The organism is Sphingomonas metalli, assembly GCF_014641735.1.
GTDB lineage: Bacteria > Pseudomonadota > Alphaproteobacteria > Sphingomonadales > Sphingomonadaceae > Sphingomonas > Sphingomonas metalli.
Window position 1 is genome coordinate 667,653 of record NZ_BMIH01000003.1, and the last position, 56,797, is coordinate 724,449.

Below are 56,797 nucleotides of genomic sequence, written 5' to 3' on the forward strand. Positions count from 1 at the left end.
TGCAGCCGCTCACCCTCTTCAACAGCCTGACGCGCCAGACCGAGACGTTCGCGCCGATCGATCCTGCGAACCTGCGGGTCTATTCCTGCGGGCCGACCGTCTACAATTATGCGCATATCGGCAACCTTCGCGCCTATGTCTTCACCGACACGCTGTCGCGGGTGCTGAGGTGGAAGGCGGCGGCGATGGGTTGGGGCGCGCTGACCCATATCATCAACATCACCGATGTCGGCCACCTGACCTCTGACGCCGATGCCGGCGACGACAAGATGGAGGCTGCGGCGAAGCGCGCGGGTCAGGATATCTGGGCGATCGCGCGGCATTATACCGAGGCGTTCAAGCAGAATCTGAGCGATCTCAACATCCGCGAGCCCGCGCGCTTCCCGCTCGCCACCGATCATGTCGCCGAGATGATCGCATGGGGACAGGCGATCGAGGCGAAGCATTGCTACCGCCTGCCCGATGGCCTGTATTTCGACGTCTCGACCGTGCCTGATTACGGCCGCCTCGCCCGCCATGGCGCCGAAGAGGGCGAGGGCCGGATCGAGGAGGTGGCGGGCAAGCGCCATGCCGCCGACTTCGCGATCTGGCGCACCTCCGCCCCCGGCGAGAACCGGCAGATGGAGTGGGACTCGCCTTGGGGCCGCGGCGCGCCGGGCTGGCATCTGGAATGCTCGGTGATGAGCCGCGCCTATCTGGGCGACCGGTTCGACATCCATACCGGCGGGATCGACCATCGCGAGATCCACCATCCCAACGAGATCGCGCAGAACCAGGCGATGAGCGGCACCGCCGATACGGGCGCGAACTACTGGCTGCACAACAACTTCCTGGTCGAACGTGACGCCAAGATGTCGAAGTCGTCGGGCCAATTCACGCGGCTGCAGACGCTGGTCGACCGGGGCTATCATCCCCTCTCCTACCGGCTGATGTGCCTGCAGGCGCACTACCGGTCGGAGATGGAATTCTCCTGGGAAGGACTGGCCGCGGCGCAGACGCGGCTGAAGCGGCTGGTGCAGGCGGTCGAGGCTCTACGCGCCCGCCCCGCCTCCCCCTCCAACGCGGCGGCCGCGCCCTATCTGGAGCGGCTGGATCAGGCGGTGTCGGACGATCTCAACACCCCGCGCGCGCTGCCGGTGCTCGACGAACTGCTCGCCGACAAGCGCGTGTCGCCGGCCGACCGGCTGGCGGCGCTGGAGAAGTTCGATGCGATGCTGGGGCTGAAGCTGACGGCGCTGACCCGCGCCGAACTGCGCGTCCGACCCGCCGATGCGACGCTGGACGAGGCGGCGATCGCCGCGCGGCTCGCGGAACGGCGGGAGGCGCGGGTTGGGAAGGACTTCGCCCGCTCGGACGCGATCCGCGATGCACTGGCGGCGGCGGGCGTCGAGGTGATGGACGGCGACCCGCTCGGCTGGGATTGGCGGATCAGCTGAGCGGCTGATCGCGGGTTGCGAGCAGCGCCGGTCGCCACAGGCCGGTCGCAGGCGCGGTCTTCAGCGCCGCCTCGATCGCATCCGCCCGCGCGCCGGAGGCTGGGTGGGTGCGGCTGCGGAACAGGCCGCCATCGACCTCGCCGCCATGCTCCCGCCAGAAGCGCGGCGCGGCGGCGGCGTCCCAGCCGGCATTGCGGAGCAGCGCCGCGCCGAGCAGGTCCGCCTCGCTTTCGGTCCGGCGGAACAACCGGCCGTTGCGACCGAACTCGGAAAAGAGGCCCCATTTGACGCCCGCCGCCTCCAGCCGGGCACGGTGGCGCAGGACGATATGCGCCAGCTCATGCGCCACGACCGCCGCGGCCTCCGCCTCGCCATAGCGTTCGAGGAAGGGCTGACCGATCCGCACGACCGATCCGTCCGAGTCCGCGATCAGCGCGCGGCCGGGCACGACTTCGAACGATGCGCGGCAGCCGGGCGAGGCGGCGATCGTCGCGTCGAAGCGGCGCGCGTCGCGCAGCAGCGTGACGGTCAGCGGCCGGTCAGCAGGCTCCGCCATCACCAGCGCGAGCGCGGCGTCGCGGGTGCGGGCGGAGGGTGGCCCTTTGGAGGGTGCGGGCACGGCGTGACCGGACACCGCGACCAGACCGTCGTCCGCGCGCACCCCTGCCGCGGCGGCCGGCGCGCCCGGCACGGTCAGCGCGATGGCGACCGGCGCGGCGAAGCCCTTCACCGTCGTACCCGCCGGCAGGGGCTGGGGAAGATACTGGTCGACCGCGTGGATCAGCCACCCCGGCGCAGGAGCGAGGCGGTCGCACAGGGTCGCATTGGCCGTCACCAGGCGCCAACCGATCCGCGCCAGCGCCGCGTCCGCCCGCGCCACCGCCGCATCGTCGTCGTTTGCAGGCGGAGCCGCACCGCCGAGAAGGAGAAGCGCGGCGGCAAGGGCGAGCAGACGGGACACCATGCCCCTCCCCTAGCCCCCTACCCGACCAGTGTCATTGCCCGGTCGCCGAAGCGCGCCTAGAGGCTCGTCCACTGCAAACGAGCAATGGACGTTTCCCTGATGCGCATCGTGATGATCGGTTCCGGCTATGTGGGTCTGGTGTCAGGAGCGTGTTTCGCCGATTTCGGGCATGACGTGGTGTGCGTCGATAAGGACGAGGGGAAGATCGCGGCGCTCCATGCCGGGCGGATGCCGATCTACGAGCCGGGGCTGGACCAGCTCGTCGCCGCGAATGTCGCGGCCGGGCGGCTGACCTTCACCACCGACCTCGCCGCCTCGGTCGCGGGGGCGGAGGCGATCTTCATCGCGGTCGGCACCCCGGCGCGGCGCGGCGACGGGCATGCCGATCTCTCCTATGTCTTTGGGGCGACGCACGAGATCGCCGCGGCGTTGTCCGGCCCGACGGTGATCGTGACCAAGTCGACCGTCCCGGTCGGCACCGGCGACGAAGTCGAGCGGATCATCCGCGAGGCGCGGCCGGAGCTGGACGTCGCAGTCGTCTCCAACCCCGAATTCCTGCGCGAGGGCGCGGCGATCGCCGACTTCAAGCGGCCCGACCGGGTGGTGATCGGCACCGACGATGCGCGCGCGCGCGGCGTGATGCAGGAGGTGTATCGCCCGCTCTATCTCAACGAAAACCCGATCCTGTTCACCGGCCGGCGGACGAGCGAGCTGATCAAATATGCCGCCAACGCCTTCCTCGCGACCAAGATCACCTTCATCAACGAGATCGCCGACCTGTGCGAGGTGGTGGGCGCGGACGTGAAGGACGTCTCCCGCGGCATCGGGCTCGACAACCGGATCGGGCGCAAGTTCCTCCATGCCGGTCCCGGCTATGGCGGCTCGTGCTTCCCCAAGGACACGCTGGCGCTGCTCAAGACCGCGGACGATTATGAGAGCCCGATCCACATCGTCGATGCGGTGGTGAAGGTGAACGAGGCGAGGAAGCGCAAGATGGGGCGCAAGGTGCTCCATGCACTCGGCGCCCAGGGTGACGGTAGCGACGCGCGCGGCAAGACGGTCGCGCTGCTCGGCCTCACCTTCAAGCCCAATACCGACGATATGCGCGACGCTCCCTCGATCGCGATCGCCCAGGCGCTGGCGGATGCCGGGGTGACGGTGCGCGCGCACGATCCGGAGGGGACCAAGCAGGCCAAGACAATGATGCCCGACCTGACCTATTGCGCCGATCCCTATGAGGCGGTGCAGGGTGCGGACGCGGTGGTGATCGTGACCGAGTGGGACGCCTTCCGCGCGCTCGACCTCCACCGGCTCAAGTCCGCGATGGCGACGCCGGTAATGGTCGACCTGCGCAACGTCTATCGCCGCGAGGCGGTGGAGGCGGCGGGCTTCAGCTACACGGCCGTGGGCCGTTGACGATCGCGGTCCTGCCGGCGATCGCGCGGCCGCTCCTCGAGCCGCATCTTCCGGCGGACCTCGACGTGCGCTGGTTCGCCAGCGTCGAGGAGGCGAAGGCCGGCATCGCCGATGCGGCGATCGCCTGGGTCGACCTGCAGCCGACCAGTCTCGTCGCCGAGGTGCTCTCGGCGGCGGGGCAGCAGCTGCGCTGGGTCTCGACGCTCTATGCCGGGCTCGACGCCTTCCCGCTCGACCGGCTGCGCGAGCGCGGCGTCACCGTCACCAACGGCAGCGGTATCAACGCGGTCGCGGTCGCCGAATATGCGGTGATGGGCATGCTGGTCGCCGCCAAGCGCTTCGACCGGGTGGTCCGCGCCGCCGATGCGCGCGAATGGCCGTGGGACGCACCGGGCAAGATAGAACTGGCAGGCAGCCGCGCGCTGATCATCGGTCATGGCACGATCGGTCGCGCGATCGGTGGGCGGCTGGCGGGGTTCGAGGTCGCGGTGACCGGCGTCACCCGATCGGGTCGCGACGGGACGCTGACCCCCGATGCCTGGCGCGCACAATTAAGCGGGTTCGACTGGGTCATCCTCGCTGCGCCCTCGACCGCGGACACCCGCGCGATGATCGGGGCCGCGGAGCTGGCGGCGATGAAGCCGGGGTCCTGGCTCGTCAATATCGCGCGCGGCGACATGATCGATCAGGCGGCGCTCGTCGCGGCGCTTGGCAAGGGGCGGCTTGCGGGCGCCTTTCTCGATCCGACCGATCCCGAACCCCTGCCCGCCGACCACCCGCTCTGGTCCGCACCCGACGTGATCCTGTCGATGCACCTGTCCGGACGCAGCCAGTCGAGCATGTTCCGCCGCGCCGCCGCCCTCTTCCTCGACAATCTGGCCGCTTGGCAAGCGGGTCGGCCGATGACGAATATGGTGGATCTCGCCGCCGGTTACTGACCCACACGGCAATAAAGCCTCGCTTCTCAGGCGCAAACACGCCGAACATTGCGGAATCGGCGCAAACGGCGCATGGGGCGCGCCTGGACAAGCGAGGACGATATGGCCGCCAACTGGGCCCCCGATAGCTGGACCGCCGCCGAGGCGCGCCAGATGCCCGACTATCCCGATGGCGCCGCGCTGAAGGCGGCGACCGACACGCTCGCCACCTATCCGCCGCTGGTCTTCGCCGGCGAGGCGCGCGCCTTGACCCAGCAGCTGGGGGAAGTGGCGGCGGGACGCGGCTTCCTGCTCCAGGGCGGCGACTGCGCCGAGAGCTTTGCCGAGCACAGCGCCAACAACATCCGCGATACCTTCCGCGTCATCCTCCAGATGGCGGTTGTGCTGACCTGGGCCTCGAAGTTGCCGGTGGTGAAGCTCGGCCGCATGGCCGGCCAGTTCGCCAAGCCGCGCTCCACCCCGACCGAGACGATCGACGGGGTCGAACTGCCCAGCTATCGCGGCGACAATGTCAACGACATCGCCTTCACCGAAGCGGCACGCCAGCCCGATCCGCAGCGGCTGATCCGCGCCTATTCGCAGGGTGCGGCGACGCTCAACCTGCTGCGCGCCTTCGCGCAGGGCGGCTATGCGAACCTGCATCAGGTGCATCGCTGGACCCACGACTTCATGGGCCGCAGCCCCTGGGCCGCCAAATATCGCGAGACGGCGGACCGCATCGGCGAGGCGCTGGAATTCATGGCCGCCTGCGGCATCGATCCCGAGACCGTGCCGCAACTCGCCCAGACCGACTTCTACACCAGCCACGAGGCGCTGCTGCTGCCGTTCGAGCAGGCGATGACGCGGCAGGATTCGCTGACCGGCGACTGGTACGACACCTCGGCCCACTTCCTGTGGATCGGCGACCGCACGCGGTTCGAAGGCAGCGCGCATGTCGAGTTCCTGCGCGGCATCGGCAACCCGATCGGCGTCAAGTGCGGCCCCAGCCTCGAGCCCGACGCGCTGCTGCGGATGCTCGACACGCTCAATCCCGGGCGCGTCCCCGGCCGCATGACGCTCATCACCCGCTACGGCTATGACAAGATCGAGGCGCACCTGCCGCGCCTGGTCCGCGCCGTGACGCGCGAGGGCCATCCGGTGGTGTGGAGCTGCGATCCGATGCACGGCAACACGGTGAAGGCGGCGACCGGCTACAAGACCCGGCCGTTCGACCGCATCCTGGCCGAGGTGCGCGGCTTCTTCGCCGTCCACCGCGCGGAGGGCACGCATGCCGGCGGCATCCATGCCGAGATGACCGGGCAGAACGTGACCGAATGCACCGGCGGCGCGATTGACGTGACCGAACAGTCTCTGGCGGATCGCTACCACACGCATTGCGACCCGCGCCTGAACGCGGGGCAGAGCCTCGAGCTCGCCTTTCTGCTCGCCGAGATGCTCAACGCCGAGATGGCCGAGCGCCGCCAGGCCGCGGCCTGAGCGGCAATCGCCGGGGCGGCGCAACAAGCGCTTGACGCCGCCCCCACCCCCGGATAGACGCGCGCCTCCACCGCACACGGCCCCTTCGTCTAGCGGTCTAGGACGTCGCCCTCTCACGGCGAAAACACGGGTTCGAGTCCCGTAGGGGTCACCAGCATCGCGCCGCTTGAGCGCCTTGCGGCAGGGACGCTTCCTCATACCCGCCTGAACGCCGCTGCGCTCGAGACGCCCTTCCGGCTCTGCGATGTTCGCCCGTGGTCAAAGGCGGCGCCCGCCACTAGGTTCGTCGGCGGAGATGATGCCGATGATCCGATATAGCCCGTCCGAATCCCTCTCGCCGCGGCGCGCCGCCGCGCCGCATTGCCGCGCGCTGCTGTTGGCGCGGGCTGCCCTGTGTCTGACGGCTCTGACGACGTCCATGCCCGCGGGCGCAGCCGCCGAGAGATCCGGATGGCCGCAGACGGTCGGCGAATGGACGGTCGCGATCGGCAAGGATGGCGATGGCTGCTTCCTGTCGCGGCGCTACGATCGTCTCGGCGCGACGACGCTGCTGCTCGGCCTCGATCGCGACGGGACGAACCATCTCTCGGTGCTCAATGCCAATTGGACGATCCAACCGCGTGACCGGCAGGCGCTCGATTTCCGGCTCTCCAAGGGGCGCTACGACAGGCATTTCGTGGTCGGCATCGCTGCCGATGGCCAGCAGGGTTTCGCTACCAGCTTCGAATGGCGCTTCCCCGCCTATTTTGCGACGTCCGCGTTCCTCCATATCGATCGCGGCAGGATCCCGGTCGAGCGGCTGAGCCTGGAGGGAAGCGGCGATGCGGTTGCCACGTTGCGCCGCTGCGTCGCCGCCCTGGGTCGAACGGGCGCCGACGCGACGAAGGCCGCGGGCGCCGGCACCGGGATCCCGCGCGACCCCTTTGCCGAATCGGTGTCGAAACCGCGCCGGGCGCGGCGCTAGGCGGCGGGGCGAACGACCAGTCGACCCGATTCCACGGCACGCCGATGCTCCGTTTCGGCTCGACGGAGAAGCGGCACGTCCGATCCTATGTCCGATTGTGGAACAATGCCGCGTCCGCTTGTTTGTTACAGTTGGTAAACGAGTGGAAGACAATGATGCGTACAATTTCAACGAAGTCGCTGGTTGCGGTCGTGACGCTGGTCGGCGCCTTTGGGGTCAGTGGCTGCGCCACCAAGTCGTTCGTGCGCGAGCAGATCGCGCCGGTCAGTCAGCGCGTCGACACGCTGGAAGCGCGGCTGCAGGAGACCGACACGACCGCCAAGTCGGCGCTCGCCGAAGCGCAGGCCGCCTCGGGTCAGGCGCAGAACAACGGCCAGCGGCTCGAGCAGCTGTCGGGCCGGGTCGATGGCGTCGACCAGCGCCTGACCGTGCAGGAGCAGAAGCGCGCCAAGCGGCCGCGGCACTGATCGCGGCGATATCGGCAGATGGCGCGTAACCACGCCGGATGATCGCGATTCTCGCAGGGCTGGCCGGGCTGACCATTGTCGGCCCGGCCAAGGTCCCTCCTCCGCCTGTTGCAGCTCCCGTCGAGGCTGCGCCGCTGCCGTCCGAACCGACGCTGGTCCCTTACGAGGCGGTCATGCGGGTCGTGCGATGGGTGACATCGGCCAAGGACAATCGCGCGCTGCCCTGGGCGGTCGTGGACAAGAGCCAGGCCGCCCTGTTCCTCTTCGACGGCAAGGGCCAGCCACTGGCCGCCGTGCCCGTGCTGATCGGGATCGCTAGCGGCGACGAGGCGAGTCCCGGAGTCGGCAACAAGAAGCTCGCCGATCTCGGCCCGGCGGAGAAGACCACGCCGGCCGGTCGCTTCCTCGCCAAGTTCGGCCTGCCGGTCGGCGGTGAGCGGGTGCTCTGGGTCGACTACGCGACCTCCGTGGCGCTGCATCCGATTCCGCGGGACGCCGCAGCGGGCGAGCAGCGGCGTGCGCGGATGCTCTCGCCGGACCCGGGCGACAATCGCATCACCTTCGGCTGCATCAACGTGCCCAAGGCCTTTTACAGCCGCAGCCTGCGTCCGCTGTTCCGCGGCAAGGGCGGCTATGTCTATGTGCTGCCGGACAGCAAGCCGCTGGAAGAGGTGTTCCCGAGGCTGCGGGTCTACGCGCCCTGACGGGGCGCGCGTCTACGCGTCCTCGCGCCCCGCCGGCACGGCTTCGTTCGGCGCGCCGACCGACTGGCGGACGATCAGCGCGTGGTCGGCAACCTGGCGGCGGACGAAGGGCTTGCCTTGCCGCGCCGTTCGGACGGCTTCCGCCATCAGCACGATGCTGTCGACCGCCATGTCGCGGATCGGCTGGCGGATGGTGGTGAGCTCGGGATAGATATTGGTGGCGATCCAGCTGTCGTCGAAGCCGCATACGGTCAGCCGGTCCGGCACGTCGAGCCCGCGACGATGCGCCACCATCACCGTCGCCGCGGCCATGTCGTCGTTGCTGGCGAAGATCGCGGTGGGCGGATCGTCGCGATCGAGAAGCTGCTCGGCCGCCACCAGACCGGAACGATAGGTGAAATAGCCCTGTGCGATCAGGTCCGGCTCAACGGTCAGACCCGCCTCGCTCATCGCCGCCCGAAAACCCTCCAGCCGGGTATGGCTCGCGGCGAGGACCGGCTCGCCCATGATGAAGCCGATCCGGCGGTGGCCGCGCGCGATCAGATGCTGGGTGATCTCGCGCGCGGCGGCGCCCTCGTCGATCGAGATGCTCGACAGCATGTCCTCGGGGTGATCGGCGCCGACGAGCAGCACCGGCATCGCCGCCGCGCGCGCGACCGCGAGCAGCGCATCGACGTCGCTGAGCGGCGGGGTGAGGATGATCCCGTCCACGCCGCTCGCCACCATGCCCTTCAGCACGCCGAGCGCATCGACCTCGAGCTCGACGGGGCGCGACAGGAGTTGGATGTCCATGATCGACGCCTGATCGATCGCGCCCATCAGGAAGTCGACGATGTAGGAGCTGCGCGGAGAGTTGTAGAGCAAACCGAGTCGCAGCAGTTCGGCCCCGGACAACATCCGCGCCGACCGATTGGGCACATAGTGCAGGTCGGCGACAAGCTGCATGATCCGCTCGCGCGTATCGGGCCGCACGCTCCATGGCGAACTCAGCACGCGCGATACCGTCATCTTGGAAACGCCCGCGGCGGCGGCGATGTCGCCGATCGTCGCGGCGCCCCTCTGCTTGGCGCTGTGCGTTTTGGGACGTCGGGTCGATCCGGTCATGTCACGACAGCGATGACCTGTCCGCTCGCGCGGGTCAACCGGACCGGTAACAAACAAGCGGTTGCGCCGGCGGTTGGTTACCGGTACCATAGATCCTAGAAGAGCAAGTTGGCCATCGGGGGAGGCTATGGGCGCGTATCGGTCGACAGCGGCCCCCGATCGGCTGCTAAGCATCGGCTTTCAGGATGAGGATTCTGCCGTGACATCGACCCCCCAAAGCGCCTTCACTCTTCGTTCGATCAGGACGCGGCGGTTCTGGCTGGCGGGTGCCGCCTGTCTGATCGGCACGTCGGCGGTGGCGCAGGTCTACAAGGATCCGACGGCGCCGGTCGAGAAACGGGCCGAGGATCTGGTCGCGCGCATGACGCTGGAGGAGAAGGCGCGGCAGATGCAGAACAGCGCGCCGGCGATCCCGCGGCTGGACCTGCCGGCCTATGACTGGTGGAACGAGGGACTGCACGGCCTGGCGCGCGCCGGCGAGGCGACCGTCTTCCCCCAGGCGATCGGGATGGCAGCGACCTGGGACAAGGACCTTCTGAAGGCGGAAGGCCGGGTGATCGGCACCGAGGCGCGGGCCCGCTACAACCAGGCGCAGCGCGAGGGCAATGTCGACCGCTATTTCGGACTGACCATCTGGTCGCCCAACATCAACATCTTCCGCGACCCGCGCTGGGGTCGCGGGCAGGAAACCCTGGGCGAGGACCCCTATCTCACCGGCGTGCTCGGCGCCGAATTCATCAAGGGCATGCAGGGGGACGATCCGAAGTACCTGCTCGCGGTCGCCACGCCCAAGCATTTCGCGGTGCACAGCGGTCCCGAGCCGCTGCGGCACGAGTTCAACGTCGACGTCGCGCCACGTGACCTGACCGAGACCTATCTTCCCGCATTCCGGCGCGCGATCGTCGACGCCAAGGCCCAGTCGCTGATGTGCGCCTACAACGCCATCAACGGCGCTCCCGCCTGCGGCAGCACGCTGCTGCTCAAGGACTATCTGCGCGGAGCCTGGGGTTTCCAGGGCTTCGTCACGTCCGATTGCGGCGCGATCGACGACTTCGTCAACGGCCACAAGACCGTCAAGACCTACGAGCAGGCCTCTGCCGTCTCGGTGAAGGCGGGGACGGATACCGGCTGCAACTTCAGGGACGAATATCTCGCGATCCCCAATGCCGTGCGACAGGGACTGCTGGCCGAGCGCGACGTGGATACCGCGGTCAAGCGGCTGATGGCCGCACGCATCCGGCTGGGGATGCTCGATCCCGCCGATCGCGTCGCCTATGCCTCGATCCCCTATTCGGAGAACCACAGCCAGGCCCATCGCGAAGTGGCCCTGCGCGCCGCGCGCGAAGGCATCGTGCTCCTCAAGAACGATGGTGCGCTGCCGATCGCCGCCACCGCCCGCCGGATCCTCGTGGTCGGGCCCGCCGCCGCCAGCCGCGAGGCGCTGAACGGCAACTACAAGGGCACGCCCGTGGGCCAGCCCCTCCCCCTCGACGGTATCGAGACGGCGCTGGGCAAGGAACGCGTCAGCTTCGCGCAGGGCGCCCCCTTCACCGAACAGGTCGCGCTGACCGTGCCGCGGACCGTGTTCGGGCCGCAGGGTGTCACCGCCCGCTTCTGGAACGGCACCGGCTTCGCCGGTCCGGTCGTCGCGACGCGGATCGAGAAGGAGATCGACAATGACTGGAACGGCATCGCGCCCGCTCCCGGCGTCGATCGCACCGCCTTCTCGGCCGAATATGCCGGCACGCTGACCGTACCCGCGACCGGCGACTATGTGTTCGAGGTCGGTGACCGCCGCTGCGACTGGTCGGAAGACCAGCAGACCTATGTGCTGAGCATCGAAGGCGAGCCGGACGTGCGCGCCACATCCAAATGCTTCGCCGGGGTGCCGCTGAAGACGCCCGCGATCCGCATGGAGGCGGGCAAGCCGCGCGCTTTCCGCCTGGCCTTCACCCATCACTCGCCGCGCCTCGGCGCCGGACTGACACTGACCTGGAAGCCGCAGGTCGAGGGATTGCGCCAGGAAGCGGTGCGGGCGGCGGCCGATGCGGACCTGATCGTCGCCTTTGTCGGCCTGACCGCAGGGCTGGAAGGCGAAGAAATGCCGATCAAGATCCCGGGCTTCGCCAGTGGCGATCGAACCTCCATCGCCCTGCCCCCGGTCCAGCAGAGGCTGCTCGACGCCCTCGTCGCGACTGGCAAGCCGGTGGCGATCGTCGGAGTGACCGGCTCTGCGGTCAGCTTCGGCGAGGCAGGTGACAAGGCCAAGGCGATTTTGCAGGCCTGGTATGGCGGCGAGCTCGGCGGCCAGGCGATCGGGGAGGTTCTGGCGGGGACCGTCAACCCGTCCGGTCGCCTGCCGGTCACCTTCTACCGCTCGCTCGACGATCTGCCGCCCTTCGCGGAATATGGCATGCGGAACCGCACCTATCGCTATTTCACCGGCAAGCCCGAATATGCCTTCGGTCACGGCCTGAGCTATACCCGCTTCGGCTATGCGGGGCTGGCGGTGCGGCCGACGCTGAGCGCCGGCAAGGGCGCAAGCGTGGGCGTGACCGTGAAGAACGAAGGCGCCGTCGCCGGAGACGAGGTGGCGCAGCTCTATATCCAGCCGGTCGGTCGGCCCGAGCTGCCGATCCGCTCGCTCAAGGGGTTCGAGCGGGTGAAGCTGGCGCCCGGCGAGGCGCGTCAGCTGACCTTCAGCCTGTCGCCGCGCGACCTCGCCTTTGCCGACGACAAGGGCGTGATGCGGGTCACGCCCGGCCGCTACCGGCTCTGGGTAGGCGGCGGACAGGAGGGGAGCGGCGCACCCGGCGTCGCCGCCGAGGTGCGGGTGACCGGCAGCCAAGTCCTGCCCAAATGACCGGCATCGCGCCGGCCGGATCGTCGTCCGCGGACGTCGGGGCGCTGCCGCAAGGGCGGCGGCATACCCGGCCGACCATGGCGGATGTCGCGAAGGCGGCCGGCGTTTCGATGATGACCGTGTCGCGGGTCATCAACGGCGGCGCACGTGTCAGCGCCTCGACCCAGCAGGTCGTCGATCGCGCGATCCGCCAGCTGGGCTATGCCCCGAATGCCGAGGCCCGCTATCTCGCCTCCACCCGCCGGATGCGCGTGGCTTTGCTTTACGGTGAGGCCGGCGGGTCCTGGCTCGACGAGGTGCTGGCGGGCAGCGCCGACGAGGGCCGCAGCTGTGGCTCGCACGTCGTCGCCGAACGCTATGCGCCGGAGGGTGACGGCATCCGGACGGCCGAGCGGCTGGTCGCCGCCGGCGTCAACGGCCTGATCCTCGCGCCGCCGCTGCATGAGGATCGCGACCTGCGCGCCTTGATCGCCCGCCTGGGCGTCCCCGCGGTGGCGCTCGGCACGAGCGAGGAGCGATCGGGCCTCCCGTCGATCGGCATCGACGACGCAGCCGCCTCGACGATGGTGACCGAGCATCTCCTGCGCCTGGGCCATCGTCGGATAGGGTTGATCGCAGGCGATCCGGCGAACCCGGTGGATGCCGCACGGATCGCGGGTTATCGGCAGGCGCTCGAGGCCGCAGGCGTGGCGGCCGATGCTGCACTGATCGCCCCCGGCTGCGCGAGCTATCGCGCGGGACTGCGCGCGGCCGAGACGCTGCTCGATCTTGCCCGGCCCCCGACCGCCCTGTTCGCGTGCAGCGACGAGGCGGCGGCCGCCGCGATCGCCATCGCGCACGGCCGCGGTATCGACGTGCCGGCCGACCTGACCGTTTGTGGCTTTGGCGACGCAGCCATAGCGACCGTGGTCTGGCCTCGCCTCACCACCGTGCGGCAGCCACTGGCGGAGATGGCCCGGCTGGCCGTACGAATGCTCTACCAGCCGCCGCAAGAGGGCGAGCCGCACCACGTCACGGTCGCCTGTACGCTGATCCGCCGCCAGTCGGATTGCGTGCCGCGCCTGAGAATGCGGTCGGTCGAGCGCCAGGACCCGCACTTGTCAGGGTGACGCCGGAGCGTTTCCGATAGAGCGCCGATCTTGCAGCAGCCTCGTGGCAGGGGGCAGGTTCAATAGCGCGATGCCGTATGGGTCTTAACCACTCATCCCGAATCGGCGCTCCAGCCCAGGCTGGGGCCTTGAGCGGTTGATGGCGCGCGCCAACCAGAGGAAGATCACAGCCTCCGCTGCGATGACGATTGCTTCAGATCGAGTGGATCAAAGGCTAGGCTTTGGCTCCGAGCGCGGTCGAAGGAAGTGTCACTTCTCCGCGCCTCGACCCGGCTCGGCACGACCAGGTCATCATGATGTCAGCCGGTTCTATGCCCGGCTCAGCGCGCCGGCCAGATCCGCCTTGCGGAACGGCTTGGCCAGCCGCGGGATGTCGGAGCCGATCGCCTCCTGCTCCGCATAGCCGGAAACGAGCAGCGCCTGGATCTCGGGACGATCGTTCCGTGCCCAGCGAATCAGGTCCGCGCCGGTGATCCCCGGCATCAGATGGTCGGTCACCAGAATGTCGACGTGTCGACCCGCGACCATCAGCCGCATCGCCTCCTCGGCCGATGCCGCCTCGACCACCGAATAGCCGAGATCGGCGAGCATGTCGGCGGTGGTCATTCGCACGAGATCCTCGTCGTCGACGATGAGCGCGACACCGCGCACGTCGGGCTGCGCCGCGGCGGCGCGATCATCCTCGACGCGCGCGACCGACGTAGCGCTTTCCGGTAGCCACAGCTCGACATTGGTACCGATGCCGATCCGGCTCTGGATCGTCAGCGCGCCACCCAGTTGGGAGGCGAGCCCGTGCACCATCGACAGGCCCAGGCCGGTGCCCTTGCCGATGCCCTTGGTCGAGAAAAAGGGTTCGATCGCGCGGCGGATCGTCGCCTCGTCCATGCCGCTGCCGGTATCCGCGACCGACAGCACGACATAGCGGCCGGGACTCAGCCGCGCCGGATGATCGTTGGCGACCTGCTCGACGCGCGCCGTGATGCGGAGCCTGCCCCCCTCGGGCATCGCATCGCGCGCGTTCACCGCCAGATTGAGGAGCGCCATCTCGAGCTGGTTGGGATCGGCTCTGGCCGGCGGCAGGGACGCCGCGGCATCCACCACGACCTTGATCTGCGGCCCGGTAGTGCTGGCGATCAACTCGCCCATGCCGGTGACCAGCTGCTCGATATCGACGGGCACGGGTTGGAGCGGCTGACGGCGGGCGAAGGCGAGCAGGCGCTGCACCAGGGTTCGCGCGCGCTCCGCCGACTGGATCGCCCCGGCGATCAGCCGCTGCTCGCGCGGACCGCCCAGCCGCTGGTGTTGCAGCATGTCCAGCGAGCCGACGATCGGGGTCAGCAGATTGTTGAAATCATGGGCGACGCCGCCGGTCAGCTGACCCATTGCCTCCATCTTCTGCGATTGCCGCAGCTGCTCCTGCGCCGCGGCGAGCTGGCGTTCGGCATCGACACGATCGCTGACGTCATAGGCGGTGCTCGCCGCGCCGATGCGGTTGCCGTCCGCATCGCGGATCGTACCGAAGCGCACCTCGTAGTGCCGCCTCTCCCGTCCCGCCGACCCGAAGGCCTGGGTGACGACGAACTCCTCTCCCGCCAGCGCCCGGGACCAGTTCCGGCGCAGCTGCTCGCGATCCTCGGGCAGGTCCGCCAGCGTGTCGAGCAGCCTGTCGCCGACGTTCGGCCGACAGCCATAGGCGATCTCGAACGCATCCAGATTGGTGCGGTTGATCGCCAGGGTCCGATAGTCGAGATCGAGCGCGGTCACCGAGGCGGTCGAGCTTTCGAGCACGTCGGAAAAGACCTTCCGCTCCGCCAGCGCGCTCGCCACCCGCTGTTCCAGCGTCTCGTTCAGCTCGCGCAGCTGCGCCTCAGCGAGCTTGCGATCGTGAATGTCCACCGACACGCCGAACCAGCGGACGATCTCGCCGGTCTCCGGGTCGCGGTAGGGCTCGGCCCGTGCGACGAACCAGCGATGTTCGCCTGCGGCGGAGCGGATGCGATGTTCAACATCAAACGGCTCGCCCGTCCGCAGCGCCGTTTCGAAGGCGGCGACGACGTGCCCGCCATCCTCGGGCGGAATGAAGCTCGCGGCCATTTCGGCAGGGGTGAAGGCGTCATAGTCGGCGCCAGTGTACAGCGTGAACTGCCGGTTGAGGAACTCCATGCGGCCGGCCGCATCGGTGATCCACACGATCTGCGGCACGGCGTCGGCCATCAGCCGGAAGCGCGCCTCGCTGCGGCGCACCTCCTCCTCCGCGGCGCGGCGCGCGGTGACGTCATGGGCGGCGCCGAACCATTCGACGATCCGGCCGTCCGCCCCCCGGATCGGCACCGCGCGCGAGTGCGCCCAGCCGATCGATCCGTCGGCCTGGCGCACGCGATGCTCGAGGTCGAAGACCTCGCCGGTCGCTACCGCCCGCTCGACGGCGGCGACCAGCTGCGGTCGGTCCTCGGGTTCGATATAGGTGCCGATCCAGTCGCCGGTCGGCACGTCCGTATCCAGCAGGAAGCCCTGGCCGTCGAGCTGGCGCAGCTCGCTCCAATCTGGGTTCATCCGGTACATCGAGTTGTTGCTGGCGGTCAGGAATGCGCGAAACCGGTCGTTCGCCTCGCGCGTGCGGCGCTCGGCCCGCACCCGTTCGCTGGTCTCGACGACAATGGCGAAGACCCCCGCGGGCACGCCGTTCTCGTCGAGCACCGGCGAATAGTCGAGGTTCATCCAGACCTGCTCGGGCCGGCCGTGGCGGTGGAGCGTCAGCTCCTGATCGCGATATTGCAGCGTGCCGCCGGCCAGCCCGACCTTCATGACATGGTCGTTGAAGTCGGCGACCTCGACCCAGCCCTCGCGCACCTTCGATCCCAGCAGTTGCGGATGACGGCCGCCGGCGAAGACCGAATAGCTGTCATTGTAGAGCATGATCCCGTCGACGCCCCACAACATCACGATCGGAACGGGCGAACGCAGGAGCAGCGATGTCGCGGTGCGCAGGCTGACGGGCCAGCATTCGATCGGGCCGAGCGCGGTCGCCGACCAGTCGGTCGCAGCGATCAGGCGGCCGCATTCGCCGCCCGCGGCGAGGCTTTCGCGAAACAAATCGGCCTGGCCGGTGGCCATGGCGCACTCCCGGATGACGTCGTCGGCGTTTCCTACCGCAAGCCGGCCGGCCCGTCACCCGGCCATGTCGGTCCGATCAGCCCAGCGTCCGCTCCAGCCAGAGGGCGAAGAGATGCGGCCACAGACCGGCGGGCGCATTGTCGGGACCGATGCCATAGCCGTGGCCGCCCTCCTCGAAGAAATGCGCCTCGGCTCGAACCTTCGCGGCGCGGAGCGCATCGAGGAACATCCTGGCGTTCTGCCACGGCACCGCGTCGTCGTCGATCGAGTGGACGAGGAAGGTCGGCGGCGTCTGCGGCGTCACGTGCCGCGCCGGAGAGCGGCGCTCGATCAGGGCCGGAGCAGGATTCGGGCCGAGCAGCATGCGCGCCGACTGGCCATGGGTATAGGGGGCATCGGCCGCGATGACCGGATAGATCAGACCCCCACAGGCAGGCCGCGCGGTTTCCCGATCCGCCGCGTCGACCGGCGCATAGACCCGCTCGTCGTAACCGGTCAGCAGCGACGCGCCGAGATGCCCGCCGGCCGAGAAGCCGAGCATCGCCACCCTGGACGGATCGATGCCATAGCGTGCCGCGCGCGAACGGATCAGCCGCATCGCACGCTGCGCGTCCTGCAGCGGAACATCGGCACGCGGCTGCCATCCCTCGCCGGGCAGGCGATAGGTAAGGACGAAGACGGTGTAGCCGCGGGCATTGAAGACCCGGGCGACATCGACCCCCTCGTTGCGGATCGACACGAAGGTATAGGCGCCGCCCGGCATGACCAGCAGCGCACGGCCGTTGCTACGGGCCGGACGGAAGACGCGCAGGACCGGCGCGTCGACATTGCTGACGAAGGTCGGCGCCATGCCGGCGGGCCGGGGCAGCGGCGTGAACGGTCCGCCGGGCGGCGTGCCCGGCCAGAGCGCGATCTGTTCGGCCTTGCGCCACACGTCCGGCACGTCGCCGCCGCCGGTGGGGATGTGGAGCGGCGGCGCCGCGGCGGCGGCCTCCGAAAGGCTCACGGCGCCCACGCCCACCACCCCGGCCCCGACGAGCAGCGTCCGCCGATCGACCCCCATCGCCTCTCCCACGCCATTCTCCCTTGCTTCACAAGGCCCTCAATAGCGGAAGCCGAAGCGGACGCCATAGGTGCGCGGCGGGGCATAGCTGGCGGTCGTCGAACTCCAGACGGGGACGACGTTCACGGGGATGCGGCGGTCCTCGACGTTGTAGACGAAGACATTGAGGTACACGGCATCGCCGGGCGCGGCGAGCTGCAGGTTGAGGTCGGTCTTGGTATAGCCGGGCAGCCGGCCTTGCGCGACGTTGTCGGCAGTCGCGAAGGTGCGCGTCTGGGCATAGAAGTCGATGGTCGGCGTGATCTTCCAGCCCGAGGCGGTTGCGAAATCGTGGCCATAGCTGATGCGGCCGCTCAGCTTCGGGGCATTGGGCAACCGGTTGCCCGAAAAGTCGCCGATCGCGGAGGGGATGGCGGCGAAGCCCAGGATCGGCGCGAAGATGTTGTACACCGTGTCGGCGGAGCGGAGATTGTCCGGGGCGTTGCGGAAGTCCTGGAAGCGGGTGTCGAGCACCGACAGATAGCCAGACAGACGGTCGGCCGGGGTCGGACGCAGGGTCGTTTCCAGCTCGATGCCCCGGATCCGCGCCTTGGCGGCGTTGGTCGTCACCGGGATCGGTCCCTGCACCGGATCGACGATGATCGTCGACACCTGCAAGCCGTCATAGTCCATCTGATAGGCGGTGAGCCCGATGAACAGCCGTCGGTCGAGCAGATTGGCGCGCAGCCCCGCCTCGTAGTTGGTCACGTTCTCCGGCGCATACTGGCGATAGCCGGCCGGATTGCTGCTCGGCTGGAGACCGCCGGCGCGATAGCCGGTCGAGACGGTGGCATAGGCGAGCACGTTGCGCGTCACGTCGGCATCGATGCCCAGCCGCCAGTTGACCTTGCTGAACTTCGCCTCCGGCCGGGTGCGATCGTCGGTATAGGCGATGGTGAAGGTGGGGCAGGTCGCGGCGCTCACCGTCCGGCGGGTGAAGCTGTTGCCCGGACAGACCAGCTGCTGCTCGCGGTCGATCGCGCGATCCCAGGTGGCGCGAACGCCGCCGATCAGCCGGATGCCCTCGATCGGCGACAACGTCGCCTGGCCGAACACCGCGCGCGAGCGGCTGCCGACATCCGAATAGGTATTGACCACGTCGACCGCATCGATGGTCGAAATCTGGTTGCCGGTTCCCGCCACCTTGGCGCCGAACAGATTGTAGACGGTGTTGAAGGGCGCCGGCGCCGTGTTGCCGGCATGGAGCAGCCGCTGCCCGTCATTCTGGCTGTCCTTGTAGAGATAGGCACCGGCCACGAGCTTGAGCGGCCCGGTCTGGTAGTTGACGTCGAGCTCGTGCGACCAGCTCTCCGTCGCCTGGCCGATATATTCCTGCGAGAACACTCCGCTGGCCGCGGTGACGCCGTCGTTCTTGAGCTTCAGATAGCCGGCGAGATAGGTGAAGCTGAGCCCAGCCGCCGCGTCCCACGTCAGGCGGGAGCGCACATCGTAGCTGCGGAGGTTCTGGCGGTTCTCGGTGACGGTATCGAGCCCGGGGTTGATCGCGTCGGACGGGATGATCGTCACCGGTCCGAAGGTGCCTGCGACCAGATTGGCCTGCGGATAATAGTTGTAGTTGCGCAGGAAAACGCCGGCCGCGGTCCCGCGATTCTCGCCATAGCTGCCCGACAGCCGCCAGGTGAGGCTGGGCGCGATGCGCCACAGCGCCGTGACCCGCGCGCCGAGCAGGTCGGCCTGGTCGAAGCGGCGGGTGCGGTAGCGCGGGCCATAGCCGTCATTGACCTGCCGGAACCCCGCGACGCGGACCGCCAGCGTGTCGCTCACCGGCAGGTCGACCGCGGCCTGCAGGCGGACATCGTCGAAGCGGCCATATTGCACGCTGGCGCTGCCGCCATAGGTCCGGCCGGGATCGGCGGTGTTGACGTTGACGACGCCCGCCGTCGCGTTGCGGCCATAGACTGTGCCCTGCGGCCCGCGCAGGACCTCGATCGAGCCGAGATCGAACAAGCCCAGCGTCAGCGCCGCAGACGACGGGTTGTAGATCCCGTCGAACTGGGTCGCGACGGTCGAATAGCCGCTGAAGCCGTTGTTGCTGCCGATGCCGCGGATCGCGAAGCCGTTCTGCGACAGCTTGAGCGTCGGCACCGTGGTGGCGAGCTGCTCGCCGGTGGTCAGTCCCTGCCGGTCGAGCAAGGCCTGCGAGACGACGCTGACCGCGATCGGCGCGCGCGACAGGGTCTCGCTGCTCTTCTGCGCAGTGACGACGATATCGGCGGACTGGTCCGCGGCGTCGGTGGTCGGTGGCACGGTGGTGACGGGCTGGGCGGCCGGGCCGGCGGGATCAGTCTGGGCGGCGGCAGGGGCGGCAAGCCCGAACAGGGCCGTCGAGGCCAGCAGCGTGATTCGCGACGTCATCCTTCACTCTCCCAATTTGCCGCTCTCGGGCGACGGCTTCAGCAGCTTTTGCGCAATCGTTTGCGCTTGCATATTGATGCCGGGTTCGGAAATCCAGCAAAAAGCCGTGCTCGCGCTTCCCGATCGGATCAGCAGGTCGATTGCGGGATCGGCAAACACCGCGTCGAGTGCCGTTAGACGAACCCGCTGGTCAGATGGGCGCCTAGAAGCCGGGCGCGCTGCGGCGGTTCTTACGCCCGTCTTCGACCTTATGGTCGCCGCCGCGACGCCAGAGCCGCGCTAGCTGGAGGCGCGTACGATGAGTCGGGGTTCGATCCGCTGCGACGGTGCCGCCACCCCGGCGATCCGGTCGAGCAGCAAGGTCACCATCAGTTCGGCGCCGTGCCGCAACTGCTGGTCGACCGTCGTCAGCGGCGGAGTGACGTGCTCGCCGAGCGGCAGGCCGTCATAGCCGACGACGCGCACCGCCTGCGGCACCGGATGGCCACGCTCGGCGAGCAGGCGCAGCACCGCGGTCGCCGTGACGTCGGAGCCGCCGACGATCCCGTCGGGCAAGGCCTCCAGCCGGTCGAACAATGCGGAGAGGTCGGCATAGGCGGCGTTGGGCTCGTGATGGGCGGCGAGCACGATCGGCGGGTCCAGACCCCTGCCCGCCAGCGCCTGCCGCACGCCGTCGAGCCGCTGCGCGAATTCGGGGCTGTCGCTCGGTCCGGCGAAGGCGATACGGCGACAGCCGCGATCGGCCAGATGCCCGGCCGCCAGCGCGCCGCCCGCGACATTGTTCGATCCGACGGCGCAGTAATGCTGCTCGGGCATATGTGCGCCCCACACCACCATCGGCATGTATCTGCGCGACACCATGTCGATCACGTGCCGCTGGTCCGACTGGCCGATGATGATGATCCCGTCGACCCGCCCGCGCCCGATATACTGGTCGAGCCAGCGGTCGTCGTGCGGCAGGACGCGCGACAGCATCAGGTCATAGTCGCGATCGGCCAGAGCATCGGCCAGAAAGCCCGTCATCGTGCTGAAGAACGGATCGGAGAGATGCTGGAGCGCGTCATGTCCCAGCGGCACCAGCACGCCGATCGCATTGGTCCGCTGCGTGCGCAGGTTGCGGGCGATGATGTTCGGCTGATAGCCCAGCCGCTCCGCCAGTGCTGCGATCCGTGCACGGGTCTCGTCGCTGACGCGGCCGGTGCCGGTCAGCGCGCGCGACGCGGTCGCGGTCGAGACGCCCGCCAGCGCCGCGAATTCCTTCAGGTTCTTGACGCGCACATCGGCTCCGCTGTCTCCGCCTGCCTGCTTATCCGCCCCGGCCCGGCCGACAAGATGTTTCAGGCCGTGGTCGACGCCAGGCCGAAGGCGCGGCGCAGCGCGTCCATCTTCGCCCGGGTGAACGCGATCGACTGCGGCGCCTGCTCCGCCACCCGGTCGAAGGCGTGGAAGGCACCCGGCACGACCAGCAATTCGGTCGGCACGCCCGCCAGCGTCAGGCGGCGCGCATAGTCGATATCCTCGCCGACGAAGAGGTCGACCCCGCCCACGGCGATGAAGGCCGGGGCCAGCCCGGCCGGGTCGGCGAGCCGCGCGGGCACCGCAGCCGCAGGCACGCGCGCGGTGCCGGGCGGCAGGCCCAGCAAGGCCTGCCACCCGAAGCGGTTCGCCTGCGCGTCCCAGCCGACCGCACCGACGAACGGGGGCGGCGTGACGGTGCTGCCGGTACGGTCGTCGAGCATCGGATAGATCAGCACCTGCAGGACCAGCGGCAACTCGCCGTGATCGCGCGCCCGAATCGCGAGCAGCGCGGCATGGCCGCCACCCGCGCTTTCTCCCATCACCGCGATGCGCGATCGATCGACCCCCAGCGTCGCGGCCTGCGCGTGCAGCCAGCGCAGCCCGGCATAATTCTCCTCCACCGAGCGGCTCCAGCGCGCCTCGGGAGCGAGGCTGTATTCCACCGACACGATCACGCAGTCGAGCGCCTGCGCGATCCCCTGCAAGTAGCGCCGTTCCGCCCGCGCCGATCCGCCGACGAAGCCGCCGCCATGGGTGTGCAGGATCGCCGGTCGCTGCGTTCCGGGGCGGGCATTGATCGCATAGACGGTGACGTCCGGGATCGCGGCGGAGACCGGCACGCGATAGGTCGCGACGGGCACGCCGGGCAGCGGCGGTGGCGCCATCTTTTCGCCGACGCTGCGCAGCGTCGGGATCTTCGCATCGGTCATGGGACTGATCGCCGCGCCCATTGCGAGCACGGTCCGCGCAGCCTCGCGGAGCTCGGGCGCGACATGTGCCAGCGGGTCCGGGGACGCCCCCGCCGCGACCGCCACCCCGTCAACACCAAGGGCGAGCGACAAAGCGCCGCCCATGCGCATCAGCTCGCGGCGCGCGATCTCGACCATGGCATCCTCTCATTGACAAGCCTGACACAAAGGCAAACGATTACGCAGACAAAGTCAAGGGAGAGAGACATGCCTGCCGCCGTCACCGCATCGATCGCCGCCATGCTGCTCGCCGGAGCGGTGCCGCCGACCGAGCCGGCACCCTCGCTCGAGCCGGTGTTCGCCGCCGAGGTGCTGCTGGGCGAGTCGATCGATGCGGGCAGGACGCCGCTGGGCGGGCGCAGCCTGATCCGCATCACCGGCGGCCGGTTCGAAGGCGCGCGTATCCGCGGCGCCGTGCTGCCCGGCGGTTGGGACTGGCAGTTGCATGCGGAGGGCGGGTGCACGCGTCTTCACGCCGACTATATGCTGCGCACCGATGACGGGGTGACGATCAACATCGTCAACGACGCGCGATTGTGCCCGGACGCGGCCGGAAAGCCCGCCGCGCTCCTCTCGACGCCGGCCTTCGAGGCGCCGCTGGGTCGCTATGCATGGCTGAACGGCGGCGCCTATGTCGGGACGATCGCGCCGGGCACCGACCAGGCGCATCCCTCCGTCCATATCCGCATCTATCGCGCGGTCCCGGCGGCCCGCTAGCCGTCGGTCAGCTGCAGCGGATCGCCCCGCCCCTCCCGCGCGCGACGAGAGGATAGCGGCAGAGTGGCCGCTCGCGGCCGGGCCAGGGGCTGCCCGGCCCCGCCCGGGCGGGCAAGGCGTCGGGGGCCCGCCCCTGCTCGACCCAGGCGGTCAGCGCCGTCAGGACATCGTAGCGGTCGGTCGCCGGGCCGCCGGCGCAATGCCCCATGCCCGGCACCGGAAAGACGCGCGCGAAACCGGCGGCCTGGCCGCCGTTGCGGCGATCGACCTCCTGCCACCACGCGATCGTGTCGTTGAGCGAGAAGACCGGGTCGGAGCCGCCATGCGGCACGATCAACCGTCCGCCCCGGGCTCGGAATCGTGACAGATCGGACGAGCGCGCGCCGATATCCTCCCAGGCGGAGCGCGCATAACCGCTGCCGCGGGCATCGATCGCCGCTGCATCGCGCGCGGGCGAGAAGGCGAGTTGATAGGCCAGCATCGCATCCGGCGTCGGACCGATCGGCTGCGGTGGCGTGCTGAAGATCGTCGCGCGCGACGGTCCGCCAAGCACCACGTTGAGCGCCGGTACGGTGGCCAGACCGGTCATCCAGATCCGCCAGCCATCGTCGAACCATCCGGCGTCCCAGGGAAAGCCGGGATAGATCGACCGTCCCGCCGGGTCGCGCACGCCGTCATGCACCTTGAGCAGAGCGTCGATCTGCGCGCCGCTGAGGCAGTTGCCCTGGGCGCCCGGCTTGCACTGCGCCGCTCTCAGCCGCGGCACGACGCGGGTGGAGGTGCAGCGCGCCAGATCGCCGACGATGCCGTCCGCCTGCCCATCGAGCGCGTCGCAGGCCTCTAGCACCGCGGTCCGCACCCGCGCACCGAGCGCGGGGGGAATGGCGGCGGCCAAGGCGGCGATCGTCACCGGCTGTCCCGCGGCGCGGATCGCACCGGCAAAGGCCTGGACATTCCATGCCTCGGCCAGCGCCGCGCGCGGTAAGGAGAAGCCCGGCGCCGCGGCGACGATGCCGTCGTAAAGATCGGGCTCGCGCTGCGCCAGCACCATTCCTTCCTGCCCGCCCTTGGAGCAGCCGACGAAATAGCTGTGCGCCGGATCCTTGCCGTAGAGCGACCGCACCAGCCCCCGCGCCGCCAGCGTGACCGGTCGCAGCGAGGCGCCGCCATAATCGGCTCGCGCCTGCGGATCATAGGCGAAGGCGCCATCGCCCCCGCGTGCCGGATCGCTGTTGGTGGCATTGTCGTGCCCCGAATCCTGCGCGAGCACCGCAAAGCCCTGCGCCAGCGGCCCGGGACCGGAGCCGCCGGTATTGCCGGTCGCATCGCCCACCACGCCGTTGGTGCCGCCGCCGCCCTGGAACAGGAAACGGCCGTTCCACTGTTGCGGCAGCCGCAGGCGGAAGCGGATCGCATAGCGCTGGCCGTCCACGCCCGTTCGTTCGTGGAGCGTGCCCTCTACCTCGCAATGCGCCGGCAGCGCGGCACTGGCCGGAGGCGCCCCCGGCTGGGTCGCCAGCGCCACCCGCTCGCCCCCCGCATGATAGCGCCGCGCCGTCAGACGCGCCCCTCGCAGCGTCAGGGCAGCGCACTGCCCGGCAAAGGCCGGCTGATCGGCCGGTACGGCCGTCGCCGCCGCTCCGTCACCAACCACCGACGAAAGCGCGAAGACGGCCGAGCCCATTGCAGTACCCGCCAGTATCGCCCGCATCGCCGATCCCCTCTTATCGTTCGCGCAATCGTTTACCTTCGTGCGCGATCATTGACAATCGCGCACAGCGATCTCGCTCGCGCGCCGGACGGCGACCGTGGTGAAGACGACTGTCCGTCAGCTTCCCAACACCGCATCGCGCGCGAGACCCGGCTCGACGGGGCGGCTGGCGTAGCGCTGCGCCAGGGCGGCGCAGACGAGGAGCTGGATCTGGTGGAACACCATCAGCGGCAGGATGATCGGCCCGACCATTGCCGCCGGGAACAGCACGCCCGCCATCGGCACGCCCGAGGCGAGGCTCTTCTTCGAACCGCAGAACTGGATGGCGATCGCGTCCTCCCGCGAGAAGCGGAGGCGCCGCGCCGTCCAGGCGGTCATCGCCATCACCAAGCCCAGCAGCATCGCGCAGATCAGGCAGATCAGGAACAGCTGCACGGCGGGGATCCGGCTCCACAGCCCCTCCACGACGGCCGCGCTGAAGGCCGTGTAGACGACGAGCAGGATCGAACCGCGATCGACGACGCCCAGCATGGCGCGGTGACGCTCGACGAACGCGGCGGTGAGCGGCCGCGAGAGGTGCCCCGCCACGAAGGGGACGAGCAGCTGGAACACGATCGTCCACACCTCCTCGCCCGAAACCTTCGCGGCGCCCCCCATCAGCAACGCGACCAGAAGCGGCGTCAGCGCGATCCCGATCAGGTTGGAGGCGGACGCGCTGCATACCGCCGCGGGGACGTTGCCGCGGGCGATCGCGGTGAAGGCGATCGACGACTGCACCGTCGAGGGGAGCAGCGTCAGGAACAGCAGCCCCGCCGCCAGCGGGGGCGCCAGGATCGCCGCCCCTCCTGCCCGCGCGACGAGGCCGAGCAGCGGGAACAGCAGGAAGGTGATGGCGAGGACCGTCAGGTGCAGCCGCCAGTTGGTCATTCCCTGCACAATGGCTTCCCGCGAAAGCCGCGCACCGTGGAGGAAGAACAGCAACGCGATCGCGGCGGTGGTGACGAGATGGAACAGGGTAGCGGCGACACCCCGGCAGGGCAGCACGCTCGCGACGCCCACCGTCGCCAGCAGCATCAGGCTGAATCGGTCGACCCGCGCCAGCAGCGATCGGCGCGTCATGGCCGCGGCTCCGCCGGGCCCGCATAGCGTATGAAGGTCATGCACGGAAATTAGGCGTGCAGACCCGCTCTGACCACCCGCCGCTATGGTGAATACGTTTGCACCTATAACCATTCCGGGTCCACTACGGTGCGGCCGCGGCATCCGTGGCAATGGTCCGCAACCGGGGATAGGCAGGCGGATCGATCCGACCTACTATCTCTCATCCTTCCCTACGATGAAAGCGCCGCATGGCCCCCACTCTCCGCCCCGGTCGGGCCGCCCGGCTGAAGGCTGCGACGACCGATGCGCACGAGCGGCTCGACCGTCGCATCATGGAGCTCGATCCTTTCGCCTCGCGCCTTCGCTACGCTGCCTTTGTGCAAGTCCAGCACGGCTTCCACACGGCACTGGCGCCGCTCTATGCCGACCATGAGCTGGGCCTGCTGATCCCCGATCTTACCCGGCGGAGCCGGCTCGATGCGATCGAGGCGGACCTCGCCGACCTCGATCGACCGCTGCCGCCGCCGGCTGCGGCCCTCGACCTGGGCCCAGCGGCGGCGCTGGGATGGCTCTATGTCGCCGAAGGCTCCTCGCTCGGGGCGGCGATCCTGCTGCGCCATGCCGCCGCCCTGAAACTGCGACCGGATTTCGGCGCGCGTCACCTCGCCGGCCACGAAGCGGGACGCAGCGCGCACTGGCGGAGCTTCACCGCCGCGCTGGACGCCGCGCCGCTCGCCATGGCGGACGACGACAGGATGATCGAGGCCGCCCGCGACGCCTTCGCCCGCTTCCGGGCCCTCGCCGAGCGGGAACTTGGCTGAGGGACGCGTCTGGCGCCGCCTGCTGTGGGCCGCGGCAGGTTGGGCCTGTGTCGGGCTGGCGATTATCGGCGCGCTCCTGCCGCTGATGCCGACGACGATCTTCCTGATCCTCGCGGCGGGCTGCTTCTCGCGCTCGTCGCCGCGGCTCGAACGCTGGCTGCTCGCCCACCGGCGGTTCGGCCCGCTGATCCTCGGCTGGCGGCGCGAGCGCGTCATCCCGCCAAGAGCGAAGGCGATGGCGTGCGGGGGAATGGCGGCCGGACTGGGCCTGATCGCCTGGCGGACCTGGCCGCTGCTGTGGCCCAGCCTCGCGGCGGCCATACCGATCGGACTCTGCGCTCTTTATGTGCTGCGACAACGTTCGCACTCCTCGCAGGTCGAGGAATGAGCCTGCTCCTTCCTGTTGATTAGGAAGCACATTTCGTCGATCGAGACGGTAAGGCATCGAAAGAATTGGCGACCTGCACAGGCTCTGCGATAAGCCGGCGGCGACGATCTTGGGGGGATTCGCAACTATGAAGCGCGCGGCGCTCATCACCTTGGCGGTCGCATGCGCCGCGACGCCGGCGGTCGGGCAGACGCTCAAGCCGCTCGCCGAAGCGCGGCTCCGCTGGGAGCATGTCGATCAGGGCGGGCTGCCCGACGCTGCGGATGCGGTCACCGTCCGGCTGCGCACCGGTCTTTCGCTGGAAGCGGGACGGTGGTCGGCGCTGGCCGAGGCGCAGGGCAATCTCGCGATCGTCGGCGACTATTTCGACGGCGTGCATCCGGACGCTCGCCGACCGTTGATCGGCGATCCGCAGAGCATCGGCCTCTATCGCGCGCAGGTTCAGTATCGTGCGCCGGGCATCACGCTCACCGGCGGCCGGCAGCGCCTGATCCTCGAGGATGAGCGCTTCGTCGGCGCCGCGGCGATCCGCAACAACGGCCAGAGCTTCGATGCCGTCCGCGCGGAAGTGGCCCCGATCAAGGGCGTGAAGGCCGACATCACCTAATCCTGGAAGGTCCACACCGTCTGGGGAATCGACGGCAACGGTGCCCGGCAGCCTGCCGTATCGGGCGACAATGTGTTCGCGATCCTCGGCTGGACGACGCCGATCGGAACGCTGTCGGGTTTCGCCTATCTGGTCGACCAGGACGAAGCGGCCGTGCAGGGCTTTCGGCTGTCGAGCCAGAGCTATGGCGTCCGTCTGGCCGGAAGCCGCCCTGTCGGGCGGTCGACCCTGTCGTGGCAGGCCAGCCACGCTCGGCAGTCCGACTGGCACCGCAATCCCAATGACTATCGTGCCGACTATTGGCTGGCCGATGTGGCCGTCGACCTCGCGGGGCCGCGGCTCGGCGCGGGCTATGAGGTGCTCGGCGCGGATCGCGGCGTCGCGCTGACGAGCTTCCAGACACCCCTCGCGGCGGTCTTCAAGTTCCAGGGTTGGGCCGACAAGTTCACGACCACCCCGCCCGATGGCGTCCGCGATCTCTACGCTTCAACAGGTTGGAACTGGAAGCAGTTAGGAACGCTCAAGAATATCTCGCTCTCAGCGGTTTATCACCGGTTCAAGAGCGATCGGCTCGTACGCCATTACGGCAACGAGATCGACCTCCTCGCCCAGGCGAAGATCGGCCGCACCGTCGCCAGCCTGCGCTACGCGGACTATGACGCGGATCGCTTCGCGACGGATACCCGCAAGCTCTGGCTGCAATTCGACTGGGCGCTCTAGTCGGGAGCCCCTATCGTTCGCCCGGTCGTCCTGGTCCCTCGCAAAGGAGAAACCTGACCTCGCTAGGCCCGCCGCCTGGCATCCGGCTCGTTGAGATCGGCGATTAGCCGCCGATATTCGCGCTCGGCATGCCCGTAGGTGTCGCCGGCCAGCGCCGCCAGCTTGTCGCGATCGCGCACGATCACCCTGCCGCGGAGCGCCCGCACCGCATGGTCCGCCTCGAGCCGGTGCAGCGCCTCGGTCACGCTCGATCGCCTGACCCCCAGCATCAGCCGGAACTCCTCATGGGTCAGGCAGATCTCGTCGCTGCTGAGGCGATCGTGATAGAGAAGGATCCACCGCGCCATTCGCCGTTCGACCGGGTGGATGAGCGACGAGACGATCGTCCGCCCCATCTGGATGGTCGCGACATGGACGAAGCGAAGCAGCGCCGTGCGCAGCACCTCATTCTCCTCCGCCAGGGCGGACAGCCTGGCGGCGTCGATCCGAAGCAGCGTTCCGGCCTCGGCCCGCAGCATCACGTCATGCGGCCACCGGTCGTCGCCCATCAGCGCCGGCCAGCCGACAAACCCTTCGCGTCCGACCAACCCTACCGCGAGCCGGCGCGGCCCCTCTTCCACCGGGTCGAGCAAGGCCGCGATGCCGCCTTCGGGAAAGAAGATCGTCGTGATCGGCTCCCCCGCTTCGGCAAGCACATCATCGACGGAGAAGGCGGCGCGTTCGAGATGGGGGGACAGGAGCGCGAACGCCGATGGCGGCAGCGCGCGCAGCAAGACATTGCCAGCCTGCTCCAAGCCGATCCCCCGATCCGTGCCGCCGACCGTCATCGTTCCCCTCTCGCTACTCAATACGCAAAAACTGCAATCGCCACGCCGTGACTATGGGGACTGACGGTCTTGGAAAAGAGATGCCGCGGGTCCGAAGCGCATTCTGCCCGGTTCCGTACTGAAACTTCGCTCGATTACGTGGTGTTCCTTGTTGATCAGGGTTCGCCCGCCGCATGAGTATTGATCATGATCTCCGCCCCGGTCCGCTATGTCCCCGAAGTCGAGCAGGCTCAATCGGATGAAACCGAGACGATAGAGGAACTCAACCAGAGCTTCGACACCATCATGGAGCGGACGGCGGAGGATTACGGTCACGCGGTCCGCGCGGTCCATGCCAAGTCCCATGGCGTGCTGTCGGGCGAGTTGATCGTCGATGCCGACCTGCCGCCTGAACTGGCGCAAGGCCTGTTCGCTCACGCCGGAACGCACAAGGTCTTCATCCGCCTGTCGACCAATGCCGGCGACATCCTGCCCGACGCGATCAGCCTGCCGCGCGGCATGGCGATCAAGGTGCTCGATGTCGACGGCGAGCGGCTTCCGGGCGCGGAGGGCAGGACGCAGGACTTCGTTCTGGTCAACGCCCCGATCTTCCAGGCGAAGACCGCCGCGAAGTTTCTCGGCAATCTGAAGTTGCTCGCGCGCACCACCGACCGGATCGAGGGCACCAAAAAGGCGATGTCTGCGGCCCTGCGCGGCGTGCGCCACGTGCTCGAAGTGGTCGGCGTCGAGAGCCCGACGGTCAATACGCTCGGCGGCGCTCCCAATGCCGAACCGCTGGGCGAGACCTATTTCTCCGCCACGCCCTTCCGCTATGGCGATTACATCGCGAAGTTCAGCGTGCGGCCCATCGCCCCGGCCATGACCGCGCTGTCGGGCAAGGAGATCGACGTCGACGGGCGCGCCGACGCGGTGCGTGAGGACGTGCGCACGGAGATGCGCCAGATTGACGCGGAATGGGAATTCCGGGTCCAGCTCTGCCGCGATCTGGAACGGCAGCCGGTCGAGGATCCGACCACGCTGTGGGACGAGGCCGAGGCGCCCTTCATCCGCGTCGCGACCTTACGGGCCCGGGCGCAGGACAGTTGGGATCCGCGCCTGGTGCAGACAGTGAATGAGGCGCTGCGGTTCAGCATCTGGACCGGCCTCGCCGCCCACCAGCCGCTCGGCAACATCAATCGGGCGCGCCGCGAGACCTACCGCCACTCCGCCGACTTCCGCGCCCGGGCCAATGGCTGCCCGATCCACGAGCCGGCGGAGTGATCCCCTCAGCCTTTCCTGCACCCACCGCTGCGATCAGGCGGCGGCGTTCAGCGAGGCCATGTCGATGACGAAGCGATACTTGACGTCGCTTCTCACCATTCGCTCGTAAGCCTCGTTGATGTCAGCGATATCGATCATCTCGATGTCCGCGGTCAGGCCATGCTCCTGGCAGAAGTCCAGCATCTCCTGCGTCTCGGCGATGCCGCCGATCAGCGAGCCGGCCAGCGCGCGGCGGCGGAAGACGAGGTTGCCGACCGACGGCGAGGGATGCGGATGCTCGGGCACCCCGACCAGCGTCATCGTCCCGTCGCGCTTGAGCGCCGCGAGCAGCGGATCGAGATCGTGGCTCGCCGCCACCGTATTCAGGATGAAGTCGAAGCTGCCCGCATGCGCGGCCATCGCCTCCGCGTCGCGCGAGACGATCAGGTCCTTGGCCCCGAGCCGCATGGCATCGTCGCGCTTGCTCGGCGAGGTCGAGAAGACATAGACGTCCGCCCCCATCGCCGCGGCGATCTTCACGCCCATATGGCCAAGGCCGCCCAGCCCGACGATCCCCACCTTCTGCCCGGGCCCGACCTTCCAGTGCTTGAGCGGCGAATAGGTGGTGATCCCGGCGCAGAGCAGAGGGGCGACGCCGGCCCAGTCCTTCTCGCCATGGCCGACCCGCAGGACGAATTCCTGCCGGACCACGATCCGGTTCGAATAGCCGCCAAAGGTATGGCCGCCCAGCACCGGATCCGGACCGTTATAGGTGCCGGTAAAGCCGGTGGTCTCGCAATATTGCTCCTCGCCGTCGCGGCACGACGGGCAATGGCCGCAACTGTCGACCATACAGCCCACGCCCACCACGTCGCCGACCTTGAACCGCTCGACCGCGCTGCCGGTCGCCGCGACGCGGCCGACGATCTCGTGCCCCGGCACGCAGGGATAGAGCGTGCCGGCCCACTCGCCGCGCGCGGTGTGCAGGTCCGAGTGGCACACGCCGCAAAAGAGGATGTCGATCACGACGTCGCCCGGCAGGGGATCGCGGCGTTCGAAGCTGAAGGGGGCGAGCGGCGTATCCGACGCCTGCGCGGCATAGCCGTGTGCGGTGCTGGTCATGATGTCCTCTGGGGTGTTCGGATCGGTGAAAGCGGCGGGAAGCTGCCAACGCCGCAACGCCCGCCCGTCGCAAAAGGATGCGTTTGGATGGCATGCGGCCGGTTCGGCATTTTCTGTATCGCATGGACTTTCCGTTAGGAGCGCACCTGCTACAAACGGGCATGACCCGACCTCCCCGCAAGCCCCGCACCGCGCATGGACGCCAGGGAGGAGCTCCGACGATCGCCGACGTCGCCGCGCTCGCCGGCGTTTCCACCATGACCGTCTCGCGCGTCATCAATGCTGAGGGGAACGTCCGCGACGCGACGCGCGAGGTCGTCAACGCCGCCATCGCGCAACTCAACTACGCGCCCAATCCGGCGGCGCGAAGTCTGGCCGGTGCGGCGCAGCTGCGGATGGCGCTGCTCTACTCCAACCCATCGGCCGCCTATCTCAGCGAATTCCTGGTCGGCAGCCTCGATCAGGCCGGGCGATCCGACATCCAGCTCGTCGTCCAGAAGTGCGAGGTCGGCGAGGAGGCGCGTACCGTCGCCGAGCGGCTGGTGGGCAGCGGCATCGACGGCGTCATCCTGCCGCCGCCGCTATGCGACGCGCGGCCGGTGCTCGACGTACTGCTGGCCGCCCATATCCCGACCGTGGTCGTCGCGACCGGCTGCCCGCCGGCGGAAGCCGGGGCGATCTCGATCGACGACCGCGCCGCCGCCCAGGCGATGACCCGGCACCTGATCGATCTGGGCCATAACCGGATCGGTTTCATCACCGGCAACCCCAATCTCACCGCGAGCGGCGAGCGGCTGGAAGGCTATCGCGCGGCGCTGGCCGAGGCCGGCATGACCTATGACGAGGCGCTGGTCGCCCAGGGCCTGTTCACCTACCGCTCGGGACTCGACGCGGCGGACGAGTTGCTCGACCTTGCCGATCCGCCCTCCGCGATCTTCGCGAGCAACGACGACATGGCGGCGGCCACGGTCGCGGTCGCCCATCGCCGCGGGCTGGACGTGCCGGGCGATCTCACCGTCTGCGGTTTCGACGATAGCGCGATCGCCACGACGATCTGGCCCGAACTGACGACGATTCACCAGCCGATCGCCGACATGTCGCGTGCCTCGGTCGAACTGCTGGCAGGCATGTTGCGCAAGCGCGGCGGTCCGGCGGAAGTGCGGCACGAGACGCTCGACTATACGCTGATCCGCCGCCAGTCCGACGCCGCTCCCCGCCGCCGTCCCCCGGCGCGGGCGCGGTAGAGCCGGATGACGTTCGGCCGGCCGACCACTCTTCGTCAGTCCCAGGCATAGTCGACGAGGCTGAGGCGCAACCGCGCTTCGCCTTCGCTCAGCACGAACGGGTCGGTGTGGCGCCAACCGCCTCTTGGTGGATGAGAGGCCGGTCGATCGGCCGGCGCCCGTCAGCGCCAGCCGGCATCCACGAAATAGTCGTGGCCGGTGCACATCCGCGCGTCGTCGGACGCCAGGAACAGCGCCAGCGCCGCGACGTCGGCGGGCTGGATGCGGCCGTCGATGCACTGGGCGGCGACGATCTCCGCCTCGCCTTCGGGCGTGTACCAGCGTTCCTGCCGCGGGGTCTGGACGTTGCCCGGCACGATCGTGTTGACGCGAATGCCCGCCCGGCCGAGATCGCGCGCCATCGCCCGCGTCATGCCCTCGATCGCCGCCTTCGCGGTCTGGTAGAGGACGAGGTCGGGCAGGCCGAGGTGCCAGCTGATCGACCCGAAATTGAGGATCACGCCGCGACCTGCGCGCTCCATCGCGGGCGCCACGGCCTGCGCCGCGAAGAACTGGTGCCGCAGGTTGACGTTCATGCGATCGTCCCAGAACTGGGGCGTCACCTCCGCCACGCTGTGCCGATCGTCGTTCGCCGCGTTGTTCAGCAGGATATCGACGCCGCCGAGCATCGCCTCCAGTTCGCCGAACACCGGCCCGATGTTCGACAGGTCGGTCAGGTCGCAGCGGCGATAGATCGGCGCATGCTTCGCCGTGCGCGACAATGTGTCCGCCAGCGCCGCGCCGTCCGCATCGGCGATGTCGACGAAACCGACCCGCGCGCCCTGCGCGACGAACGCCTCGACCAGCCCCGCACCGATACCCGAAGCACCGCCGGTGATGATCACCGCGCGATCCTCCAGGCTGGGATATATCGCCCGGGTGCCGTGTCCGCTCGTCTGTTGCAGCATCATAGTGTCCGAAATGCTCATTCTGCCAGCAACCCGCGCCGGGCGAGATTACGCATCAGCGCGCCGATCCCGAACTGCCAGGCGGGCGCATCGCGAGAGGTGGTGACGGTGTTGACCAGTGTCCCCAGCCGCGAGCTGGCGATGGTGACCCGGTCGCCGACCTTGTGGGTGAAGCCGCGGCCCGGCTCGTCACGATCCTTGGTCGGCGCGAACAGCGTGCCGCAGAACAGCACCAGGCCATCGGGATAGTGATGCTCGCTCAGCGCCTGGCGCAGCAGATCCTCGGGATCGCGGCTGATCTCGCGCATCGTGCTATGCCCGTCGAGCACATAGCCATCGGTTCCCTCGATGGTCATGGCAACGTCCGCCTGCCGCACGTCCTCGATCGTGTAGCCCGCGTCGAACAGCCGCACGAACGGCCCCAGCGAACAGGAGGCGTTGTTGTCCTTCGCCTTGCCGAGCAGCAGGGCCGAGCGACCTTCGAAATCGCGCAGGTTGACGTCGTTGCCCAGCGTCGCGCCGACCGCGCGGCCGTGCGCATCGGCCAGCAGCACGATCTCCGGCTCGGGATTGTTCCAGGTCGAATCCGAGCGGACGCCGATCGGCGCGTTCCAGCCCACGGTCGAGAGGACCGGCGACTTGGTGAAGATCTCCGCATCCGGGCCGATCGCGACCTCCAGATATTGCGACCACATGCCGTCCGCGATCAGCGCGTCCTTGAGCGCCGCAGCCTCGGCGGAGCCGGGCACCACCGAGCGGATGCCGCCGCCCAGCGCCGCTTCCAGCCGGCCGCGCAGCTCATTCGCCTTGTTGTGATCGCCGCGCGCGCGTTCCTCGATCACCCGCTCGAGCGCGGACACGGCAAAGGTCACGCCCGCCGCCTTCACGCATTGCAGATCGATGGGCGACAGAAGCTGCGCCGGATCGAGCTCCTCGAGCGGCCCGATCGGCGTACCGCCGGTGAAGTCGCCGCCCGCGACCAGGGCCGACACGGTCGGCGCGACGAAAGTCATGTCGTGCAACACGCCGTCGCGCAGAACGACGGGAACGGGGCCCTCGCCCCGATCGATCCGCCCCACGAACAATCCCTGCCGCCAATCCGCCGGCATTGCGCCGGTCACGCCGGGCCCATTCTCTGCCACGCACACCCCTCCGTTCGTGTTAGCGGTATCGGTCAAGCCCGAGCAGGCGTCAAGTACGCAGCGTATTCTGGATGCATCGTTTTGCGACGGATCGCCAGCCCGAATTGCGTGATGCTCGTCAATCGCCCGCATGGCGAAATCGGCGGTATCGGCGCGTCAGGTCGATCGCCGGCCCAGGCGACTCCGCTCGAACCACCAGAGCAGCGCCGCCGCCGCCAACCACAGCGCGATCCACGGCCAGGACGACGTCTTCGCCACCACCCCGGCGCGACCTATCGTGCGTGACGCTTCGCCCCCCGCCAGCGCCATCGTCGCCCGTCGCCGCTCCTCCGCCCGCAGCCGAGTCAATGCCTGTCGCGGCTGGACATAGAAGAGCTGATCGAGCCCGCCGGCGCCCGTCAGCCGGTACCAGCCCGCCCGCTCCGGCCATATTCCCGCGCATCCCCCGGTATCGACGAGCAGCGCCGTCGTACGACCGGCCGGATCGACGACGGCGTCGCGCCCGGTCACCGCACAGGCCGTCAGACGCTCGCCGGCCCGTGGCAGGGACGGCAGGCGCGCCGTCCGCCGATCGACCGGGCGCGCGACGGTCGACAGCAGCGCGCTCCACAGCTCGCCATAGCGATCCCCATGTCCCGCAGTGACCAGGGCGAAGCTGTCCTCGACCAGCCACGCGCCCGCGCGCCCGCGACCGGACTGACGCCACAGGGCGAGCGCCGCGCCGCGGCCGTCGCGCACGAGCGGGGTAGCGTTGCCCGCCACCACGATCCGCCGCGTGAGCGCCGGCAACTCGCCGCGCTCGCCGGCCGAAGCCATTGAGCTTTCCGCGATGCCGGGCCCGCGCCGGGCCTCCAGCGCCGCACCGCCTGGTGCGGCCGGCGCGAGCGCAACCGGCGCGACAGCCTCACCGCCTGCGAGGTCGAGACTCAAAGCGCGCCAGTCCGCGCGCACCGATCCGGTCACTGCGCCGTCGACCCGCAACACTGCCCCCATGCCGCCGCGTACCGCCGCCGCCACAGCCTGCCGCTCGGCCGAGGAGAGCGCCGACCATGCGCGCATATCGAAGATCGCGACATCGGTGCGGGCCAGCGTGCCGGGATCGAGGCTCGCTTCGCCGAGCCGCACCCCGCCTCCCGCGGCGATGCGCAGCCCGGTGACGATCCCGGCATCGGTCGCCCAGCGCCGCAGGAATTTGACCTCGGGACCTGGCGCGCCCGCGAGGATCAGCAACCGTGTCGCGGGCGGCGCCTCGGTCACGACCGGCACGCCGGCGTCTTCCTCCAGTCCGGTCCCGCGCACGCGGAGGGTGAAGAGGGCCGCGCCGGGCGTTCTGGCCGTGCCGCCCAGAAGCACCGAGCCGTCCGCGGCGGGCCTGGCGGTATCCACGACCCGGCCGGCCGGGTCGAGCAGGTCGACGCGTGCGGCGGCTCCGCCCGCCACGCGCGCGCCGACCGTGAAGGCGGCACCCGGCACCACCGGCGCAGGGGGATAGAGGCCGACCAGCCCCCTCGGTTCCGGGCCGGGCTCGTAGTGCAGCGCCACGTCCGCGGCGACTTCCCGGTCCCGCGCTGCGAGGCCCCCGCCCACGATCCGCAACCGGCTTGCCTCGCCGTGGCGGCGCAGCGCCGTGGCGAGATCCGGCGCGCGCTCCGCGCCCGCGATCGGTCCCGCCTCGGGCAGGGCGACCAGCTGCTCGCCAGGACGGAGCACCACGATCCGCGGCGCGCCCTCGGTTGCAACGACCAGCCCGGCGTCGCCACGCGCGGCCGGCGGCGGAAAGAGGGCGAGGAAGAGCAGGGCCGCGCAAACCGGCTGCGCTCCCGCCAGGGCCGCCACTCGCCACCACCGGGCGCGCACGCCCGAGCGTGCGTGCCACCAGCCCAGCCGCCCCCACGCCAGGACGACCGCGAGGACCAGGATCAGCGCGACGCCCCGCTCGGCCGTCATCGCAGCGCCTCGGCGTAGCGGCGCGCCATCGCGTCGCCCGCATCACGCCGCTGGACGCCCGGCGCCGGCCGCACCAGCACGCTCCAGAGCAGCCCGCGCAGACGCTGGCGGCAGGCGCCGCAGCCCGGATCGCGCCGGACCGCGTCGACCGCCGCCGCGATGGCGAGCGGATCGCGGATCCGCCCGCCCCGCCCTGCCAGCCATTGCGACAGCGCTCCCAGCCGGGCGTCGCCGCCGCCCGCCAGCGCCTGCCAGCTTGCGACCGGAGCGGCATCGGGAGTCAGGCCGGGCGCGAGCGGCGGCAGCGCCGGTCGCTCGATACCGTCCCGCTTTCCGGTCAGCCGCCGCCCCTCGTCGATCGGCGGCAGCTGCGTGCCCGTGCGCGCCAGAAAGATGCGCGTCGCCTGCTGTACCTGCTTGATGAAGCGCAGCGCACGATAGGCCGGAACGAGCGCCTGCTTCGGGTCGCCCTGCCGCAACGCGAGTTCGGACTGCCACATGGCGTCGAGCGCCTGGCGCAGCGTCGCACGCGTGCCGGGATCAAGCAGCGTCGCCGCCTCCGACTCGTCATGGGTATGGCCGTATTCGGCAGTCACGTCCCCCGCCGCGCCGAAGGCGGCGGGAGGTGCAGGGGCCTCGCCCGCATGCTCGTCGCCCGGGGCGGCGGGCTTGGCCGCGGCATCCTCCTCGTCGTTGGTCGGCATCGCATTGGTCGCGCCGCCGCCGGTCTCCTCGCCCATGAACTGCCCGTAGCGCAGTCGGAGCAGCCGCTGGTCCGCGCCGATCCCGTCGGAGCGCGACAGGAACCGATCCGCCGCCAGCCGCGGCCGCTCGCGGATGAGCGCCTCGGCATCGATGATGATCTGGCGCTGGCTGCGGAAATAGGCCGGCATCACCCGCCGCACCGACGCCTCGACTCCGCTCTCCGCCAAGGCGGCCGGCGGCCGGCGCAGGATCAGGCTGGCGCCGCGCACGATCTGTGGCTGCGGTGCGCGATTGTCCGCGACGATCAGCTGCGCGACCAGATCGCCGGCTTCGGAAAAGCCGGCCGCGGCCAGATCGATCTGCGTCGCGAACGACCGCCGGCTTGCCGGGCCGCTGCCGGTGAGGGTCAGCATCCGCTCGCGAAAGGCGACATTCTCGCCCTCGCCCTGCGCCAGGACGAGCCGCAGCCGGGCGACCGGCGCGACGCCATAATCGTCGCTCACGTCGAACCGCAGCGCCCAGCTGCGCTGTCCCCGCGTCACCATGCTCAGCGTGCGCGACGGTGCGACGACGCGGATGCGCGGCGGCTGGTCGGCCACCACGTCGATCCGATGCAGTGGCGGCGCCGCCCGCGCGTCCATTCCCGCCGCCGTCACCCGATAGAGGAAGGACCGGTCCGCCGCCTTCTCCCCCGTCCACCGATCGCCGGCGCGGCGCAGCGGCAGGTCGCCGCCACCCGGCGCGACGATCCGCGCGGCCTCCGGCTCGGGCGAGAATTGCAGCTCCCAGCGCAGCCGCGACCCCTGCGGCACCCGCGCGTCGAGTAGATCGAGCGGGCGTGGAGGCAATCCGGTATAGGCGGGCGGAACCACCGTCAGCCGCTGCCCGACCAGCCGCGGCACGCCCGGCCTTGCCGGTCCGCCCTCCTGCGCCGGCGCCAGCGCCACACCGGGACGCGGCGCGGGCCAGAGCAACAGGGCCATGAGGGCGATCGCCGCCAGGATCCAGGCCGCCACGATCGGGCGCGTCGGCCATGCGGGGCCGAGATCGGGCACGGGCGCTGCGGCCAGTCGTGCGCCGACCCGCGCCCGTTGCAGCCGTTGGAGCGGCCCCAGCTTCGCGTCCTCCGCGAACAGCAGGTCGCTGCTGTCCTCCAGATCGCCGCGCGCCGCGTCCAGCGCGCGAACGAGCCACGCCCGCCCGAACCGCTGCGCCCGGTGCATCGCCAGCCATGCCAGCCCGAGCGCGAGACCCAGCCCGACGATCGCACCCGCCATCCAGCTCAGCAGCCGTGCCGTGCCCAGCGCCGCGACCAGCACCAGCGGAGCGCCCGTGGCGACATCGGCGAGTCGCGCCCGGCGCCGGGCCGATGCCGCCCAGCGGCCCACATCCTCCATCGCGCTCACGGGCTCACCCCGCGGCGGCGACGCGTCGCGAGCCAGCGTTCGGCGAGCCAGACCAGCGCGATGACCAAGGCCAGCCAGGGGGCAAGATCGCGTACCGGCTCATCCGGCGCCGGCCCGCCGGTCAGCGGCGCATAATCGACGGCGAAGGCACGGCCGGGCGGTGGCGACGGTGACAGCAGGTCCTGCATCGCCGCCGCAAAGCCGGGCTCGACCAGAATCGGCATCGCCGCCGGGGTGAGGTCTCGGTTCAACCGGATCAGACGCCCCCGCCCGATCCGCGCCGCCTCCGCCAGCGGAGCGCCCAGCGAGTCCCACCAGACGGGCACGAAGCGCGCGTCGGCCTGCGCGTCCTTGGGCACCAGCACCGTGGTGCCGGTGGCGACGCGGTCGAACACCCTCTTCGGCACCACGCCACCGGCCCACCAGATCACCATGCGCGCGGTGCCAGGCGGCGCGTCCAGCGTCGCGACATCGGGTCGCTGGACCTGCCATGCCGCGGCCAGCGCGCGCCAATAGCGCAATTGGCCCGCCCGTTCCGGCGCGTAGCGGACGGATAGCTCGGGAGGCGGCACCCTGCGCACGGCAGAAGCCTCTCCGCCCGCGACGATCCGCCATGCCGCCCGGCGCGACAGCCTTGGCCGCTCGGCATCGAGCCCGTCGAGCCGCGCGGGCACGACCAGCGTCAGCGATACGCCGGCCGGCAGGTCCGCATCGAGCTCCCGGATGAGGCTGGCGAGCGGTACAAAGGCCGGCGGCTCGGTCCCGGCCTCGACCGCGGGAAAGCCGGGTGCGAGCCAGACCTGCCGGACGTTGGTGCGCGCCGCGATCGTCAGGCCCGGCGCATAGGCGATCACGGCCCGGCGATCCGCGCTGCCAGGGAGCGCAGGTTTCGCCAGCCACAGCGCGATCAGCGCGAGCAGCAGCAGGCGCAACGCGAGCAGCCAGGGCTCGTCGAAGCGCGGCCGATGCCGCGGCCGCGGCTTCTGCCGCAGCCAGCGCAGCGCGGCGAAGTCGATCGGCCGGGTCTCGGTGCGGCGAGCAAGATGGATGGCGAGCGGCACCAGCAGCGTCGCCAGTGCGGCCAGCGCCACCGGGAACAACAGCACCGGCATCAGCCGCGCCGCCCGAACAGCTGGCGGAGCGGGGTGTCGAGCGGCTGGTCGGTCACCAATTCGGCGTGGCGGATGCCGCCCGCGTCCAGCTCGGCATGCAGCGCCGCCTGCGCCGCGCCGAACCGGGCGAGGAACTCGTCGCGCAGTGCCGCGGCATCGCCGACCAGTTCCTCGCCCGTCTCCGGATCGCGGAAGCGGTGCCCGCCTTCGAAGGAGAAATCGCGTTCCTCCACCGTCAGGACCTGGATCGCGAGCACTTCGCGCCCCGCCGCCGCCATCCGCACCGCCAGCGCGGCAATCGCGGGATCGAAGAAGTCGCTGATCACCGCGATCAGGTCGCGCGGGCCGATCCGCTCCCACAGGGGCGCAAGACCGGCCTCGTCGGTCGACCCGCCGGCCGCGCTCAAGGAATGGAGCATCAGGTGCAGCCGGTCCCGCTGCCGTGCGCCGCCTCCCGCCGGCATCACCTGCAGCCGCCCGTCGCCCAGCACCGCCAGCGCGAAGCGGTCGCCCTGCAACAGCGCCAGTTCGGCCAGCGCCGCCGTCAGCCCGCGGGCGGCATCGAACCGGCCGCCCGTCGTCATCGAGCCACTGGCATCGAGCAGGATCCACAGCGCGACCGGGCTCTCGCGCTCCGCCTCGCGCACGAAGAAGCGGTCCGACCGGCCGTAGAGCTTCCAGTCGATCTGGCGCGGCTCGTCGCCCTGTTCGTAGGGCCGATACTGCGCGAATTCGAGGCCGGCGCCGCGGCTGGCGCTGCGATGCGCGCCCAGCCCGCGGTCCCCCACCGCCCGGCGCGTCGAGAGCGTCAGGTCGCGCAGGCGATGGCGAACATCGGCCGGGATCAGCTCAGGCACCGGGGCCGCGCACCCCCGCCACCAGCCGCTCGACCACCCTATCGGCGCTCACCCCTTCCGCCTCGGCGGCGAAGGCGAGGAGCAGACGATGGCGGATCACCGGCCCGGCGAGCGCCGCCACATCCTCGCGCGTCGCGGCCAGCCGGCCATGCAGCAGCGCCCGGGCCTTGGCCGCCAGCACGAGCGACTGGCCGGCGCGCGGCCCCGCGCCCCACCGGACATAGCTTGCGATCCCCTGCGGCATCGCCGCGTCGCCGGGCCGGCTCGCGCGCACCAGCCGGTTGATCCAGTCGATCAGATCGCCCGACAGATGCACCTCGCGCACCAGCGCCTGCACCGCCAGGATCTCCTCGCCCGCCATCACCCGCGGCACCTCCGCGCTGTGGCTGCCGGTAGTCTGCGACAGGATCGCCAGCTCCTCCGCGGCGGTCGGGTAATCGACCCGGACGTGGAGCAGGAACCGGTCGAGCTGCGCCTCGGGCAGCGGATAGGTGCCCGCCTGTTCGAGCGGGTTCTGCGTCGCCAGCACGAAGAAGGGCGCGGGCAGCTGGTGGGTGACCCCGCCATAGCTCACCGTCCGCTCCTGCATCGCCTCCAGCAGCGCCGCCTGGGTCTTGGGCGGCGTCCGGTTGAGCTCGTCGGCGAGCAGCAGGTTGGTGAAGACCGGGCCCGGCTGGAAGCGGAAATGCCGCTTGCCGGTGCCATGGTCCTCCTCCAGCAACTCGGTGCCGAGAATGTCGCTGGGCATCAGGTCCGGGGTGAACTGCACGCGCCGGAACCCGAGATCGAGCGCCTGGCCGAGCGAACGCACCAGCAGCGTCTTTCCCAGTCCCGGCACCCCCTCCACCAGGCAGTGCCCGCCCGCGATCAGCCCGACCAGCAGCTGCTCGACCACCGTTTCCTGCCCGACGATCGCCTGTCCGATCGCCGCGCGCAGGCCGCTCAGCTTCGCCAGCGTGGTCTCGACCTCCGCCTCGGTCATCGCGCCGCCTTCATGCGTTCAGCGCATACATGACGATGTTCACGCCGAAGCGGGTATTGTCCTCCGCCAGGAAGCGCTTGTTGCGCCAGTCGTAGTCCCATTCGCACCCGTAATCCTTGTTGCTGTAGAGCACGCCCAGACGGCCGTTGATGGAGATGCCGCGCAGATAGTCGTGGACGAGATCGTCGCCCCAGCCGTTGAGCTCGAACGTCGTGGCCGGCGGCCCCGGAAACTTGAAGAAGCTGGTATAGAGCGGATGCCTGGCCGGCAGCTTCTGCAAGGCGCGCGGCCCGAAGATCGCCGCCATCTGCCGCTCGAACGAGGTGGCGAACAGCCCGTCGATATCGTGGTTGCAGTCGTCGACCAGCACGAAGCCGCCGTTGCGGACATAGCGTTCGAAGTTGCGCCGCTCGACGGGCGAGAACTCCACCAGCTTGTGCCCGGCCATATAGCAGAAGGGCGCCGCCAGCATCTTCGGATCCGCCAGCGGCACCACCCGCTCCTTCGGATCGACGCGCATGTTGGTATAGTCGATCAGCGCGGTCAGCAGGTTCGACGGCATGCGCTGGTCGACGTCCCAATCGCCGGAATCATAGCGCAGGCGGGTGAACCAGAAATCGTAGGCGGGGGCCGCGAGGGCGCGGGGGGCAGCGCCGATCGCTGCCGCCGCGAGGGCCGCACGGAGGAACGATCGGCGCTCCATCAACCCAACCACCAGTACGGGCGTCCATCCACAAGCTTGCCGTCGCCAACCACCTTCCCGTCACCCCGGCGAAGGCCGGGGTCCAGTTGGGAAGGCTTTGATTGACTCACGCAGCGCCTCATCTCAGCCGTTCCGCAACTGGACCCCGGCCTCCGCCGGGGTGACGGGACAGACTGAGGAGTTCGCGATCAAGCCCCTCCCCTTCAGGGGAGGGGTTGGGGTGGGGTGCCTCCGCAAACGCAACGACCGTGGATACGCCCCACCCCCGCCCCCTCCCCTGAAGGGGAGGGGAGAAGGACGAGCAACCGATCACACCGCGTCCGACAGCGAGGTGAAGGTGAAGTCGCGCAGCTTCATCGGCGGCAGCATCATCACGAAGTCGGCCTCGTCGCCCTTCACGCGCACCGGCTTGCCCAGCTCGTCGATGTTGTTGAGCATGATCACCGGCGACTCGTTGAACCGGAAGTTCTTGACCGGATATTTGATCTGACCGTTCTCGATATAGAAGGTGCCGTCGCGGGTCAGGCCGGTCAGCAGCACGGTCTGCGGATCGACCATGCGGATATACCAGGTGCGAGTGACGAGGATGCCCTTCTCCGTCCCGCGGATCAGGTCGGCGGTCGACTTGGTGCCGCCGGTCATCAGCAGGTTGCCGGGCGTGCCGACCGCCTTCTTGCCCTGCTTCTGCGCCCAGTAGCGGGTGTAGTTGAGGTTCGCGACCTTGCCGTCCTTGATGATGTCCATCCGCTCGCGCGGCAGGCCGTCGCCGTCCCACGGCATCACCGCCGCGCCCGCCGCCCAGGGATCGGCATAGAGGTTGACGCGCGGATCATAGACCTGCTCGCCCAGCTTGTTGCCGCCGCCCTTCTTCGACAGGAAGCTGCGCCCCTCGTCCGCCTCGCGCGCGCCGAAGAAGTACATCATGAAGCCGATCAGCCCGGCCGCCGCGGCCGGCTCCAGGATCACGGTGTACTTGCCCGGCTCCAGCGCGCGGGCATCGGCGCTGGCCGCGGCCTTGCGCATCCCGGTGCGGACATCGGTGCCGGCGCTGAACGCCGCCGAATCCTGCAAGTTTCGCCCGACCCAGCCCGATCCGCGCCCGTCCTCGGTCCGCACCGTGCAGGTGTAGTCGAGCTGCGTGCCGCGCTGATAGCCGAAATTGCCGTTGGAATTGGCGAAGGCGACGAAGCTCTGCCCGTCCTGCAGGAAGCCGGCCGCGACGAGCTTCTCGGACTTGCAGGCGCCGATCGAATCGGCTGCCACCTTGGCCCGATATTCGGGCGTGATCGCCGCGGTCGCCGCGCTGAACGTGTCGCTGGGGCGGTAGGTCTGCTTGGGCACGGCAGGCACGAATTCGGGGTTCTCGGGCGCCAGCTTGGCGAGATCCTCGGCCCGGCGCACGACCCGCTCCAACGAGGCGTCGTCGAACTGGTTGATCGTCGCGGTGCCGACCCGCTTGCCATAGGCGACCTGCACGCCCAGCTCGGTGTTCGAGACGATGCCGCTGGTCGATACGTTGTTCAGCGCGAAGCGGACGTTGCCGTCGATCGAGCCGGTCAGCTGCGCGGTGCACTCGTCGGCCTTCGACATGCCGACCACCTTGGTCAGGATGGCGCGGGCCTGCTCTTCTGTCATGATGCTCATGGGTCAGGTCTCCGGATCAGCCGAGCGAGCGCGCGGTGTTGATGACGTTGATGCCGTTGAAGCGCGCGGTGGACGAGCCATGGCTCACCGCGGACGACTGGCTCGGCTGCCCCTTGCCGTCGAAGAAGGAGCCGCCATAGCGGAAGTCGCTGGCATCGCAGACGCCGACACAGGCATTCCAGAATTCCGGGGTGCGGATCTGATAGGCCACATCCTCGATCTGCTGGGTGATCTTGCCGTTTTTGATCTCGTAGAACAGCTGCCCGCCGAACTGCGCATTGTAGCGCTGCTGGTCGATCGAGAAGCTGCCGTCGCCGATGATGTAGATGCCGTTCTCGACCCCGCCGATCATGTCCGCGACCGACTGTTTGGCCTTGCCCGGCTGGAGCGAGACATTGGCCATGCGCTGGAACTGCACGCTCGCCCAGTTGTCGGCATAGCAGCAGCCGTCCGACGCCGCCTTGCCCAGGATATGCGCCTGGTCCCGGATAGCCTGATAGTCGACCAGCTTGCCGTCCTGGATCAACGGCCACTTCTTGGTCTTCACGCCCTCGTCGTCATAGCCCACCGCGCCCAGCGTGCCGCGCTCCACCTTGTCGGCGGTGATCGTCACCTTGTCGCTGCCATAGGGGAAGCGCGCCTTCTGCTTGTCGAGCGTGGCGAAGCTGGTGCCGGCGTAATTGGCCTCATAGCCCAGCACGCGGTCGAGCTCGAGCGGATGGCCGACCGATTCGTGGATCGTCAGCCAGGTATGCGACGGGTCGAGCACGAGGTCGTAGCGCCCCGGCTTCACCGACGGTGCGGTCAGCTTGGCGCGCGCCTGCTTGGCCGCGGCGATGGCGTCCTCGCGCATGTCGTACGACATGCCGTAGTTGACCACGCCGTTGGGCGAGGTGAACTTGTCCTTGGCGTTGCCGTCGAGATACTCGAAGCCCAGCCCCATCGGCGCCGACAGCCCCTCGCGGGTACGGAACTTGCCGCTCGCCTTGTCGATCGCGGTGACCGTCAGCGGCGCCCAGATGCGATGGACGTCCTGGTCGATGTACGACCCGTCGGTTGAGGCGAAGTATTTCTGCTCGTTGACGATGAACAGGATCGAGTTGACGAAGTTCGCCCCGGCGCCGAGCGCCGCGGCGTTGACGCCGAGCAGCAGGTCGACCTTGTCCTTGATCGGCACCGCCATCGCATTCTTCACGATCGGGGTGCGCCAAGACACCTCGCCCACCCCCGGCGTGGGCGCGAGGCGGACCGGCGCGGTCTGGGTCTTGGCATTGGCCTTGGCGATCGCGGTCGCCTGGCGCGCAGCGGCGGCGACCGCCTCGGGCGTCAGTTCGTTGGTCGCTGCGAAGCCCCAGGCGCCGTCGGCGATCACGCGAATGCCGACACCGGTCGATTCGGTGTTCACGACATTCTCGACATTCGCCTCGCGCGTGACGACGAACTGGCGCAGGTAGCGGCCGACGCGCACGTCGCAATAGCTCGAGCCGCCGCTCTTCGCGGCATTGAGCGCCGCGTCCGCCAGCCGCTTCTTCAGCGCTACGTCCATGGTCGATTGCAGCTCTTCGGCGGCGATCGCGCGACCCATCAGGCCCGGCAGCAGCCCGCCACCCAGCGCCAGACCGCTGGCGGTCAGGAATTCTCGTCTCAGCAAGACCTTGTCTCCCCAATGGACGGCGCCTTTGCGGCTTGCCGCCCTCCCTGCCACGCTACGTCCGAAGCGGACGTGTCATGGTGATGCAAGACACTATCCACGCCGCCCGACCGGCGTCAACGGGGCTTTCGGCGCTTTCGTATACCTGCGGTCCAGGCGGCGCGGGGGTCGGTCACAAGCGCTTGCGTCCCCCCGCCGCCGCCGCCATGGCTCCCCGCATCATTTGGGGGTTCGCCGCATGTCCATCCTGTCCGACCGCTGGATCCGCGAGCGCGCGCTCGCCGACGGGATGATCGAGCCCTTCGTCGAGTCGCAGCGGCGCGACGGCTGTATCAGCTACGGCCTGTCCTCCTACGGCTATGACGCGCGGGTGGCGGACGAGTTCAAGATCTTCACCAACGTCGACAACGCCATCGTCGACCCCAAGGACTTTGCCGCCAACAGCTTCGTCGACCGTCGCACCGACGTCTGCATCATCCCGCCCAACAGCTTCGCGCTGGCCCGGACGGTGGAATATTTCCGCGTGCCGCGGGACGTACTGGTGATCTGCCTCGGCAAGTCGACCTATGCGCGCTGCGGGATCATCGTGAACGTCACGCCGCTGGAGCCAGGCTGGGAGGGGCACGTCACCCTCGAATTCTCCAACACCACGCCGCTGCCCGCGAAGATCTATGCCAATGAGGGCGCATGCCAGTTCCTGTTCCTCGCCGGGAACGAACCGTGCGAGGTCAGCTATGCCGATCGCGTCGGCAAATATATGGGGCAGCGCGGGGTGACGTTGCCGCGCCTCTGACCCGCCGGATCAGCGATGGGGCGTCGTCCGCGCGGCCCGCGCCTCCAGCATGTCGATCAGCCGCTCGATCCCCTCGCGCTCATTGTCGAGATGCCGCCGCAGGGCATTGAGCGTCAGCCGGGCCGCGACGCGGTAGTTCGGCCAGTCCTCCGCGATCCGTTCTGGCTTCCACTGCTGGCCGTGGCTGCGAAAGGCTTCCCCGGCGGCGATGCATTCGACCTTCATCGACCGGCCGAGCTTGGTGCATTCGGGGTCGCCCGTCGCCACCGCGGGGTCGAAGACCCGCTCATGCTTGAACACCTGATAGGCGCCGAGCACCTCGCCCAGTCGCGCGCGCATCTGCGGAAGGACCGCCAGCGCGTCGTCGCCCTTGCCTTCCAGCACCGTACTGCCTTCGGAGAGGATCGCGTGAGCCTGGTGTTGGAACGCGTAGAGCGCATCGCGGGCGGGTATCGTCATGACCCGAAATGTGGTCGCACAATGGTTACGTCGGCATTTACGCCGCACTCGTCTCGTCGCAAAAACGCCACGCATACCGGGTCTTGGTTGACCGGAGCGCGGCCAGAGCGTAGTGAGAGGCATTCTCATTAGCATGAGTTGCCTGGATGTACGAGCTGATCGATCGTCCCGTTGCCGAACTGCCGCCCTTTGAGCGCGCGATGCTCGATCGCATGCGCCGCTGGGTCCATGCACTGACCTTGGCCGGCGCCGCCCCTGCGCCCGTGGAGACGGACGGCGCCTTCGACTCGGCGATGCGGCTGCTCGATCGGGCGTCGACCGACACGCTCGTGTTCCAGCGCCCCTGCCATTCGACCGTCGAGGAGACCGAGGCTGTCGTACTCGGCCTGTGGCAGCTAGTGCGTGACGATCGCCTGGGCGCAGCCTTCGCCGCGGCATCGGGCCTCGTCGATACGGCGTCGGTCCGGCCGTTCGTCGGCACGATGATCCGCGCCGTCGCGACGCTCTCCGATTGACAGCCCCTGCCCCGCCCCGGCAACCGGGCGGGGTGACGATCCGCCAACTCTTTCCCACGCTCCTCTATCAGGAAGCGATCGATCCGGCCCTCGTGGCGGAGCTCGACCATAGCTGCCGCGCCCTGTCCGAAGAGGATGGCGCGGGTCGGCGATGGTCGCGGGACCATGGCTATCGCGGCTACACATCCTATGCGTCGCTGAACGACCTGCCGCGTCGCGATCCCGTGTTCGACGACCTGCGTCGCCAGCTCGACCGCCATGTCGCGCGCTTCGCGGAGGCGGCGGCCTTCGATCTCGGCGGGCGGCGGCTCAAGCTGGACAGCCTCTGGGTCAACGTGCTGCGCGCCGGCGGCCATCACGGCGCGCATATCCACCCGCATTCAGTCGTATCGGGCACCGTCTATGTCGCGGTGCCGCCCGGCGCCGGGGGGCTGAAGCTGGAGGATCCCCGCCTTCCGATGCTAATGGCCGCGCCGACCCGTCGCGCCGACGCCCCGGACGGCATGCGCACGTTCGAGACCGTGCAGCCCGAGGCGGGGACGCTGCTGCTCTGGGAAAGCTGGCTGCGCCACGAGGTGGTGCCGCACACCGGTAAGTCGGGTGCCGGCGGCGAGCGGATCAGCGTGAGCTTCAACTATCGCTGATGCCGCATCGACGGGTTCCGCCATCGACTGACGTTCACCTCGCCGCGGCGTCGCCTCATCGCATCCTTTCGCAGTTGCGGCATTAACCGGATTGATACCGATAAGCCCGATGGTTAACGCGATCGGGGCATGAGGCGCCGGAGCCGGGGGGCTCCGCGCCACTGGAGCAAAGGACCGGACGAGTGCTGGAAGTGGCCGTGGCGACCTATGGAATGCTGACCAGCTTCGTGCTGTCGGGGGCGGCGCGCAACAAGCGCGGCGGCAAGCCCAACCCGCCGATGCTCGAATATACCGCCTTCGGCCTGTGCGCGGTCTCGACGGCGTCCGCAATCGGCCTGCCGCTCTGGGCCGTGGCGAGCCACCTGGGCTATATCTGACCGGCTTGGTTGAGAAGCCGCGCGATGCTGGCTAGAGGGACGGCAACCTCCCTCTTCCAGGAACGACCATGGGTTTCCGCTGCGGCATCGTGGGCCTGCCCAATGTGGGCAAGTCCACCCTCTTCAATGCACTGACCGAGACCGCCGCGGCGCAGGCGGCCAACTATCCCTTCTGCACGATCGAGCCGAACGTCGGCAACGTCGCCGTGCCGGATCCGCGGCTGGATCAGCTCGCCGCGATCGCGGGCTCGGCCAAGATCATCGAGACGCAGCTCGCCTTTGTCGACATCGCCGGGCTGGTGCGCGGCGCGTCCAAGGGCGAAGGGCTGGGCAACCAGTTCCTCGGCAATATTCGGGAGGTCGACGCGATCGTCCACGTTCTGCGCTGCTTCGAGGATGGCGACGTCACCCATGTCGAGGGCAAGGTCGATCCGATCGCCGACGCCGAGACGGTCGAGACCGAGCTGATGCTGGCCGATCTCGAAAGCCTCGAAAAGCGCGTTCCCAACCTCGCCAAGAAGGGGCAGCAGGGCGACAAGGAGGCCAAGGCCGCCGCGACGGTGCTTGGCCGAGCGCTCGATCTGCTGCGCAACGGCAAGCCCGCGCGCCTGACCGTGCCTGCCGATCCCGAGGAAGACCGGCTGTTCCGCCAGGCGCAGCTGCTCACCGCCAAGCCGGTGCTCTATGTCTGCAACGTCGAGGAGGCGAACGCCGCCAACGGCAACGCCCATAGCGCCCGCGTCTTCGAGAAGGCCAAGGCCGAGGGGGCCGAGGCCGTCGTCGTTTCCGCCGCGATCGAGGCGGAGATCGCGACCATGCCCGCAGAGGATCGCGGCGAGTTCCTGTCCGAGCTAGGGCTGGCCGAGACCGGCCTCGCCCGCGTCATCCGCGCCGGCTACAAATTGCTCCACCTCCTCACCTTCTTCACCGTCGGGCCAAAGGAAGCCCGGGCCTGGACCGTCCATGTCGGCGCCAAGGCGCCTCAGGCGGCGGGCGCGATCCACTCCGACTTCGAACGCGGGTTCATCCGCGCCGAGACGATCGCCTTCGACGACTATGTCGCGTGCAAGGGCGAGGCGGGCGCGCGCGACGCGGGCAAGCTGCGCGCCGAGGGCAAGGAATATGTCGTGCAGGATGGCGACGTCCTGCTCTTCCGCTTCAACGTCTGAGCGATCGGGCGCGAACCATGCCCGTCAGCCTTATCTGCCTCGATGCGGACGATACGCTCTGGCATAACATGCGCTTCTTCGAGGAGACCGAGCGGGCGTTGACGGCCATGCTCGCGCCCTTCGCCGAGGAGCCCGCCGCGCGTGCGGCGTTGCAGGCATGCGAGATCCGCAACCTGCCGCATTACGGCTATGGCGCGAAGAGCTTCACCCTCTCGATGATCGAGACCGCGCTCGAACTCGGCGGCGACGCCCTCCCCGCCCGCGTCGTTTCAGAGATCCTCGCCGCCGGCCGCCGGCTGCTGGCGCATCCCGTCGAACTGCTCGGCGGGATCGAGGCGACGCTCGATGCGCTCGCCGCGCGCGCACGGCTGGTGCTGGTGACCAAGGGCGACCTGTTCCATCAGGAGGCGAAGCTTGCCGCCTCCGGCCTCGGCGAACGTTTCTCTGGCGTCGAGATCGTCAGCGACAAGACGGCTGCCACCTTCACCCGCCTGTTCGAACGCTATGGCGTCCGCCCGGACGAGGCGGTGATGGCGGGCGATTCGATGCGCTCGGACGTGCTGCCCGCGCTCGCCGCCGGCGCCTATGCCGCCTTTATCCCGCAGCCGCTGGCGTGGAGCCACGAACGGGGCGAACGGCCGAGCGACCATCCGCGCTTCCGCGAGCTCGGCAGCCTCGGCGAACTGCCCGGTTGGATCGACACGCTGCCCTGATCCGCGACGCCCATTTGCGTGTCCCGCAAATCGGCCTAGCCTGAGGTCGATTAGCGGGAGGATGCGAGAACAATGCGCTATTTCGAGGATGTCGCCGTCGGCGATACGGCCAGCTTCGGTCACTACCGCGTCGATCGCGACGAGGCGATCGACTTCGCCCGGCGCTACGACCCCCAGCCCTTCCACCTGTCCGACGAGGCTGCGGCGCAGACCCATTTCGGCCGATTGTCGGCGAGCGGCTGGCACACCTGCGCGATGACGATGGCGATGGTGGTCGAGGGGATCAAGGAGCGGCAGGAAGCCAGCCTCGGCTCGCCGGGCATCGACGAACTCCGCTGGTTGAAGCCGGTCTATCCCGGCGACACGCTGACCTGTCACACCGAAGTGATCGACACGCGCGCCTCCGCCAGCCGGCCCGAAATGGGCTTCATCAAGACGCGGATCACTGTTTCCAACCAGGACGCCCAGCCGGTGCTCCGCTTCATCGCGACCTCGATGCTGGCGACCCGGCCGGTTGAGTGAGGTGTCGATCCCGTGGAGGCGCGGGGTGGCGGTCTGCCTCCCCGAGCCACTTCACTGCCGCGACGGCCCGCGTCGTCCCACGCGACCGTCGCCGCCACCGCGGGACGCCCTGTTCTCCCGCAGCGTCTGGCGATAGTCGCGCCGCACGTCCCCACGGAACTCGCGCCGTGCGTCGCGGCGGCCGTCGCGGAACTGCTGCCGGTCGATCGTGCCGTTGCGTAACGCCTCGCGATTGGCGGTCAGATCACCCCGATAGTCCCGCCGCTCGGCCCGATAGTCGCGGCGGAAGTCGCCCCAGTTCTCGCGGACCTGGCCGCTGCCGCGCCGGCCCGACCAATAGCGGCGCTGCGCGTCGTTCCAGCGATAGCGCTGGCGGTTGCGGTCGTACACATAGACGCCGTTGCCCGGGTAATAATAGTCGCCGTACCAGCCATAGCCGGCCGGCGCCCAGCCATAGCCGCGTGTGCCATAGCCGTAGCCATAGCTGTCATAATAGGGATCGTAATAGCCTGCGCCGCTGCTGATCCCGACGCCCAGGCCCGAATAGCCATAGCCGTCGGTGCAGGCGGACACGCCGAACAGCAAACCCGCCGCGATACCGATCCATCCGATGCGATGAAGGTTCATCCAACCTCTCCCAACTCGAGGCTCGCGGCCGATACGCGCCGCGGATGAACTGCAAACGAGTGCCGTGGCTTGCGAGTTCCTGAGGCCGCCCGGCGGCGCCTGACGCAGCCCCTTCCAACGCGAAAGGGGCGACACCCGCGGTGCCGCCCCCCTCTCGCATCCGTCCAGCCGCCGGCGATCTCGCCGATGCGACTGTTGGACCGTGAAACCATCAATGTTTCACGTCGCGCCACACATTCTGGTACGCGCCCCAGGCGAGGAAGCAGAAGATCGCAATGAAGATCACCGAGGCGAAGCCTGCCGCGTGGCGCTTCTCCAGCTTGGGCTCGGCGGTCCAGGTCAGGAAGGCGGAGACGTCGCGCGCCATCTGCTCGCGCGTCGCCTTGGTGCCGTCGGCATAGGTGACCTGACCGTCCGCCGTCAGCGGCGGCGGCATCGCGATGTTGAGGTTCGCGAAATACGGGTTGTAGTGCAGCCCGTTCGGGGTCTTGGCGTCCGGGAACTTCTTCAGCAGCTCCGCCGGCTGCGGGCGATAGGCATCGGGGCCGACCAGCGAATAGACATAGTTGGAACCGTCATGCCGCGCCTTGGTCATCAGCGACAGGTCGGGCGGCAGCGCGTTGTTGTTCGCGGCGCGGGCGGCGACCTCGTTCGCGAAGGGCGACGGGAAGCGATCGGACGGCACGTTCTTGCGCGTCGCCGCCTCGCCCGTCTCCGGGTTCACGCTGGGCTGCTCGATCACCCATTGGGTGGCGATCGCCTTCACCTCGGCCTCGGAATAGCCGATCTCTTCCAGGTCGCGGAACGAGACATATTTCAGGCTGTGGCAGGCCGCGCAGACTTCCTTGTAGACCTGGAAGCCGCGCTGCACCTGCTGGCGGTCGAACGTGCCGAAATAGCCCGCCGACTGCAGCCGCGCATCCTTGGGATGCAGGTGGAACTCATGCTCGGCGGTCTCGGGCGCGGGGTTCTGGATGGCATCCTTCGCGGTGAAGAACAGGGCGATCGCCAGCACGCCGACAAAGGCGAAGCCGATCAGGGTCGAAATTGCGCGAACCATGGTGTGGTGCCTGTCCTTCTCAGTTCGACGCCAGAGCGGTCTTGGCCGGGCTGGTGCCGCCATGCTTGGTCAGCACCGCCTCGGTGATCGAGCCGGGCAGCGGCCGCGGCCGCTCCGAGCGCGAAACCCAGGGCAGGATGATGAGGAAGTGCGCGAAGTAATAGGCCGTGGCGAGCTGCCCCAGCATCACGTTGCGCGCATTCGCCTCGGCGCCGCCGACATAGCCGAGCACCAGCACGTCGACCAGCAGCACAATCAGAAAGGTGCGATACTTCGGCCGGAAGTTGGCCGAACGGACCGGCGAGCTGTCCAGCCAGGGCAGGAAGAACAGCAGCAGGATCGAGCCGAACATCGCCAGCACGCCCCACAGCTTGGCCGGCAGGATGAAGTCGGCGGTGAAGCTCTTCAGGATCGCGTAGAAGGGCAGGAAATACCATTCGGGCACGATGTGCGCGGGCGTCGAGAGCGGGTTCGCCTCGATATAATTGTCCGGATGGCCGAGCAGGTTCGGGCTGAAGAACAGCAGCAGCGCGAAGACCAGGAAGAACACGCCCAGCCCCACCGCATCCTTGGCGGTGTAATAGGGGTGGAAGGGCACCGTGTCCTGCTCGCCCTTCACATCGACGCCGGTCGGGTTGTTCGAGCCGGGGATGTGGAGCGCCCAGATGTGCAGGATGATCACCCCCGCAGTCACGAACGGCAGCAGATAGTGGAGCGAGAAGAAGCGGTTGAGCGCGGCATTGTCCGGCGCATAGCCGCCCAGCAGCCAGACGCGGATCGTCTCGCCCACCAGCGGGATCGCCGAGAAGAAACCGGTGATCACCTGCGCGCCCCAGAAGCTCATCTGCCCCCAGGGGAGCACATAGCCCATGAAGGCGGTGGCCATCATCAGGAGGAAGATCACGACGCCGAGCAGCCACACCATCTCGCGCGGGGCCTTGTAGGAGCCGTAATAGAGGCCGCGGGAAATGTGGATGTAGACGACCAGCAGGAACATCGACGCGCCGTTGGCGTGCGCATAGCGCAGGAACCAGCCGGCATTGACGTCGCGCATGATGCTCTCGACCGAGCCGAAGGCGACCCCGGCATTCGCGGCATAATGCATCGCCAAGACGATGCCGGTGATGATCTGGATGCCGAGCGCCGCGCCCGCGAGCACGCCGAAGTTCCAGAAATAGTTGAGGTTGCGCGGCACGGGATAGCCGGCACCGACCGCATTGTAGACGAGGCGCGGCAGCGGCAGCTTCTCGTCCAGCCACCGCATCAGCGGCTGCTTCGGCTCATAATGCTTGGCCCAGGGAAAGCTCATCTCGACAGTCTCCCTCAGCCGACCGTGACGACGGTGTCGGAATTGAAGTTATAGTCGGGCACGTGCAGGTTCTGCGGCGCAGGTCCCTGCCGGATGCGCCCGGCGGTGTCATAGGCCGAGCCGTGGCACGGGCAGAAATAGCCGCCGAACGGCCCCTTGTTCTCGCCCTCGCCCGCGCCCAGCGGCACGCAGCCCAGATGGGTGCAGACCCCCAGCGTGATCAGCCAGTTCTTCTTGCCCGGCTTGGTGCGCTCTTCCAGCGACTGGGGATCGCGCAGCGTGTTGACGGGTACGGCATCCGCCGCGGCGATTTCGGCCGGGGTCAGGTTGCGCACGAACAGGGGCTGCTTGCGGAAGCTGGACTTGATCGCCTGGCCCGGCGCGATCTTCGAGATGTCGATCTCGGTCGAGGACTGGGCGAGCACGTCGGCGGACGGATTCATCTGATTGACGAGCGGCAGGACGATGGCGATCCCGCCCACCCCGGCAAAGGCGACGGCGGCGACGTTCAGGAAGTCGCGACGGCGCGGATCATGGGTTTCCTCATCGAGAAGCGCCGGGTTTTCGCCCGGAGGAAGCTGATCGTCGACAGTCGCCATTCACCAATACCCTCACCTGATCGCGGGTTTCCCGACGCGCTCTTGATGCGTTCGCCCACCGGCCGGATGCCATCCCCATGGCAGGCCTGCGGCTTCTGTTAGCCGCGCGCGTCGCGCTTTGCCAACAGCATTTTCATGTCGCTTCTGGTCTCCGCCACCCTTCGCTAAGGCGGTGGCCATGCGGATCGCGCTCCACCAGCCCGACATCGCCGGCAACGTCGGCACCATCCTGCGCACCGCCGCCTGTCTGGGGGTGGCGGTCGACCTGATCGAGCCGATGGGCTTCCCGTTCGGCGATCGCGCGCTCGCCCGCGCGGGAATGGACTATGCCGCCAAGGCCGCCGTCGTGCGCCATGCCGACTGGGACACCTTCGCCGAACGTACGACCGGACGGATCGTGCTGCTCACCGCCACCGGCGCGATCCCGCTGCCCGCCGCGACCTTCGCGCCCGACGACATCCTGCTGCTCGGGTCCGAGGGCGCCGGCGTGCCACCCCATGTCCATGCCCGCGCCGATCTGCGCGTCCGCATTCCGATGCGCCCCGGCTTCCGCTCGCTGAACGTCGCGGTCGCGGCCGGCATCGTCCTGGCCGAGGCATTGCGCCAGACCGGCTGGCCGGACTGACCCCCTTCCCCCCTTGCCCCGCAATGCGCTAGCCGGGCGCCATGATACTGGACGAGGAACAGACCGCCGCCCGCCAATGGTTCGAGGCACTGCGCGATCGTATCTGCGCCGCCTTCGAGGCGATCGAGGCGGACGCCGGTTCGGACGCGCGCTTCGACTATATCGCCTGGGACCGCGCCGACCCGTCCGGTGCGCCGGGCGGCGGCGGCGTGCGCGGGGTGATGAAGGGCCGGGTCTTCGAGAAGGTCGGGGTCAACGTCTCGACGGTCGGGGGCACCTTCGACGGCGAGTTCGGCAAGACCATCTATGGCGCTGCGGACGATCCGCGCTTCTTCGCCACCGGCATCAGCCTGGTCGCGCATATGGCCAATCCGCACGTGCCCGCGGTGCACATGAATACGCGCTTCCTCGCCACGACGCGGCGCTGGTTCGGCGGCGGGGCCGACCTCAACCCGCCGCTGCCGTTCGCCGAGGATACGGCGGACTTCCACGCGGCCTTGCGATCGGCCTGCGAGGCGCATCCGGGCACCGGCGACTATCCGCGCTTCCGGCAATGGGCGGACGATTATTTCTTCATCCCCCATCGCGGGGTCCATCGCGGGGTCGGCGGCATCTTCTACGACCATCTGGAGGGGCCGTTCGACGCCGGCTTCGCCTTCACCCGCGCAGTGGGCGAGGCGTTTCTGGACATCTACCCCCGCATCGTGCGTCGGCGGATGGATACGCCCTTCACGCCCGAGGAATTGGAGGTGCAGCGCGCCTGGCGCGGGCGCTATGCCGAATTCAACCTCGTCTACGACCGCGGCACGCTGTTCGGGCTGAAGACCGGGGGCAATGTGGACGCGATCCTGATGAGCCTGCCCCCGGTCGCGACCTGGGCGTGACGGTGATGCGCTCCGCCTGCCTGACCACCCTGTCCGGCGATCAGGTCGCGACGATCGTCACGACTCTGGAGATGCGGCGGCGCCCGCCGCTTCGCCCGGTGCCGCCCTCCCCCTTCCGCCTGGTCCGCTGGGAGGCCCCGGCGCCGGCGCGCTACCGTGCATTGTTCGAGCGGGTCGGCGCGCCGTGGCTCTGGTTCTCCCGGCTGGTGATGGACGACGCGGCGCTCGTCGCGATCGTCCACGATCCCGCGGTGCAGGTATTCGCGATCACGGACCCGGCGGGGATCGAGGTCGGCATGCTGGAGCTCGACTTCCGCCACGCCGGGGCGTGCGAGCTCGGCTATGTCGGGTTCGTGCCCGAGCTGGCAGGCAAGGGCCATGGCGCATGGCTGATGGCGGAAGCGCTGATGCGGGCGTGGCGCAAGGGGGTCGAGCGCGTGTGGGTGCACACCTGCACGCTCGACCATCCCGCCGCGCTCGGCTTCTATCGCCGCCATGGCTTCGTCGCGATCGGCCGCGCGATCGAGACCTTCCCCGATCCGCGCGTGCTCGGCATCCTGCCCGCAGACGCCGCGCCGCAGATCCCTCTGCTGGCGCAGCCACGGGCT

The 56,797-nt window shown here is 69.1% G+C and carries 52 protein-coding genes, 1 tRNA gene and 1 pseudogene (3 of these 54 cut by a window edge); 26 read left to right on the plus strand and 28 right to left on the minus strand.

The annotated features are described in order from the left end of the window. On the plus strand, window positions 1-1,436 hold the 3' portion of the coding sequence (gene cysS, locus IEX18_RS13580) for a cysteine--tRNA ligase (protein ID WP_188659270.1). Its footprint begins 1 nt before the window's first position; 1,436 of the gene's 1,437 nt are visible here — the last part of the coding sequence; the start codon is cut by the window's left edge — 2 of its three bases fall inside, at window positions 1-2; its stop codon occupies window positions 1,434-1,436. On the opposite strand, the gene IEX18_RS13585 is transcribed toward cysS, so the two are convergent. Beyond that, window positions 1,429-2,400: a M48 family metalloprotease gene (locus IEX18_RS13585; protein WP_188659271.1), complete on the minus strand. Its 972-nt coding sequence runs from the start codon at window positions 2,398-2,400 to the stop codon at window positions 1,429-1,431. The genes cysS and IEX18_RS13585 overlap by 8 nt on opposite strands. Before the next feature lie 99 nt (window positions 2,401-2,499). Between IEX18_RS13585 and IEX18_RS13590 the strand changes: the two genes are divergently transcribed. From IEX18_RS13590 to IEX18_RS13620, 7 genes are all read left to right on the plus strand, one after another. Continuing rightward, entirely contained in the window at window positions 2,500-3,816 is a 1,317-nt protein-coding gene (locus tag IEX18_RS13590; protein ID WP_188659272.1) for a UDP-glucose dehydrogenase family protein, read from the plus strand. Further along, window positions 3,813-4,754, plus strand: coding sequence for a D-2-hydroxyacid dehydrogenase (locus tag IEX18_RS13595; RefSeq protein ID WP_188659273.1), 942 nt, complete (start codon window positions 3,813-3,815; stop codon window positions 4,752-4,754). The genes IEX18_RS13590 and IEX18_RS13595 overlap by 4 nt, the downstream gene beginning before the upstream one ends. A gap of 102 nt (window positions 4,755-4,856) precedes the next feature. Then, on the plus strand, window positions 4,857-6,230 hold the full coding sequence (locus tag IEX18_RS13600) for a class II 3-deoxy-7-phosphoheptulonate synthase (RefSeq protein ID WP_188659274.1): 1,374 nt from the start codon (window positions 4,857-4,859) through the stop codon (window positions 6,228-6,230). 78 nt (window positions 6,231-6,308) lie between these two features. Further along, window positions 6,309-6,384 (plus strand) — tRNA-Glu (locus tag IEX18_RS13605). A 150-nt stretch (window positions 6,385-6,534) separates the two neighbouring features. Further along, window positions 6,535-7,194, plus strand: coding sequence for a hypothetical protein (locus IEX18_RS13610; RefSeq protein WP_188659275.1), 660 nt, complete (start codon window positions 6,535-6,537; stop codon window positions 7,192-7,194). A 155-nt stretch (window positions 7,195-7,349) separates the two neighbouring features. Continuing rightward, window positions 7,350-7,661 carry a hypothetical protein gene (locus IEX18_RS13615; protein ID WP_188659456.1) on the plus strand — a complete coding sequence of 104 codons (312 nt, stop codon included), beginning with the start codon at window positions 7,350-7,352 and terminating at the stop codon, window positions 7,659-7,661. A 38-nt stretch (window positions 7,662-7,699) separates the two neighbouring features. Next, window positions 7,700-8,365, plus strand: a complete 666-nt coding sequence (locus IEX18_RS13620) for a hypothetical protein (RefSeq protein ID WP_188659276.1) — start codon at window positions 7,700-7,702, stop codon at window positions 8,363-8,365. A gap of 12 nt (window positions 8,366-8,377) precedes the next feature. Here IEX18_RS13620 and IEX18_RS13625 read toward each other — a convergent pair whose 3' ends face one another. Then, entirely contained in the window at window positions 8,378-9,469 is a 1,092-nt protein-coding gene (locus IEX18_RS13625) for a LacI family DNA-binding transcriptional regulator (protein WP_188659277.1), read from the minus strand. Window positions 9,470-9,668: 199 nt separating this feature from the next. On the opposite strand from IEX18_RS13625, the gene IEX18_RS13630 reads away from it, so the two are divergent. Together IEX18_RS13630 and IEX18_RS13635 are read left to right on the plus strand one after the other, a co-directional pair. Then, window positions 9,669-12,332 (plus strand): glycoside hydrolase family 3 C-terminal domain-containing protein, encoded by a 2,664-nt coding sequence (locus IEX18_RS13630; protein ID WP_229664564.1) that lies wholly within the window; start codon window positions 9,669-9,671, stop codon window positions 12,330-12,332. Next, window positions 12,329-13,441 (plus strand): LacI family DNA-binding transcriptional regulator, encoded by a 1,113-nt coding sequence (locus IEX18_RS13635; protein ID WP_188659279.1) that lies wholly within the window; start codon window positions 12,329-12,331, stop codon window positions 13,439-13,441. Before IEX18_RS13630 ends, IEX18_RS13635 begins: the two co-directional genes overlap by 4 nt. Before the next feature lie 309 nt (window positions 13,442-13,750). On the opposite strand, the gene IEX18_RS13640 is transcribed toward IEX18_RS13635, so the two are convergent. The 6 genes from IEX18_RS13640 to IEX18_RS13665 form a co-directional block, all read right to left on the minus strand. Beyond that, the gene (locus IEX18_RS13640; protein WP_229664565.1) at window positions 13,751-16,555 is read right to left on the minus strand and encodes a PAS domain-containing protein; all 2,805 of its coding nucleotides are present in this window, start codon (window positions 16,553-16,555) and stop codon (window positions 13,751-13,753) included. 76 nt (window positions 16,556-16,631) lie between these two features. Continuing rightward, window positions 16,632-17,630: an alpha/beta hydrolase gene (locus IEX18_RS13645; protein WP_188659280.1), complete on the minus strand. Its 999-nt coding sequence runs from the start codon at window positions 17,628-17,630 to the stop codon at window positions 16,632-16,634. A 27-nt stretch (window positions 17,631-17,657) separates the two neighbouring features. Further along, window positions 17,658-20,033, minus strand: a complete 2,376-nt coding sequence (locus tag IEX18_RS13650) for a TonB-dependent receptor (RefSeq protein ID WP_188659281.1) — start codon at window positions 20,031-20,033, stop codon at window positions 17,658-17,660. 3 nt (window positions 20,034-20,036) lie between these two features. Continuing rightward, window positions 20,037-20,192, minus strand: coding sequence for a hypothetical protein (locus tag IEX18_RS13655; protein WP_188659282.1), 156 nt, complete (start codon window positions 20,190-20,192; stop codon window positions 20,037-20,039). A 120-nt stretch (window positions 20,193-20,312) separates the two neighbouring features. After that, on the minus strand, window positions 20,313-21,311 hold the full coding sequence (locus IEX18_RS13660) for a LacI family DNA-binding transcriptional regulator (RefSeq protein WP_188659283.1): 999 nt from the start codon (window positions 21,309-21,311) through the stop codon (window positions 20,313-20,315). Window positions 21,312-21,370: 59 nt separating this feature from the next. Continuing rightward, a complete protein-coding gene (locus IEX18_RS13665; protein ID WP_188659284.1) occupies window positions 21,371-22,438 on the minus strand; it encodes an alpha/beta hydrolase in 1,068 nt (355 codons plus the stop codon). Between the two features lie 69 nt (window positions 22,439-22,507). Between IEX18_RS13665 and IEX18_RS13670 the strand changes: the two genes are divergently transcribed. After that, a complete protein-coding gene (locus IEX18_RS13670) occupies window positions 22,508-23,017 on the plus strand; it encodes a DUF3237 domain-containing protein (protein ID WP_188659285.1) in 510 nt (169 codons plus the stop codon). Between the two features lie 7 nt (window positions 23,018-23,024). Here the strand turns inward: IEX18_RS13670 and IEX18_RS13675 are convergent, their stop codons facing one another. After that, entirely contained in the window at window positions 23,025-24,728 is a 1,704-nt protein-coding gene (locus IEX18_RS13675; protein WP_229664566.1) for a tannase/feruloyl esterase family alpha/beta hydrolase, read from the minus strand. A gap of 117 nt (window positions 24,729-24,845) precedes the next feature. Further along, complete coding sequence (locus IEX18_RS13680) at window positions 24,846-25,847, minus strand: bile acid:sodium symporter family protein (RefSeq protein WP_188659286.1); 1,002 nt, start codon at window positions 25,845-25,847, stop codon at window positions 24,846-24,848. A gap of 230 nt (window positions 25,848-26,077) precedes the next feature. On the opposite strand from IEX18_RS13680, the gene IEX18_RS13685 reads away from it, so the two are divergent. From IEX18_RS13685 to IEX18_RS13695, 3 genes and pseudogenes are all read left to right on the plus strand, one after another. Continuing rightward, window positions 26,078-26,650 carry a biliverdin-producing heme oxygenase gene (locus tag IEX18_RS13685; protein ID WP_188659287.1) on the plus strand — a complete coding sequence of 191 codons (573 nt, stop codon included), beginning with the start codon at window positions 26,078-26,080 and terminating at the stop codon, window positions 26,648-26,650. Beyond that, window positions 26,643-27,038, plus strand: a complete 396-nt coding sequence (locus IEX18_RS13690; protein ID WP_188659288.1) for a YbaN family protein — start codon at window positions 26,643-26,645, stop codon at window positions 27,036-27,038. The genes IEX18_RS13685 and IEX18_RS13690 overlap by 8 nt, the downstream gene beginning before the upstream one ends. Window positions 27,039-27,165: 127 nt before the next feature. Further along, window positions 27,166-28,365 (plus strand): annotated as a pseudogene (locus tag IEX18_RS13695) (hypothetical protein). Between the two features lie 62 nt (window positions 28,366-28,427). Here the strand turns inward: IEX18_RS13695 and IEX18_RS13700 are convergent. Beyond that, window positions 28,428-29,192, minus strand: coding sequence for a Crp/Fnr family transcriptional regulator (locus IEX18_RS13700; protein ID WP_188659289.1), 765 nt, complete (start codon window positions 29,190-29,192; stop codon window positions 28,428-28,430). A 186-nt stretch (window positions 29,193-29,378) separates the two neighbouring features. Here IEX18_RS13700 and IEX18_RS13705 point away from each other — a divergent pair, with 186 nt between their 5' ends. Then, complete coding sequence (locus tag IEX18_RS13705; RefSeq protein WP_188659290.1) at window positions 29,379-30,452, plus strand: catalase family protein; 1,074 nt, start codon at window positions 29,379-29,381, stop codon at window positions 30,450-30,452. A 33-nt stretch (window positions 30,453-30,485) separates the two neighbouring features. Here IEX18_RS13705 and IEX18_RS13710 read toward each other — a convergent pair whose 3' ends face one another. Then, the gene (locus IEX18_RS13710) at window positions 30,486-31,553 is read right to left on the minus strand and encodes an NAD(P)-dependent alcohol dehydrogenase (protein WP_188659291.1); all 1,068 of its coding nucleotides are present in this window, start codon (window positions 31,551-31,553) and stop codon (window positions 30,486-30,488) included. Between the two features lie 161 nt (window positions 31,554-31,714). Between IEX18_RS13710 and IEX18_RS13715 the strand changes: the two genes are divergently transcribed. Next, window positions 31,715-32,797: a LacI family DNA-binding transcriptional regulator gene (locus IEX18_RS13715; protein ID WP_188659292.1), complete on the plus strand. Its 1,083-nt coding sequence runs from the start codon at window positions 31,715-31,717 to the stop codon at window positions 32,795-32,797. Window positions 32,798-32,958: 161 nt separating this feature from the next. Here the strand turns inward: IEX18_RS13715 and xylB are convergent, their stop codons facing one another. The 10 genes from xylB to IEX18_RS13765 all read right to left on the minus strand — a co-directional run bounded on the left by xylB (window position 32,959) and on the right by IEX18_RS13765 (window position 45,893). Further along, window positions 32,959-33,744 carry a D-xylose 1-dehydrogenase gene (xylB, locus tag IEX18_RS13720; RefSeq protein ID WP_188659459.1) on the minus strand — a complete coding sequence of 262 codons (786 nt, stop codon included), beginning with the start codon at window positions 33,742-33,744 and terminating at the stop codon, window positions 32,959-32,961. Window positions 33,745-33,761: 17 nt separating this feature from the next. After that, a complete protein-coding gene (locus tag IEX18_RS13725) occupies window positions 33,762-34,853 on the minus strand; it encodes a fumarylacetoacetate hydrolase family protein (RefSeq protein ID WP_188659460.1) in 1,092 nt (363 codons plus the stop codon). Window positions 34,854-35,042: 189 nt separating this feature from the next. Beyond that, window positions 35,043-36,833, minus strand: a complete 1,791-nt coding sequence (locus IEX18_RS13730) for a carboxypeptidase regulatory-like domain-containing protein (protein WP_188659293.1) — start codon at window positions 36,831-36,833, stop codon at window positions 35,043-35,045. Next, window positions 36,830-38,935: a DUF4175 family protein gene (locus IEX18_RS13735; RefSeq protein ID WP_188659461.1), complete on the minus strand. Its 2,106-nt coding sequence runs from the start codon at window positions 38,933-38,935 to the stop codon at window positions 36,830-36,832. Before IEX18_RS13735 ends, IEX18_RS13730 begins: the two co-directional genes overlap by 4 nt. Before the next feature lie 5 nt (window positions 38,936-38,940). Then, on the minus strand, window positions 38,941-40,056 hold the full coding sequence (locus IEX18_RS13740; RefSeq protein WP_229664568.1) for a BatA domain-containing protein: 1,116 nt from the start codon (window positions 40,054-40,056) through the stop codon (window positions 38,941-38,943). Further along, entirely contained in the window at window positions 40,056-40,913 is an 858-nt protein-coding gene (locus tag IEX18_RS13745; protein WP_188659294.1) for a DUF58 domain-containing protein, read from the minus strand. Before IEX18_RS13745 ends, IEX18_RS13740 begins: the two co-directional genes overlap by 1 nt. Then, window positions 40,906-41,895: an AAA family ATPase gene (locus IEX18_RS13750; protein WP_188659295.1), complete on the minus strand. Its 990-nt coding sequence runs from the start codon at window positions 41,893-41,895 to the stop codon at window positions 40,906-40,908. Before IEX18_RS13750 ends, IEX18_RS13745 begins: the two co-directional genes overlap by 8 nt. Before the next feature lie 10 nt (window positions 41,896-41,905). Beyond that, entirely contained in the window at window positions 41,906-42,598 is a 693-nt protein-coding gene (locus IEX18_RS13755; protein ID WP_188659296.1) for a DUF4159 domain-containing protein, read from the minus strand. 309 nt (window positions 42,599-42,907) lie between these two features. After that, on the minus strand, window positions 42,908-44,242 hold the full coding sequence (locus IEX18_RS13760) for a TldD/PmbA family protein (RefSeq protein ID WP_188659297.1): 1,335 nt from the start codon (window positions 44,240-44,242) through the stop codon (window positions 42,908-42,910). Window positions 44,243-44,258: 16 nt separating this feature from the next. Then, window positions 44,259-45,893, minus strand: a complete 1,635-nt coding sequence (locus IEX18_RS13765; RefSeq protein ID WP_188659298.1) for a TldD/PmbA family protein — start codon at window positions 45,891-45,893, stop codon at window positions 44,259-44,261. Between the two features lie 238 nt (window positions 45,894-46,131). On the opposite strand from IEX18_RS13765, the gene dcd reads away from it, so the two are divergent. After that, window positions 46,132-46,686, plus strand: coding sequence for a dCTP deaminase (gene dcd, locus IEX18_RS13770; protein WP_188659299.1), 555 nt, complete (start codon window positions 46,132-46,134; stop codon window positions 46,684-46,686). 9 nt (window positions 46,687-46,695) lie between these two features. Here dcd and IEX18_RS13775 read toward each other — a convergent pair whose 3' ends face one another. After that, window positions 46,696-47,145, minus strand: coding sequence for a hypothetical protein (locus IEX18_RS13775; RefSeq protein ID WP_188659300.1), 450 nt, complete (start codon window positions 47,143-47,145; stop codon window positions 46,696-46,698). 146 nt (window positions 47,146-47,291) lie between these two features. Between IEX18_RS13775 and IEX18_RS13780 the strand changes: the two genes are divergently transcribed. The 6 genes from IEX18_RS13780 to IEX18_RS13805 all read left to right on the plus strand — a co-directional run bounded on the left by IEX18_RS13780 (window position 47,292) and on the right by IEX18_RS13805 (window position 51,085). Beyond that, a complete protein-coding gene (locus tag IEX18_RS13780; RefSeq protein ID WP_188659301.1) occupies window positions 47,292-47,660 on the plus strand; it encodes a hypothetical protein in 369 nt (122 codons plus the stop codon). A gap of 32 nt (window positions 47,661-47,692) precedes the next feature. Beyond that, on the plus strand, window positions 47,693-48,304 hold the full coding sequence (locus tag IEX18_RS13785; RefSeq protein WP_188659302.1) for a TIGR02466 family protein: 612 nt from the start codon (window positions 47,693-47,695) through the stop codon (window positions 48,302-48,304). Window positions 48,305-48,486: 182 nt separating this feature from the next. After that, window positions 48,487-48,681, plus strand: a complete 195-nt coding sequence (locus IEX18_RS13790; protein ID WP_188659477.1) for a hypothetical protein — start codon at window positions 48,487-48,489, stop codon at window positions 48,679-48,681. A 68-nt stretch (window positions 48,682-48,749) separates the two neighbouring features. Continuing rightward, window positions 48,750-49,850, plus strand: coding sequence for a redox-regulated ATPase YchF (gene ychF, locus IEX18_RS13795; RefSeq protein WP_188659303.1), 1,101 nt, complete (start codon window positions 48,750-48,752; stop codon window positions 49,848-49,850). 17 nt (window positions 49,851-49,867) lie between these two features. Next, on the plus strand, window positions 49,868-50,563 hold the full coding sequence (locus IEX18_RS13800; protein ID WP_188659304.1) for an HAD family hydrolase: 696 nt from the start codon (window positions 49,868-49,870) through the stop codon (window positions 50,561-50,563). Window positions 50,564-50,635: 72 nt separating this feature from the next. Further along, window positions 50,636-51,085 (plus strand): MaoC family dehydratase, encoded by a 450-nt coding sequence (locus tag IEX18_RS13805; protein WP_188659305.1) that lies wholly within the window; start codon window positions 50,636-50,638, stop codon window positions 51,083-51,085. 51 nt (window positions 51,086-51,136) lie between these two features. Here the strand turns inward: IEX18_RS13805 and IEX18_RS18625 are convergent, their stop codons facing one another. The 4 genes from IEX18_RS18625 to petA all read right to left on the minus strand — a co-directional run bounded on the left by IEX18_RS18625 (window position 51,137) and on the right by petA (window position 54,680). After that, entirely contained in the window at window positions 51,137-51,712 is a 576-nt protein-coding gene (locus IEX18_RS18625; protein ID WP_229664569.1) for a peptidase, read from the minus strand. Between the two features lie 211 nt (window positions 51,713-51,923). Continuing rightward, a complete protein-coding gene (locus IEX18_RS13815) occupies window positions 51,924-52,772 on the minus strand; it encodes a cytochrome c1 (RefSeq protein ID WP_188659306.1) in 849 nt (282 codons plus the stop codon). Window positions 52,773-52,791: 19 nt separating this feature from the next. After that, window positions 52,792-54,081 carry a cytochrome b gene (locus IEX18_RS13820; RefSeq protein WP_188659307.1) on the minus strand — a complete coding sequence of 430 codons (1,290 nt, stop codon included), beginning with the start codon at window positions 54,079-54,081 and terminating at the stop codon, window positions 52,792-52,794. 14 nt (window positions 54,082-54,095) lie between these two features. Continuing rightward, a complete protein-coding gene (gene petA, locus IEX18_RS13825; RefSeq protein WP_188659308.1) occupies window positions 54,096-54,680 on the minus strand; it encodes a ubiquinol-cytochrome c reductase iron-sulfur subunit in 585 nt (194 codons plus the stop codon). Window positions 54,681-54,858: 178 nt separating this feature from the next. On the opposite strand from petA, the gene IEX18_RS13830 reads away from it, so the two are divergent. The 3 genes in view from IEX18_RS13830 to IEX18_RS13840 are tightly spaced (at most 41 nt apart) and all read left to right on the plus strand, a layout consistent with a single transcriptional unit that may run on beyond the window. After that, window positions 54,859-55,305: a tRNA (cytidine(34)-2'-O)-methyltransferase gene (locus tag IEX18_RS13830; protein ID WP_188659309.1), complete on the plus strand. Its 447-nt coding sequence runs from the start codon at window positions 54,859-54,861 to the stop codon at window positions 55,303-55,305. Between the two features lie 41 nt (window positions 55,306-55,346). Beyond that, on the plus strand, window positions 55,347-56,189 hold the full coding sequence (gene hemF / locus IEX18_RS13835) for an oxygen-dependent coproporphyrinogen oxidase (protein WP_188659310.1): 843 nt from the start codon (window positions 55,347-55,349) through the stop codon (window positions 56,187-56,189). 5 nt (window positions 56,190-56,194) lie between these two features. After that, window positions 56,195-56,797: the 5' portion of a GNAT family N-acetyltransferase gene (locus tag IEX18_RS13840; RefSeq protein ID WP_188659311.1), read on the plus strand. The gene runs 6 nt beyond the window's last position; only the first 603 of its 609 coding nucleotides appear in the window; the start codon lies at window positions 56,195-56,197; its stop codon lies beyond the right edge, outside the window. Further along, window position 56,797 carries a 1-nt sliver of a DUF7847 domain-containing protein gene (locus tag IEX18_RS13845; RefSeq protein ID WP_188659312.1) on the minus strand. 809 nt of this gene lie beyond the right edge of the window, so just 1 of its 810 coding nucleotides falls inside the window; its start codon lies off the right edge, out of view; the stop codon is cut by the window's right edge — 1 of its three bases falls inside, at window position 56,797. The genes IEX18_RS13840 and IEX18_RS13845 overlap by 7 nt on opposite strands.

Bases quoted from the DNA above. Each gene is read 5' to 3' on its own strand.
- IEX18_RS13610 (WP_188659275.1), top strand. From the start codon at position 6,535: ATGATCCGATATAGCCCGTCCGAATCCCTCTCGCCGCGGCGCGCCGCC.
- IEX18_RS13700 (WP_188659289.1), bottom strand. From the start codon at position 29,192: ATGACGGTCGGCGGCACGGATCGGGGGATCGGCTTGGAGCAGGCTGGC.
- IEX18_RS13815 (WP_188659306.1), bottom strand. From the start codon at position 52,772: ATGGTTCGCGCAATTTCGACCCTGATCGGCTTCGCCTTTGTCGGCGTG.
- IEX18_RS13620 (WP_188659276.1), top strand. From the start codon at position 7,700: ATGATCGCGATTCTCGCAGGGCTGGCCGGGCTGACCATTGTCGGCCCG.
- IEX18_RS13800 (WP_188659304.1), top strand. From the start codon at position 49,868: ATGCCCGTCAGCCTTATCTGCCTCGATGCGGACGATACGCTCTGGCAT.
- dcd (WP_188659299.1), top strand. From the start codon at position 46,132: ATGTCCATCCTGTCCGACCGCTGGATCCGCGAGCGCGCGCTCGCCGAC.
- IEX18_RS13680 (WP_188659286.1), bottom strand. From the start codon at position 25,847: ATGACGCGCCGATCGCTGCTGGCGCGGGTCGACCGATTCAGCCTGATG.
- IEX18_RS13585 (WP_188659271.1), bottom strand. From the start codon at position 2,400: ATGGTGTCCCGTCTGCTCGCCCTTGCCGCCGCGCTTCTCCTTCTCGGC.
- IEX18_RS13615 (WP_188659456.1), top strand. From the start codon at position 7,350: ATGCGTACAATTTCAACGAAGTCGCTGGTTGCGGTCGTGACGCTGGTC.
- IEX18_RS13735 (WP_188659461.1), bottom strand. From the start codon at position 38,935: ATGGAGGATGTGGGCCGCTGGGCGGCATCGGCCCGGCGCCGGGCGCGA.
- IEX18_RS13685 (WP_188659287.1), top strand. From the start codon at position 26,078: ATGGCCCCCACTCTCCGCCCCGGTCGGGCCGCCCGGCTGAAGGCTGCG.
- IEX18_RS13590 (WP_188659272.1), top strand. From the start codon at position 2,500: ATGCGCATCGTGATGATCGGTTCCGGCTATGTGGGTCTGGTGTCAGGA.
- IEX18_RS13760 (WP_188659297.1), bottom strand. From the start codon at position 44,242: ATGAGCATCATGACAGAAGAGCAGGCCCGCGCCATCCTGACCAAGGTG.
- IEX18_RS13805 (WP_188659305.1), top strand. From the start codon at position 50,636: ATGCGCTATTTCGAGGATGTCGCCGTCGGCGATACGGCCAGCTTCGGT.
- petA (WP_188659308.1), bottom strand. From the start codon at position 54,680: ATGGCGACTGTCGACGATCAGCTTCCTCCGGGCGAAAACCCGGCGCTT.
- IEX18_RS13750 (WP_188659295.1), bottom strand. From the start codon at position 41,895: ATGACCGAGGCGGAGGTCGAGACCACGCTGGCGAAGCTGAGCGGCCTG.
- IEX18_RS13665 (WP_188659284.1), bottom strand. From the start codon at position 22,438: ATGGTCGAGATCGCGCGCCGCGAGCTGATGCGCATGGGCGGCGCTTTG.
- IEX18_RS13820 (WP_188659307.1), bottom strand. From the start codon at position 54,081: ATGAGCTTTCCCTGGGCCAAGCATTATGAGCCGAAGCAGCCGCTGATG.
- IEX18_RS13710 (WP_188659291.1), bottom strand. From the start codon at position 31,553: ATGACCAGCACCGCACACGGCTATGCCGCGCAGGCGTCGGATACGCCG.
- IEX18_RS13715 (WP_188659292.1), top strand. From the start codon at position 31,715: ATGACCCGACCTCCCCGCAAGCCCCGCACCGCGCATGGACGCCAGGGA.
- hemF (WP_188659310.1), top strand. From the start codon at position 55,347: ATGATACTGGACGAGGAACAGACCGCCGCCCGCCAATGGTTCGAGGCA.
- xylB (WP_188659459.1), bottom strand. From the start codon at position 33,744: ATGCTGCAACAGACGAGCGGACACGGCACCCGGGCGATATATCCCAGC.
- IEX18_RS13740 (WP_229664568.1), bottom strand. From the start codon at position 40,056: ATGCCGGTGCTGTTGTTCCCGGTGGCGCTGGCCGCACTGGCGACGCTG.
- IEX18_RS13775 (WP_188659300.1), bottom strand. From the start codon at position 47,145: ATGACGATACCCGCCCGCGATGCGCTCTACGCGTTCCAACACCAGGCT.
- IEX18_RS13635 (WP_188659279.1), top strand. From the start codon at position 12,329: ATGACCGGCATCGCGCCGGCCGGATCGTCGTCCGCGGACGTCGGGGCG.
- IEX18_RS13670 (WP_188659285.1), top strand. From the start codon at position 22,508: ATGCCTGCCGCCGTCACCGCATCGATCGCCGCCATGCTGCTCGCCGGA.
- IEX18_RS13650 (WP_188659281.1), bottom strand. From the start codon at position 20,033: ATGACGTCGCGAATCACGCTGCTGGCCTCGACGGCCCTGTTCGGGCTT.
- IEX18_RS13755 (WP_188659296.1), bottom strand. From the start codon at position 42,598: ATGGAGCGCCGATCGTTCCTCCGTGCGGCCCTCGCGGCGGCAGCGATC.
- IEX18_RS13705 (WP_188659290.1), top strand. From the start codon at position 29,379: ATGATCTCCGCCCCGGTCCGCTATGTCCCCGAAGTCGAGCAGGCTCAA.
- IEX18_RS13640 (WP_229664565.1), bottom strand. From the start codon at position 16,555: ATGGCCACCGGCCAGGCCGATTTGTTTCGCGAAAGCCTCGCCGCGGGC.
- IEX18_RS13725 (WP_188659460.1), bottom strand. From the start codon at position 34,853: ATGCCGGCGGATTGGCGGCAGGGATTGTTCGTGGGGCGGATCGATCGG.
- IEX18_RS13780 (WP_188659301.1), top strand. From the start codon at position 47,292: ATGTACGAGCTGATCGATCGTCCCGTTGCCGAACTGCCGCCCTTTGAG.
- IEX18_RS13625 (WP_188659277.1), bottom strand. From the start codon at position 9,469: ATGACCGGATCGACCCGACGTCCCAAAACGCACAGCGCCAAGCAGAGG.
- IEX18_RS13600 (WP_188659274.1), top strand. From the start codon at position 4,857: ATGGCCGCCAACTGGGCCCCCGATAGCTGGACCGCCGCCGAGGCGCGC.
- IEX18_RS13830 (WP_188659309.1), top strand. From the start codon at position 54,859: ATGCGGATCGCGCTCCACCAGCCCGACATCGCCGGCAACGTCGGCACC.
- IEX18_RS13675 (WP_229664566.1), bottom strand. From the start codon at position 24,728: ATGCGGGCGATACTGGCGGGTACTGCAATGGGCTCGGCCGTCTTCGCG.
- ychF (WP_188659303.1), top strand. From the start codon at position 48,750: ATGGGTTTCCGCTGCGGCATCGTGGGCCTGCCCAATGTGGGCAAGTCC.
- IEX18_RS13730 (WP_188659293.1), bottom strand. From the start codon at position 36,833: ATGACGGCCGAGCGGGGCGTCGCGCTGATCCTGGTCCTCGCGGTCGTC.
- IEX18_RS18625 (WP_229664569.1), bottom strand. From the start codon at position 51,712: ATGAACCTTCATCGCATCGGATGGATCGGTATCGCGGCGGGTTTGCTG.